Source organism: Micromonospora sp. WMMD980 (assembly GCF_029626035.1).
In the GTDB taxonomy this organism is placed as follows: domain Bacteria; phylum Actinomycetota; class Actinomycetes; order Mycobacteriales; family Micromonosporaceae; genus Micromonospora.
Window position 1 is genome coordinate 3,994,858 of record NZ_JARUBE010000003.1, and the last position, 55,786, is coordinate 4,050,643.

57 protein-coding genes, 3 tRNA genes and 2 pseudogenes (2 of these 62 running past the window's edge) are annotated in these 55,786 nt (G+C 74.0%); 36 read left to right on the forward strand and 26 right to left on the reverse strand.

Annotation, left to right across the window (positions count from 1 at the left end; all coding sequences use genetic code 11):
* Nucleotides 1-82, reverse strand: the beginning of a protein-coding gene (locus O7618_RS18640; protein WP_278107375.1) for a hypothetical protein. It extends 716 nt beyond the left edge of the window; the window shows 82 of its 798 coding nt (coding positions 1-82); the start codon lies at nt 80-82; its stop codon lies beyond the left edge, outside the window.
* On the reverse strand, nt 79-597 hold the full coding sequence (locus tag O7618_RS18645) for a SigE family RNA polymerase sigma factor (protein ID WP_278107377.1): 519 nt from the start codon (nt 595-597) through the stop codon (nt 79-81). The genes O7618_RS18640 and O7618_RS18645 overlap by 4 nt, the downstream gene beginning before the upstream one ends.
* Before the next feature lie 120 nt (nt 598-717).
* Here O7618_RS18645 and O7618_RS18650 point away from each other — a divergent pair, with 120 nt between their 5' ends.
* The 5 genes from O7618_RS18650 to O7618_RS18670 all read left to right on the forward strand — a co-directional run bounded on the left by O7618_RS18650 (nt 718) and on the right by O7618_RS18670 (nt 4,590).
* Nucleotides 718-1,335, forward strand: a complete 618-nt coding sequence (locus O7618_RS18650; RefSeq protein WP_278107378.1) for a helix-turn-helix domain-containing protein — start codon at nt 718-720, stop codon at nt 1,333-1,335.
* A 21-nt stretch (nt 1,336-1,356) separates the two neighbouring features.
* The gene (locus O7618_RS18655) at nt 1,357-1,827 is read left to right on the forward strand and encodes a DUF3291 domain-containing protein (protein WP_278107379.1); all 471 of its coding nucleotides are present in this window, start codon (nt 1,357-1,359) and stop codon (nt 1,825-1,827) included.
* Nucleotides 1,828-1,977: 150 nt separating this feature from the next.
* Entirely contained in the window at nt 1,978-3,069 is a 1,092-nt protein-coding gene (locus O7618_RS18660) for a polysaccharide deacetylase family protein (protein ID WP_278107380.1), read from the forward strand.
* A gap of 22 nt (nt 3,070-3,091) precedes the next feature.
* Nucleotides 3,092-4,384, forward strand: coding sequence for a cellulose binding domain-containing protein (locus O7618_RS18665; RefSeq protein WP_278107381.1), 1,293 nt, complete (start codon nt 3,092-3,094; stop codon nt 4,382-4,384).
* A complete protein-coding gene (locus O7618_RS18670) occupies nt 4,381-4,590 on the forward strand; it encodes a hypothetical protein (protein WP_347405385.1) in 210 nt (69 codons plus the stop codon). Before O7618_RS18665 ends, O7618_RS18670 begins: the two co-directional genes overlap by 4 nt.
* A gap of 27 nt (nt 4,591-4,617) precedes the next feature.
* Here the strand turns inward: O7618_RS18670 and O7618_RS18675 are convergent, their stop codons facing one another.
* The 4 genes from O7618_RS18675 to O7618_RS18690 form a co-directional block, all read right to left on the reverse strand.
* Nucleotides 4,618-5,628, reverse strand: coding sequence for a CU044_5270 family protein (locus O7618_RS18675; protein WP_278107384.1), 1,011 nt, complete (start codon nt 5,626-5,628; stop codon nt 4,618-4,620).
* Nucleotides 5,628-5,852: a sigma factor-like helix-turn-helix DNA-binding protein gene (locus tag O7618_RS18680; RefSeq protein WP_278107385.1), complete on the reverse strand. Its 225-nt coding sequence runs from the start codon at nt 5,850-5,852 to the stop codon at nt 5,628-5,630. The genes O7618_RS18675 and O7618_RS18680 overlap by 1 nt, the downstream gene beginning before the upstream one ends.
* The gene (locus tag O7618_RS18685) at nt 5,798-6,190 is read right to left on the reverse strand and encodes a sigma-70 family RNA polymerase sigma factor (protein ID WP_278107386.1); all 393 of its coding nucleotides are present in this window, start codon (nt 6,188-6,190) and stop codon (nt 5,798-5,800) included. The genes O7618_RS18680 and O7618_RS18685 overlap by 55 nt, the downstream gene beginning before the upstream one ends.
* Nucleotides 6,191-6,309: 119 nt before the next feature.
* Nucleotides 6,310-6,385: transfer RNA gene (locus O7618_RS18690), tRNA-Lys, on the reverse strand.
* A 189-nt stretch (nt 6,386-6,574) separates the two neighbouring features.
* Between O7618_RS18690 and O7618_RS18695 the strand changes: the two genes are divergently transcribed.
* Both O7618_RS18695 and O7618_RS18700 read left to right on the forward strand, forming a co-directional pair.
* Nucleotides 6,575-7,849, forward strand: coding sequence for an Ig-like domain-containing protein (locus O7618_RS18695; protein ID WP_278107387.1), 1,275 nt, complete (start codon nt 6,575-6,577; stop codon nt 7,847-7,849).
* A 192-nt stretch (nt 7,850-8,041) separates the two neighbouring features.
* On the forward strand, nt 8,042-9,292 hold the full coding sequence (locus O7618_RS18700) for an Ig-like domain-containing protein (RefSeq protein ID WP_278107388.1): 1,251 nt from the start codon (nt 8,042-8,044) through the stop codon (nt 9,290-9,292).
* Between the two features lie 50 nt (nt 9,293-9,342).
* Here O7618_RS18700 and O7618_RS18705 read toward each other — a convergent pair.
* Nucleotides 9,343-9,418: transfer RNA gene (locus O7618_RS18705), tRNA-His, on the reverse strand.
* An 89-nt stretch (nt 9,419-9,507) separates the two neighbouring features.
* Entirely contained in the window at nt 9,508-10,098 is a 591-nt protein-coding gene (gene orn, locus O7618_RS18710) for an oligoribonuclease (protein ID WP_278107389.1), read from the reverse strand.
* Nucleotides 10,099-10,171: 73 nt separating this feature from the next.
* Between orn and O7618_RS18715 the strand changes: the two genes are divergently transcribed.
* A complete protein-coding gene (locus tag O7618_RS18715) occupies nt 10,172-11,494 on the forward strand; it encodes a glycosyltransferase 87 family protein (RefSeq protein WP_278107390.1) in 1,323 nt (440 codons plus the stop codon).
* A gap of 906 nt (nt 11,495-12,400) precedes the next feature.
* On the opposite strand, the pseudogene O7618_RS18720 reads toward O7618_RS18715, so the two are convergent.
* The 3 genes and pseudogenes from O7618_RS18720 to O7618_RS18730 form a co-directional block, all read right to left on the reverse strand.
* Nucleotides 12,401-12,745: pseudogene (locus tag O7618_RS18720) on the reverse strand (hypothetical protein); the annotation flags it as partial.
* Nucleotides 12,746-12,885: 140 nt separating this feature from the next.
* On the reverse strand, nt 12,886-13,614 hold the full coding sequence (locus tag O7618_RS18725) for a YcnI family protein (protein WP_278107392.1): 729 nt from the start codon (nt 13,612-13,614) through the stop codon (nt 12,886-12,888).
* Nucleotides 13,615-13,631: 17 nt separating this feature from the next.
* Nucleotides 13,632-15,308 carry a copper resistance protein CopC gene (locus tag O7618_RS18730; RefSeq protein ID WP_278107393.1) on the reverse strand — a complete coding sequence of 559 codons (1,677 nt, stop codon included), beginning with the start codon at nt 15,306-15,308 and terminating at the stop codon, nt 13,632-13,634.
* A gap of 212 nt (nt 15,309-15,520) precedes the next feature.
* Here O7618_RS18730 and O7618_RS18735 point away from each other — a divergent pair, with 212 nt between their 5' ends.
* From O7618_RS18735 to O7618_RS18750, 4 genes are read left to right on the forward strand one after another with little or no spacing between them, the layout of a single operon-like run.
* The gene (locus O7618_RS18735) at nt 15,521-16,108 is read left to right on the forward strand and encodes a sigma-70 family RNA polymerase sigma factor (protein WP_278107394.1); all 588 of its coding nucleotides are present in this window, start codon (nt 15,521-15,523) and stop codon (nt 16,106-16,108) included.
* Nucleotides 16,109-16,138: 30 nt separating this feature from the next.
* Nucleotides 16,139-16,666, forward strand: a complete 528-nt coding sequence (locus O7618_RS18740; RefSeq protein ID WP_278107395.1) for a MauE/DoxX family redox-associated membrane protein — start codon at nt 16,139-16,141, stop codon at nt 16,664-16,666.
* The gene (locus O7618_RS18745; RefSeq protein WP_278107396.1) at nt 16,653-17,369 is read left to right on the forward strand and encodes a thioredoxin domain-containing protein; all 717 of its coding nucleotides are present in this window, start codon (nt 16,653-16,655) and stop codon (nt 17,367-17,369) included. The genes O7618_RS18740 and O7618_RS18745 overlap by 14 nt, the downstream gene beginning before the upstream one ends.
* On the forward strand, nt 17,366-18,466 hold the full coding sequence (locus O7618_RS18750) for a hypothetical protein (protein ID WP_278107397.1): 1,101 nt from the start codon (nt 17,366-17,368) through the stop codon (nt 18,464-18,466). Before O7618_RS18745 ends, O7618_RS18750 begins: the two co-directional genes overlap by 4 nt.
* 128 nt (nt 18,467-18,594) lie before the next feature.
* Here O7618_RS18750 and O7618_RS18755 read toward each other — a convergent pair whose 3' ends face one another.
* The 4 genes from O7618_RS18755 to O7618_RS18770 are packed head-to-tail and all read right to left on the reverse strand — an operon-like array spanning nt 18,595 to nt 21,363.
* Nucleotides 18,595-19,362: an ABC transporter ATP-binding protein gene (locus O7618_RS18755; protein WP_278107398.1), complete on the reverse strand. Its 768-nt coding sequence runs from the start codon at nt 19,360-19,362 to the stop codon at nt 18,595-18,597.
* Nucleotides 19,359-20,129, reverse strand: a complete 771-nt coding sequence (gene cbiQ / locus O7618_RS18760; protein WP_278107399.1) for a cobalt ECF transporter T component CbiQ — start codon at nt 20,127-20,129, stop codon at nt 19,359-19,361. Before cbiQ ends, O7618_RS18755 begins: the two co-directional genes overlap by 4 nt.
* Nucleotides 20,130-20,146: 17 nt before the next feature.
* Nucleotides 20,147-20,644, reverse strand: a complete 498-nt coding sequence (locus tag O7618_RS18765; protein ID WP_278107400.1) for a PDGLE domain-containing protein — start codon at nt 20,642-20,644, stop codon at nt 20,147-20,149.
* Nucleotides 20,641-21,363 (reverse strand): energy-coupling factor ABC transporter permease, encoded by a 723-nt coding sequence (locus O7618_RS18770; protein WP_278107401.1) that lies wholly within the window; start codon nt 21,361-21,363, stop codon nt 20,641-20,643. Before O7618_RS18770 ends, O7618_RS18765 begins: the two co-directional genes overlap by 4 nt.
* A gap of 124 nt (nt 21,364-21,487) precedes the next feature.
* Here O7618_RS18770 and bcp point away from each other — a divergent pair, with 124 nt between their 5' ends.
* The 4 genes from bcp (at nt 21,488) to O7618_RS18790 (ending at nt 23,242) form a co-directional block, all read left to right on the forward strand.
* Nucleotides 21,488-21,958: a thioredoxin-dependent thiol peroxidase gene (gene bcp / locus O7618_RS18775; RefSeq protein WP_278107403.1), complete on the forward strand. Its 471-nt coding sequence runs from the start codon at nt 21,488-21,490 to the stop codon at nt 21,956-21,958.
* 31 nt (nt 21,959-21,989) lie between these two features.
* Entirely contained in the window at nt 21,990-22,517 is a 528-nt protein-coding gene (locus O7618_RS18780) for an HNH endonuclease signature motif containing protein (protein ID WP_278107405.1), read from the forward strand.
* Between the two features lie 13 nt (nt 22,518-22,530).
* Nucleotides 22,531-22,616 (forward strand) — tRNA-Leu (locus O7618_RS18785).
* 65 nt (nt 22,617-22,681) lie between these two features.
* The gene (locus O7618_RS18790; RefSeq protein ID WP_278107407.1) at nt 22,682-23,242 is read left to right on the forward strand and encodes a GNAT family N-acetyltransferase; all 561 of its coding nucleotides are present in this window, start codon (nt 22,682-22,684) and stop codon (nt 23,240-23,242) included.
* Nucleotides 23,243-23,279: 37 nt separating this feature from the next.
* On the opposite strand, the gene O7618_RS18795 is transcribed toward O7618_RS18790, so the two are convergent.
* Both O7618_RS18795 and O7618_RS18800 read right to left on the reverse strand, forming a co-directional pair.
* A complete protein-coding gene (locus O7618_RS18795; RefSeq protein WP_278107409.1) occupies nt 23,280-24,245 on the reverse strand; it encodes an expansin EXLX1 family cellulose-binding protein in 966 nt (321 codons plus the stop codon).
* A 54-nt stretch (nt 24,246-24,299) separates the two neighbouring features.
* Nucleotides 24,300-24,596, reverse strand: coding sequence for a hypothetical protein (locus O7618_RS18800; RefSeq protein WP_278107410.1), 297 nt, complete (start codon nt 24,594-24,596; stop codon nt 24,300-24,302).
* Between the two features lie 159 nt (nt 24,597-24,755).
* On the opposite strand from O7618_RS18800, the gene O7618_RS32265 reads away from it, so the two are divergent.
* The 3 genes from O7618_RS32265 to O7618_RS18810 are packed head-to-tail and all read left to right on the forward strand — an operon-like array spanning nt 24,756 to nt 27,294.
* On the forward strand, nt 24,756-24,944 hold the full coding sequence (locus tag O7618_RS32265; RefSeq protein WP_347405386.1) for a hypothetical protein: 189 nt from the start codon (nt 24,756-24,758) through the stop codon (nt 24,942-24,944).
* Nucleotides 24,945-25,823, forward strand: coding sequence for an LCP family protein (locus O7618_RS18805; RefSeq protein ID WP_347405387.1), 879 nt, complete (start codon nt 24,945-24,947; stop codon nt 25,821-25,823).
* Between the two features lie 25 nt (nt 25,824-25,848).
* Nucleotides 25,849-27,294, forward strand: a complete 1,446-nt coding sequence (locus O7618_RS18810) for a sugar transferase (RefSeq protein ID WP_278107411.1) — start codon at nt 25,849-25,851, stop codon at nt 27,292-27,294.
* Here the strand turns inward: O7618_RS18810 and rfbD are convergent.
* Both rfbD and rfbB read right to left on the reverse strand, forming a co-directional pair.
* A complete protein-coding gene (gene rfbD, locus O7618_RS18815; protein ID WP_278107412.1) occupies nt 27,242-28,138 on the reverse strand; it encodes a dTDP-4-dehydrorhamnose reductase in 897 nt (298 codons plus the stop codon). The genes O7618_RS18810 and rfbD overlap by 53 nt on opposite strands.
* Entirely contained in the window at nt 28,135-29,133 is a 999-nt protein-coding gene (gene rfbB / locus O7618_RS18820) for a dTDP-glucose 4,6-dehydratase (protein WP_278107413.1), read from the reverse strand. Before rfbB ends, rfbD begins: the two co-directional genes overlap by 4 nt.
* A 35-nt stretch (nt 29,134-29,168) precedes the next feature.
* Between rfbB and rfbA the strand changes: the two genes are divergently transcribed.
* The 11 genes from rfbA (at nt 29,169) to O7618_RS18875 (ending at nt 41,424) form a co-directional block, all read left to right on the forward strand.
* Complete coding sequence (gene rfbA, locus O7618_RS18825; protein ID WP_278107414.1) at nt 29,169-30,056, forward strand: glucose-1-phosphate thymidylyltransferase RfbA; 888 nt, start codon at nt 29,169-29,171, stop codon at nt 30,054-30,056.
* Nucleotides 30,053-30,655 (forward strand): dTDP-4-dehydrorhamnose 3,5-epimerase family protein, encoded by a 603-nt coding sequence (locus tag O7618_RS18830; RefSeq protein WP_278107415.1) that lies wholly within the window; start codon nt 30,053-30,055, stop codon nt 30,653-30,655. The genes rfbA and O7618_RS18830 overlap by 4 nt, the downstream gene beginning before the upstream one ends.
* A 108-nt stretch (nt 30,656-30,763) precedes the next feature.
* Complete coding sequence (locus O7618_RS18835) at nt 30,764-31,900, forward strand: glycosyltransferase (RefSeq protein WP_278107416.1); 1,137 nt, start codon at nt 30,764-30,766, stop codon at nt 31,898-31,900.
* A gap of 21 nt (nt 31,901-31,921) precedes the next feature.
* Nucleotides 31,922-32,785 carry a glycosyltransferase gene (locus O7618_RS18840; RefSeq protein ID WP_278107417.1) on the forward strand — a complete coding sequence of 288 codons (864 nt, stop codon included), beginning with the start codon at nt 31,922-31,924 and terminating at the stop codon, nt 32,783-32,785.
* Nucleotides 32,782-34,011: a hypothetical protein gene (locus O7618_RS18845; RefSeq protein ID WP_278107418.1), complete on the forward strand. Its 1,230-nt coding sequence runs from the start codon at nt 32,782-32,784 to the stop codon at nt 34,009-34,011. The genes O7618_RS18840 and O7618_RS18845 overlap by 4 nt, the downstream gene beginning before the upstream one ends.
* A complete protein-coding gene (locus tag O7618_RS18850) occupies nt 34,004-34,900 on the forward strand; it encodes a glycosyltransferase family 2 protein (RefSeq protein WP_278107419.1) in 897 nt (298 codons plus the stop codon). Before O7618_RS18845 ends, O7618_RS18850 begins: the two co-directional genes overlap by 8 nt.
* A gap of 3 nt (nt 34,901-34,903) precedes the next feature.
* Nucleotides 34,904-36,052 (forward strand): glycosyltransferase family 4 protein, encoded by a 1,149-nt coding sequence (locus tag O7618_RS18855; protein ID WP_278107420.1) that lies wholly within the window; start codon nt 34,904-34,906, stop codon nt 36,050-36,052.
* Nucleotides 36,049-37,431, forward strand: coding sequence for an O-antigen ligase family protein (locus tag O7618_RS18860; RefSeq protein WP_278107421.1), 1,383 nt, complete (start codon nt 36,049-36,051; stop codon nt 37,429-37,431). The genes O7618_RS18855 and O7618_RS18860 overlap by 4 nt, the downstream gene beginning before the upstream one ends.
* The gene (locus tag O7618_RS18865; protein WP_278107422.1) at nt 37,428-38,834 is read left to right on the forward strand and encodes a hypothetical protein; all 1,407 of its coding nucleotides are present in this window, start codon (nt 37,428-37,430) and stop codon (nt 38,832-38,834) included. Before O7618_RS18860 ends, O7618_RS18865 begins: the two co-directional genes overlap by 4 nt.
* A gap of 48 nt (nt 38,835-38,882) precedes the next feature.
* Entirely contained in the window at nt 38,883-40,172 is a 1,290-nt protein-coding gene (locus O7618_RS18870; protein WP_278107424.1) for a DUF1800 family protein, read from the forward strand.
* 1 nt (nt 40,173) lies between these two features.
* Nucleotides 40,174-41,424, forward strand: a complete 1,251-nt coding sequence (locus O7618_RS18875; protein ID WP_278107425.1) for a DUF1501 domain-containing protein — start codon at nt 40,174-40,176, stop codon at nt 41,422-41,424.
* 8 nt (nt 41,425-41,432) lie between these two features.
* On the opposite strand, the gene O7618_RS18880 is transcribed toward O7618_RS18875, so the two are convergent.
* Entirely contained in the window at nt 41,433-43,253 is a 1,821-nt protein-coding gene (locus O7618_RS18880; RefSeq protein WP_278107426.1) for a trypsin-like peptidase domain-containing protein, read from the reverse strand.
* Nucleotides 43,254-43,335: 82 nt separating this feature from the next.
* Between O7618_RS18880 and O7618_RS18885 the strand changes: the two genes are divergently transcribed.
* From O7618_RS18885 to hutH, 6 genes are read left to right on the forward strand one after another with little or no spacing between them, the layout of a single operon-like run.
* A complete protein-coding gene (locus O7618_RS18885) occupies nt 43,336-44,184 on the forward strand; it encodes a MurR/RpiR family transcriptional regulator (RefSeq protein WP_278107427.1) in 849 nt (282 codons plus the stop codon).
* A gap of 12 nt (nt 44,185-44,196) precedes the next feature.
* The gene (hutU, locus tag O7618_RS18890) at nt 44,197-45,843 is read left to right on the forward strand and encodes a urocanate hydratase (RefSeq protein ID WP_278107428.1); all 1,647 of its coding nucleotides are present in this window, start codon (nt 44,197-44,199) and stop codon (nt 45,841-45,843) included.
* An 11-nt stretch (nt 45,844-45,854) separates the two neighbouring features.
* Complete coding sequence (locus tag O7618_RS18895; protein ID WP_278107429.1) at nt 45,855-47,075, forward strand: allantoate amidohydrolase; 1,221 nt, start codon at nt 45,855-45,857, stop codon at nt 47,073-47,075.
* A complete protein-coding gene (locus O7618_RS18900; protein ID WP_278110066.1) occupies nt 47,072-48,418 on the forward strand; it encodes a formimidoylglutamate deiminase in 1,347 nt (448 codons plus the stop codon). Before O7618_RS18895 ends, O7618_RS18900 begins: the two co-directional genes overlap by 4 nt.
* Complete coding sequence (hutI, locus tag O7618_RS18905) at nt 48,418-49,581, forward strand: imidazolonepropionase (RefSeq protein ID WP_278110067.1); 1,164 nt, start codon at nt 48,418-48,420, stop codon at nt 49,579-49,581. The genes O7618_RS18900 and hutI overlap by 1 nt, the downstream gene beginning before the upstream one ends.
* Nucleotides 49,578-51,116, forward strand: a complete 1,539-nt coding sequence (gene hutH, locus O7618_RS18910; RefSeq protein ID WP_278107430.1) for a histidine ammonia-lyase — start codon at nt 49,578-49,580, stop codon at nt 51,114-51,116. Before hutI ends, hutH begins: the two co-directional genes overlap by 4 nt.
* A 2-nt stretch (nt 51,117-51,118) precedes the next feature.
* Here hutH and rdgB read toward each other — a convergent pair whose 3' ends face one another.
* From rdgB to O7618_RS18940, 6 genes and pseudogenes are all read right to left on the reverse strand, one after another.
* Entirely contained in the window at nt 51,119-51,742 is a 624-nt protein-coding gene (rdgB, locus tag O7618_RS18915; protein WP_278107431.1) for an RdgB/HAM1 family non-canonical purine NTP pyrophosphatase, read from the reverse strand.
* Nucleotides 51,739-52,467 carry a ribonuclease PH gene (gene rph, locus O7618_RS18920; RefSeq protein WP_278107432.1) on the reverse strand — a complete coding sequence of 243 codons (729 nt, stop codon included), beginning with the start codon at nt 52,465-52,467 and terminating at the stop codon, nt 51,739-51,741. Before rph ends, rdgB begins: the two co-directional genes overlap by 4 nt.
* 72 nt (nt 52,468-52,539) lie before the next feature.
* Nucleotides 52,540-53,691, reverse strand: a complete 1,152-nt coding sequence (locus tag O7618_RS18925; RefSeq protein WP_278107434.1) for a glycosyltransferase — start codon at nt 53,689-53,691, stop codon at nt 52,540-52,542.
* Nucleotides 53,688-54,564, reverse strand: a pseudogene (locus tag O7618_RS18930) (glycosyltransferase). Before O7618_RS18930 ends, O7618_RS18925 begins: the two are co-directional and overlap by 4 nt.
* Nucleotides 54,565-54,656: 92 nt before the next feature.
* On the reverse strand, nt 54,657-55,403 hold the full coding sequence (locus O7618_RS18935; RefSeq protein ID WP_278107435.1) for an MBL fold metallo-hydrolase: 747 nt from the start codon (nt 55,401-55,403) through the stop codon (nt 54,657-54,659).
* Between the two features lie 225 nt (nt 55,404-55,628).
* Nucleotides 55,629-55,786: the final stretch of a pyridoxal-phosphate dependent enzyme gene (locus tag O7618_RS18940; RefSeq protein WP_091063502.1), read on the reverse strand. 808 nt of this gene lie beyond the right edge of the window; 158 of the gene's 966 nt are visible here — the last part of the coding sequence; its start codon lies beyond the right edge, outside the window; it ends in the stop codon at nt 55,629-55,631.

The window sequence follows — 55,786 nt, forward strand, 5'->3', positions numbered from 1 at the left end:
CGTCCGTCGGCCCGGCTGTCGGCGGCGGCTCGTCCCCCGTCGCGATCGTCAGCAGCCCCTTGATGTCCTGATCGCTGGTCATGATTCCCCACTTCCCGTGACGGACGGTTGCGGCCGGTGGTCGGTCAGGAGTTCCCGCAGTGTCGCCAACGCCTTGGCGCACTGGCTCTTGACGGTGCCGGTGGTGACGCCGAGCAACTCCGCGGTCTCCTCGGTGCTCCGGTCCTCCCAGTAGCGGAGCACCACGGCCGCGCGCTGACGAGGCGGCAAGGCGCGGAGTACGCCGAGCACCGTCAACGCCAGCGCCTGGTCGCCGGGAGGTGTCGGATGCTCGACGACTTCCGCCAGCGACCGCTCCCGCCAGCGCGGATAGCGCCGGCGGTCATCGAGATAGACCCGGGTCAGAATGATGCGGGCGTACGCGTCGAGCGAGTCGATCGAACGACGACGGGCCGCGACGACCAGCCGGGCGAGCACGTTCTGCACCAGGTCCTCCGCGCGTTTCCAGTCGCCGCAGAGCAGGTAGGCGGTGCGACGCAGATGCAGATAGCGCGCCTCGACGAATGAGTGAAGCTCGGCCTCAATGCCCGCGTCCACGGATGCTCCCCCTACCGACCTCGGCTTCCACCGCTACTAGACCCGCACGGCCACCGATCGGTTGCCCGGCCACGCTGACATCTTCCGAGCGTCGGCGCCCGCCCGGGTAGCGTCGGGGCCATGTCACTGGAGGCCATCGCCGCGTTGCGGGAGCCGGTGCGCCGGACGGTCTACGAGTACGTCGCCGCACAGGCCGAGCCGGTGGGCCGCAACGAGGTGGCCGAGGCGGTCGGCATCGGCCGCACCCTGGCGGCGTTCCACCTGGACAAGCTGACCGACGCCGGGCTGCTGGAGTCGGCCAACGCACCCCGCGCCGGCGGGCCGGGGGCGGGACGGCCGGCGAAGCTGTACCGCCGGTCTGCGGCCGAGCACACGGTGACCGTGCCGCCGCGTGACTACCGGCTGCTGGCCGGGGTGTTGGCGAGCGCGATCGAGCGGGTCGGGGCCGAGCCGGCGGCGTACGCGGCCGCCGCCGAGCAGGGGGCGAAGCTCGCCGGCGGGGATGCCATCCCGCGGCTGGCGGCGCTGGGCTACGAGCCGTACGAGGACGCCGACCGGACGATCCGGCTGCGCAACTGCCCGTTCGACGCGCTGGCGCACTCGCACCCCGGGCTGGTCTGCGGGTTGAACCTGGCGATGCTCGAAGCGGTGGTGGGCGACGGCGGCCACGTGGCGCGGCTCGATCCGGGTCCGACCGGCTGCTGCGTGGCGATCCACTCTAAAAACAATGAGCATTGACATAGAAGGTAATCTGGCTCCATGGCCGACCATCACCTCGCGCAGTTGAACATCGCCCGACTGCGCGCACCGATCGACAGCCCCGAACTCGCCGATTTCGTCGCCCGGCTGCCCGAGATCCACGACCTGGCCGAACGCTCCCCCGGCTACGTCTGGCGGTTGCAGGACGACTCCGGCGACGCGACCGCTTTCCGGCCCTTCGAGCCGGACGTCATCGTGAACCTGACCGTGTGGGAGTCGGTCGAGTCGTTGCGCGCCTTCGTCTACCGGACCGCACACCTGGAGCCGATGCGCCGGCGGCGGGACTGGTTCGTCCCGCTCGACGCGGAGCACCTGGCGCTCTGGTGGATCCCGGCCGGCACGCTGCCGTCCATCGAGGAGGCGGCCGACCGGCTGGAGGCGTTGCGGCGCGACGGGCCGTCGGCGGAGGCGTTCACACTGCGCGAGCCGTTCCCCGCATCGATTGACGGTCGTCAAATTCGAACGGCATAATCGCAGCGGAGCCGGGCTGGCCACGGATCGCACCGTGGCCACCGACAGGACATCGCTGCCAGCGCCGCGCCGAGGCGATGCGGACCGACTCCGGGCGACGTGATCCGCAGGGCGCCGAGCAGCACCTCGAACCCCAGCGGGAGAACCTCGATGACACCCTTCCCGGTCGCACCGACGGCTGCCCCGACCCGACCCTCGCGCCGCCCGGCGGTGGTGGTGGCCGCAGCCGCCGCCCTCCTGACCGCCGTCACGTCCGGCCTCGCCGTCACCGCCGGGCCCTCGATGGCCGCCGCCTGCACCGGCTACGTGGCGCTGACCTTCGACGACGGCCCCACCCCCGGCAACACCACGACGCTGATCAACACCCTCAAGGCGGCCGGCGTACGGGCGACGTTCTTCAACGTCGGCCAGAACGTGCAGGCCAACCCGGCGCTGGCCCGGTCCCAGCGGGACGCCGGCATGTGGGTCGGCAACCACAGTTGGACGCACCCCCACATGACCCAGCTCAGCCAGGCGCAGATGACCTCGGAGATCTCCCAGACCCAGCAGGCGATCCAGCAGGCCACCGGCGAGGCCCCCAAGCTGTTCCGACCGCCCTACCTGGAGTCCAACGCGACGCTGCGGGCGGTCGAGGCCCAGTTCGGGCTGACCGAGATCAACGCCGACGTGGACTCCCAGGACTGGAACAACGCCAGCACCGACCAGATCGTCCAGAACGCGAGCCGCCTCCAGGCCGGGCAGTCCATCCTGATGCACGACTGGCCGGCGAACACGATCGCGGCCATCCCACGGATCGTCAGCAACCTGTCGAGCCGGGGACTCTGCGCCGGCATGATCTCGCCGGCCACCGGCCGGGCCGTGGCCCCGGACGGCACCCCTCCCCCGCCCACCACGCCCCCGCCCACCACGCCCCCGCCCAGCACCCCGCCGCCGTCGGACCCCTCGGGGGTCTGCACCGCGAGCTACCGGCTGGTCAGCAGTTGGACCGGCGGCTTCCAGGGCGAGGTGACCGTGAGCAGCACCCGGGCCGTCACCGGCTGGACGGTCCGGATGACCCTCGCCGGCGGGCAGAGCATCGCCAACGTGTGGAACGGGGTGGCCACCGGCAGCACCGGCGCGGTCAGCATCCGCAACGCCGCCTACAACGGCAGCCTCAACGCCGGCGGGTCGACGACCTTCGGCTTCCTCGCCAACGGCAGCAGCTCACCGGCGCCGAGCGGGCTCACCTGCTCCGGCTCGTAGCGCATCCGGACAAGGAGCACAGATGCGACTCACGCATGTCCGGCTCCGGTCGGCGGCGGCGGTGCTCACCGCCGCCGCCGTCGCCGTGGCCGCCGCGCTCACCTCCGCCGTCGCCGCGCAGGCCGCCGCCGGCTGCCGGGTCACCTACACGGTGATTAGTCAGTGGCCCGGCGGCTTCGGCGCGAACGTCGACGTCACCAACCTCGGCGACCCGCTGACCGGCTGGCGGTTGACCTGGTCGTTCACCGCCGGGCAGGTGGTCGCGCAGGCGTGGAACGGCACGGCGACCCAGTCCGCCGGCCGGGTCACCGTCACCAACGCCGCCTGGAACGGCGGCCTCGGCACCGGGGCCACCACCCAGTTCGGTTTCGGCGGCTCGTGGAACAACACGTCCAACCCGGCGCCCACCGACTTCGCGCTCAACGGTGTGCCGTGCGCCGGCCGTCCGACCCCCACCACGACCGCGCCACCGCCCACCAGCGCACCGCCGACCAGCCCGCCACCCACCAGCCCGCCACCGACCAGCGGGCCGCCGCCGAACACCCCGCCGCCGGCCTCCGGGGTGCTGGAGCAGACGCACACCGTGGGGCGGGTGCGGCCGGCCGGCACCAGCGTCCAGTACACCTGGCCCGGCACCTACTTCGAGGGCCGGTTCCGCGGCACCGGCGTGGGGATCGTCCTTAACGACAGCCAGAACGACTACGCCGTGCAGGTCGACGGCACGACGGTCGCCACCCTGGTCACTCCGGGCCGGACCACCTACTGGGTCCGCGACCTCCCCGACGCCGACCACACCGTACGGCTGGTCAAGCGCACCGAAAGCCCGTGGGCGGCGGGCGAGTTCGGCGGTCTCGTGGCCGCCCCCGGTGGCGCGATCCTGGCCAAGCCGGCCGCCCGCAGCCGCCAGATCGAGTTCATCGGCGACTCCTGGACGGCCGGCTATGGCAACATGTCGACGACCCGCGACTGCTCCGGCAACGGGGGCGTCACCCGCAACTCCAACGCCGACGTCACGTTCGGCGCCCTGACCGCGCAGAACCTGAACGCCGACTACCAGCTCCTCGCCTGGTCCGGCCTGGGCATGGTACACAACTACAACGGCGGGGGCACGGACAATTTCCGCACCTACTGCGAGACCGACCTCCAGGCGCTGTGGAACAGCGCGGTGTGGCAGAACGCGCTCGCCGAGTCAGCCACGCTCCTGGGCCAACTCGTCTGGGACGCCACCCAGCGACACGACCACGCGTGCGAGTCGGCAAGGGAGCCGGCTACTCCGACCTGGAGATCGCCCTCCTCATCGAGGCCGGGCTCGTGACCGCGAACACCACGGTCGCCACGACCATCCACCGCAGCCAGCTCCTCGATGAGGCGCTGCCCTACGCCGATCACGACTTCAACGTCGATTTCGCGATCACGCCGGACGAGGTCGTCACGTGCTCGCCCGACCGGGAACGGCCGCCGGGCATCATGCGGGAGAGACTTCGCCCCGATCAGCTCCACGACATCCCGGCCCTGCGCTGACCAGTGCGCGACCCGCGCGTACTGCGTTCAACCCACTCGATCGGTCCGGGCGGCGTCGAGGATCACGCGGTAGGCGCTGATGCGCACGGGCGACAGCGTCAGCCGCTCGTCGGCGATCAGCTCACCCGTCTTCGGGTCGAAGATCAGGAGAGATTGCGCGTCGTTCTCGCGGTCGTCGAAGGTGACGGCGACCCCGCTCCGACCGGCCCGGTCCGTCACCTGCCCCCGCCAGCGGAAGCCTGGTACATCGGCGAGGATCCGCAGGATCTCCGCTCGGGTCGCACGCGGAATGACAAACTGCGCGTAGAGGCCGCTGACCTCCTTGCTCACGGCGCCCGGCCCGAACTCGACCTTGAGTAGTCCGCGCAGCGCCGACGGATCCGCCGACGGTGGCGTTAGGCCCATGGGCGGCAGCGGAATCATGGCCGGTGCCCCCGAGGCGTCGACTGCCGGACGCGAGTCCAGCTTGCGTTGCCAGTAGTCGCGGGACTCCTGGTCGGGGTACTCCGGCTCCAACTGCGTGTTGAGCTGGCTGCCGGTCCCGTCGGCGGCCTGCCAGACTTTCGTCTCGCCGGCGAAGGCGACGTGGTGACGGCCGTCGGCAGAGGTCATCACCGGGTCGCCCCACACCTTCGTGTGGTGGTACACGTAGCGCCCGCCGAGGTGATCGTACTTCGCGTCCTTGATCGTGCCGGCCAGCGCGCGCAGGTGCGGCCCGGCCTCCGGCGCGTCCGCCTCGAACTGGTACGAGACTGGCGCGAGCACCGTTCCCGCCGTGCTTCCGGGCCCACCCGTACCGTCCGGTGCGGACCTGTCGAACGGCTGGAGGACGGCCACGGCACCGACCGCGACCGCCAGCGTCCCAGCCGTCAGCACCAGCCGGCGGGTCGGGCGTGCGCGGCGACGCGGGACGACCGCCTCGATGGCCCCGGCGCGGTCGATCAGTTCGTCCGCGGAGACCAGCGGCGGCGTCACGGTGACGGCCCGGGCCGGGTCGACCGGGCCGAGGATGGCACGGGTGCGTTCTGCTTCGAACATCACAGCTCCTCTCGCGTGGTCGACAACACGGGGCGCCGGGGCCGGGCGGGCCGGTCCGACATCGCCTCGGCGAGGCGGCGGCGGGCGCGATGCAGGCGCACCGCAGCGGTCGCCCGAGTACAGTCGAGAACCTGGGCCGCCTCGGAAACCGTCAACTCCTCCCAGCCGATCAGCCGGAGGATCTCCTGATCGAATTCGCCGAGGACGGACAGCGCGGTCCGCACGTCGGCGATCCCGACGGTGGTGTCGGCACCCGACGAACTGGCGACCCGCGCCAGGTCGGCGCCGGTGATGGGCAGGAGGTCGGGGCGCTGCGCCGGGACCGCCAGTGGTTCGCCAGGATCCGCCGGGCCACCCCGTACAGCCAGGGCAGGCTGCGGTCCGGCACCTCGTCGCGACGACGCCAGGCCACGACGAACACCTCCTGGGCCAACTCGGCCGACGCGTCTGAGTCCGCGAGCCGGCGCAGGCCGTACCGCACGACGTTCGCGTACTCCGCGGCGTAGAGGCCGGTGAACCAGCCCTCGTCCCTGTTCTTCGGTGGACCCACCCGAACCCCCATTGCCTCGGCGACCCTCACAGGGGCTTGTGTCGCCAAGGGCCCGAGGATTACCGGCGGGATTCTGCGGACACGAAAAAGGCCCCGATCGGCATGCGGTGCCGGATCAGGGCCTTGCTCGTTGGTGCGCCGCCAGGGACTCGAACCCCGAACCCGCGGATTAAGAGTCCGCTGCTCTGCCAGTTGAGCTAGCGGCGCTCGTCTGACAACGGGAAGAACCTTAGCATGCCCGTCGAGGCGCGTTCCAATCCGATATCAGGGCTCCACTCTTCGGTCGAGCTTAAGCGACAAAAGCCCCTAAAACCCCCGATCGCACCGCTCCGGGGCACGGGTGCGTGGCGTCGATGGGGCACGATGTCCGCCAGGCACGCTACGACAGGGGTGGGCATGGGCAGGTTCGCGCGGGCCGGGGCGATGGTGGGCGTCCTGGTCCTCACGGCGTCACTGGCACTGACCGGGTGCGGCGGCGACGAGGAGAAGCCGGCCTTCATGCCCGGCCAGCAGGAGGTCGGTGGCGTCTCGTCCACCGCGCCGGAGCCGAGCGTCTCGCCGAGCGGCGATCCGGCTCCCGCCGCGTCGCCGCTGGCGGTGAGCCCGGCCGACGGCGCGACCGGCCGGCCGGCGAGCACCGAGATCAGCGCGCGGATCCCCGGCGGCGGCACGGTGTCGAAGGTGGTGCTCACCACCGCCGCCGGCGCCGCCGTCAACGGGCGGATGCGGCGTGACGGCACCGGCTGGGTGCCGTCGTCCCCGCTCAAGTACGGCACGAAGTACACCGTCACGGTGACCGGGACCGACAAGGACGGCGCCACCCATCTGGGCACCAGCACCTTCACCACGATGGCCAAGCCGAAGTCGATGATCGGCTCGGGGCTATACCTGTTCAGCGGCAAGACGTACGGCGTGGCGATGCCCGTGGTCGCCGAGTTCTCGCCGGGCATCCCGAAGAAGGACCGGGCCGCGGTGCAGAAGCGGATGTTCGTGCAGACCGATCCGCCGCAGCCCGGCGCGTGGCACTGGCTCGACAACGGCACGCAGGCCTACTACCGCGCCCCGGAGTACTGGAGGACCGGCACCACGCTCACGGTGCGGCTGGCGCTGGCCGGTATCCCGCTGAGCAACGGCCGCTACGGCAACGTCGACCGGAGCGCCACCGCGAAGATCGGCCGGGCGTTCGAGATGACGGTGGACAACGCGACCAAGCGGATGACCGTCTCGGAGAACGGCGCGGTGATCCGCACGCTGCCGGTGAGCCTGGGCAAGAAGAGCACCCCCTCCTCCAGCGGCACCATGGTGGTGATGGAGAAGAAGGAGTCCACGGTCTTCGACACCCGCGACGAGCCGGACCCGGACAACCAGTACGTGACGAAGATCGACTTCGCCCAGCGGATCACCTGGGGTGGCGAGTACATCCACGCCGCCCCCTGGTCCGAGGGCGTGCAGGGACGGCGCAACGTCTCGCACGGCTGCGTCAACGTGTCGATGGCCGAGGGTCGGTGGCTGTTCGGCAAGACCCTGGTCGGCGACCCGATCACGGTGAAGGGCACGGAGCGACGCCTGGTCCCGGGCAACGGCTGGACGGCGTGGAGCATGAGCTGGTCGCAGTTCGTCGCCGGCAGCGCCCTGCCGGTGCCGAAGGGCGGGCAGGACGCGCCGTTCTGAGCGGCGTAACGTGGTCGGACACGCTCGCGAAGGTGGGCGGCCGGCGAGTCGCCCCCACGACCAAGCGCCGGGCGACAACAGAATCGTTACATCGTCACCGGGGTGTTCCGCTTCACTCCCGGCAACGGGTTGCCGGTCCCACGCGTCTCACCAGAGACGATGGGGACCGGGCATCACACTTGTGAGGGAATCATGCGAGCTGGCCAGGACCGACTGATCCGGGGCGGGAGCGCCCGTCGCGGTGGTCGCCGCGCACTCGCCGCGGCGGTGCTCGCCGCGGCGGTGGCTCTGACGTCCGCCTGCACCGGCGGTGGCGGCGACGACAAGCCGTCGAGCTGGCAGGGCGGTGACGACGGCGGCGAGAAGGCGCCGAAGGCGGCGGCCACCATCAGCGAGCCGGCCGCCGACGCCAAGGACGTGCCGGCGACCACCGCCATCACCTTCACCACGACCGAGGCGCAGCAGACCGCCGTCGAGCTGAAGGACTCGACCGGCAAGGCCGTCGAGGGCACGCTCGCCGCCGACGGGAAGAGCTGGCAGCCGGCCGGCGCCCTGTCCTACGCCGAGACCTACACCGCGACCGTGACCGCCACCGGCGACGACGGCAAGCCGGCCACCGCCACCAGCACGTTCACCGTCATGGCGAAGCCGGCCAAGCAGGTGCGGGTGACCAGCTTCCTCGGCGACAACCAGGTCGTCGGCGTGGGCATGCCGCTGATCGTGAAGTTCGGCCGGGCCATCCCGCCGGACTACCGCGACGACATGCAGCGCCGGATGACGGTGACCGCCACGCCGGCCCAGGAGGGCATCTGGCGCTGGATCAGCCCGACCGAGGTGCACTACCGGCCGAAGACGTTCTGGAAGGCCAACAGCACCGTCTCCTACCAGGTGCAGGCGGCCGGGCTGCCGCTCGGCGACGGCTGGTACGGCCGCTCCGACCTGACCGTCGACGTCAAGATCGGTCCGTCGTTCGTGATGACCGTGGACAACCGCACCAAGCGGATGACCGTCACCAAGGACGGCAAGAAGGTCAAGACGATCCTGGTGAGCCTTGGCAAGAAGAGCACCCCGTCCTCCAGCGGCACCATGGTGGTGATCGAGAAGCTCCGGCACACCGTCTTCGACACCATGGAGGAGCTGGGCCCGGAGGAGGGTTACCGCACCGAGATCGACTATGCCCAGCGGCTCACCTGGGGCGGTGAGTTCATCCACGCGGCGCCCTGGTCCGAGGGCGTGCAGGGTAAGACGAACGTGTCGCACGGCTGTGTCAACGTCTCGATGAAGGACGGCAACTGGCTGTTCGCCAACACCCGCTTGGGCGACCCGATCACGGTCAAGGGCACCGAGCGCAAGCTGCAGAACGGCAACGGCTGGACCGACTGGAACATGAGCTGGGACGAGTACGTCAAGGGCAGCGCCCTGCCGTACGAGCCGACCGCCTGACCGACCCCGCACACGACGAAGCCCCCTCCCGGAGGAGGGGGCTTCGTCGTTGGGGTGACTGATGGGAATTGAACCCACGACAACCGGGACCACAACCCGGTGCTCTGCCAACTGAGCTACAGCCACCATGCTCGCCGCTCCGGTCGCCCGGGCGGTGCGCGGACCAATAATAGCCCCACCCCGGTCGACCGCGTCCACCGGGTTCCGGCCCGGCGTCAGAGCTGCGCGGCGATGCCCTTCGCGGTCTCCACGTCCGGGCCGGGCAGCGGCACGAACAGGGTCCGCCGGTAGTACTCCAACTCGCGGATGCTCTCCCGGATGTCGGCCAGCGCCCGGTGGGCCAGACCCTTCTGCGGCTGGCCGAAGTACACCCGCGGGTACCAGCGCCGGCACAGCTCCTTGATCGAGGAGACGTCGATCATCCGGTAGTGCAGGTGGGCGTCGAGCCGGGTCATGTCGCGGGCCAGGAAGCCCCGGTCGGTGGCGATCGAGTTGCCGCACAGCGGGGCGGTGCGCGGATCCTTCACGTGGCTGGTGACGTAGTCGAGCACCATGTCCTCGGCCTCGGCCAGGGTGACCGTGGAACGGCGCACCTCCTCGGTCAAGCCGGACTTCGCGTGCATGGTCCGCACGATCTCCGGCATGCCGTCCAGCGCCGCGTCGTCGGCGTGGATCACCACGTCGACGCCCTCCCCGAGCACGTTCAGGTCGGGGTCGGTGACGAGCGCGGCGACCTCGATCAGGGCGTCCCGACGCAGGTCCAGCCCGGTCATCTCACAATCGATCCAGACGAGAAGATCAGCCACCGGAACAGACTACGCGCCGCCGACGCGCCCGCGCCTCGGCACGGTCGGGCAGGTGGACCGCTAGGGTTTCCCCGTGCCAGCCGAACCCGACGTCCCACCCGCCGTCGCCCCGGACGACGCGGGCGGGCGCACGGCCCGACGGGTGGTCATGGTGCTGGCGCTGGCCGCCCTGCTGCCCGCGCTCTACCTGCCCGCGCTGCGGCACGACTACTACGACCTGAAGATCTACATGCGGGCGATGGACTGGTGGGCGGCCGGTCACCCGCTCTACGACTACGTCCAGCCGGACCGGGTGCAGGGCGCGCTCTACTTCACCTACCCCCCGTTCGCGGCGCTGCTGCTGCGGCCGTTCGCGCTACTGCCGCTCGGGGTCGCCATCGCGGTCTTCGTGGTGCTGACGCTGGCCGGAACGGCGGCGACCACCCGCTGGCTGGTGTTGCCGGTGCTGCGGCGGCACCACCTGCCGAGCGGGTTCGGCCTGACCGTCGCGGTGCTGCTGGTGCTGGCGGTGGAGAGCACCCGCGAGACGATCACGCTGGGTCAGATCAACATGCTGCTGGTGGTGCTGATCCTGGCCGACCTGCTGTTCGCCGTACCCCAGGGTCGGCGGTGGGCCGGCGTAGGCGTGGGTTTGGCGGCGGCGCTCAAGCTCTTCCCCGGCATCTTCCTGCTCTATCTGCTGGCCGCCCGGCGCTGGCGGGCGGCGGCCGTGGCGGCGGCGACCGCGGCGGCGGCCACGCTGCTCGCGGCGGCGGTGGCCCCGGAGGACTCGTGGCGGTTCTGGACCCACGAACTCTGGGCCACCGACCGGGTGGGCCGCACCGACTACACCGGTAACCAGTCGCTGTTCGGCCTGCTGAGCCGGATGACCGCGCCGGAGGAGCCGGGCCGGCTGCCGTGGCTGTTGCTGGCGGTGCCGATCGCCGGCTTCGGGCTGTGGCGGGCGGCCCGGGCGGCCCGGGCCGGCGACGCGCTCGTCGGCCTCACCCTGACCGGCCTGGTGGGTGGCCTGATCTCGCCGATCACCTGGACGCACCACCTCTACTGGTTCATCCCGGCGGTGGTGGTGCTGGTCGACGCGGCGCTGGACGCCGACCGCACGACCGTGACCGGCGTCCGGCGACGCCGCGGCCTGCTCGCGCTGGCCGCGTGCACGGGCGTGGTGATCGTGTACGGGGTGGTGACGTTCCAGGACTGGGGCACCGGCATGGTGCACACCGACGATCCGGTCGACTTCGTCGTGCGGAACGCGTACGTGCTGCTCAGCCTGCTGATGCTGGCCGTGCTGCCGATCCGCCGCCGGCCCATAGGTGGGCAGCAGGTCCCCCCGCGCTCTTGGGCCGGCCTCGCCCTCGATCGGTTGAACCAAATGACGTTGCGTTCGACGAGACCTTGATTAGCAGCAGAGCAGGCTAGACACAAGGGGAGACATAGTTCTACAGCGATGGTAGCGTCGACGATGCGCCGCCGCGAATGACTGCGACGGAGGTATTTTCCGTGACTATAAACGGGGGTTGCAGTGCGTCTACGTTCAAAGGTGTGCTCGGCGGCAACGTTGGGCATTCTGGCCTCCGGATTTTTCGTAGCGCCTGCCCAGGCAGGCACCGCGAACTGCCGAAGCCCGTACACACAAGGTGGCTGGGACGCGAAGGTGTGCGTGCTGGGAGAAGACAATCCGGCTTCGGTTTCGGGCCAGGCATTCGTCGATGACTACCCCTCCAGTTGTGCCGGCTATCGGGTTTTCATCATCGACCTGAATGGTGTGGAACGGAAGTCGACGAGTCTGCGTCCATGCTCCGAGCAGAAGTCCCCTTTCGTAGTGGACAACCCGAATAATTACTCCAACTGGAATGCGCGAGCACGGTTCAAGGCTTACAGCAGTTCCGGGAGCGTAATTCTCACTATCGAGAGTCCGCTCGCCACTTATAGCTGACTCCACGGGCTGTCTGACTGAGGCCCTCCCTCTGCCCTGCACCTGAGGGGACGGACAGGGGCCGTGCTGCCGATCCGCCGCCGGTCGGCGGTGTTCGTTAAACGGACAGATCTCGCGAACAGTGCCGTTCGGGGGTAATATCGTCTCAACTACCTCAGTTTTCTCCCAGGTAGCACCGAATAACCCCCGGTGATGACGGCCCTCCGCGTCGGCAGCGCGGAGGGCCGTCAGCCGTCAGCGGTCACTCGTCGACCGGCGGGGCCGGCGGCGGCTCGGCGCCGGCGAGATGGCCGCCCGGGCCCGCCCGCCGGGCGGCGAGCCGACGGCGACCAGCTGCCGGTCCGGCCGGGACGTCGGGCCGGGCTGCCGCCCCAACTCTCTCAGCGAGCTGATCCCGAGCCGCCCGGCCAGCACCGGAACCTGGTCCGGCTCGACCACGATGACCACCTCACGCGGCCGGTGCGGGCGCAGCAGCAGCACCACGGCGAGAGTCACCAGCAGCGCCCCGGCGGCCAGCAACGCCCACGCGGCACCGGGGAACCAACCGGCCCGCAGCTCGCCCCGCAGTGCCAGGTCGAGCCCGGCGAAGCGGGCGGCGAAACCGCCGGCCGGATCGGCGTGCCGGGCGGTGAACCAGAGACCGGCGCCCACCAGCAGCGCCGGAACTCCCACGGACAGCAGCAGCATGCCGGCGATCGTGCGTACGAAACGCATTCTGGTCGTCCCTCTCGGTAGCCAACTACCCGGCCGACCTTACCGACGCCGGTCGTCCGATCGCCGGATATCCACGGCACCCGCCCGCTGACGAGAACCGACCCGGCGGAAGATCCGCCGGGCCGGTGACGGAGGCGCGCTCAGGACTTCGCGGTGGGCTCCCGCCGGGTACGCGCGAACGCCAGCCCGCCGAGCACCAGACCGGCCAGGCCGGCGACCAGGCCGGCCACCCCGAACACGGTGGCCGCGCCGGAGTCGGCGTCGTCGTCATCGTCGTCCTCGGCCGCGGTGGCGGCCGGCGCGCTGGCACCCGACGACGCGCCCTTGGCGGCCAGCTTGAGCACCGGGGCCGGGTTCTCCGGCTCCTCCGCGCCCGGCGCGGGCTCCTCGATCCACCGGGAGACGTTGCCGTCGGAGTAGGTCTGCAACACCTTGAACACCATGGTGTCCGCCTGCGGCAGTGGGCCCATCGAGACCGGGAACTCCTGGAACTCGCCCGGCTTCACGCCGCCGTTCTGCGCCGCGGTGAAGGTGAGCTTGGAGACCGCCTCGGTGAGCTGGCTGCCGTGCACCTCGACCGGCGGGTCGACCTTGCGCTTCTCCACCGCCACCGTCCAGCCCGGCACCGGCATGGTGGAGACCGACCCGACCGGGGCGTTCGCCGGCAGGTTCACCTCGACCTTGACGGTCGACGCCGAATCGCTCTCGTTCGGCACCCGGAACGCGAACCGGCCGTAGCCGCCCTGCGTGCCCTCCTGCGGGTTGATCGTGACGTGCGCCGAGGCCGGCCCGGCCAGGCCGAGCACGGTCGCGGCGGCGGCGGCGAGAGTCAGCGCGGCGGCGGTCGCGGGACGCCGGAGACGGATCATCAGATGGGACCTTCCGTTTACTTGATCGGCACGGTGGCGGTCACCGTGGCCTGGTCGATGTCGGACGTGCGGACGGTGAAGCGGAGTTGCCAGTCCCCCCGGGCCGGCAGGTTGACCTCGCCGGTGGCGTGGTTGTCGCTCAGCGGCAGCAGCGGCACCGTGATCGGTTCGATCCCGGCCGACGGCAGCGCCGCGGTGACCTTCCATTCCTGCACCGGCTGCGGCCGGTTGTCCGTCGTGTAGGCGTAGAGGTGCAGCGAGTTGTTGCCCGTCTCGGCCGGGTCCAGCTCCACCTGGAGCGAATAGATCGGACTGCTCAGCGTGGTGGAGAAGTAGCCGGCCGGCGCGCCCGCCACGTCGGCGCCGGCGGTGCGCGCCGGGGTGGTCTGCACCAGCGTCGCCGACAGGCCCAGCACCACCGCGGTGATCGCCAACTCGGCCACCACCGCCCGCCGCATCGCGCCCGGCCGCCCGGCGGCGACCCGCCGCCGCACCAGCGCCCGGGAGTACGCGGCGACGCCGATCACCAGCGCGAACAGCACGATCTTGGCGAGCAGCAGCCGCCCGTACGTGGTGTCCACGAGCGCCGCCGGGCTAGCCACCTCGATCAGGCCCTGCACGGTGCCGGCGAGCAGCAGCGCGGCCACCGCGAGCGCCGCCCAGCGGGACCAGATCGGCAGGATCGCGTCCAGCTCCCGCTCGTCCGCCCGGGGCAGCAGGAACGCCGCCAGCATCACCAGGCCGCCCAGCCAGACCGCCATGCCGCCCAGGTGGATGGCGTCCACCACCACGGAGACCGCCGGCGCCGGGGACGCGGCCGGGTGGCCGGCGAGCGGCCAGGTGAACAGCGTCGCCCCGGCCAGCACCGCCAGGATGATCGCGTCGGTGCGGCCGATCGGCCCGGCGAGCAGCGGGCGGAGCAGGAACGCCGCCGCCGCGAGCAGACCCAGCCGGACCAGGTGGGTGGTGCCGTAGGGGCTGGCCAGCACGTCGCCCAGCCCGGCGGAGGTGACGTCGAACAGGCCGCCGCCGATGGTGTAGGGCACCTGGAGCCACAGCTCGGCGAGCGTGGCCGCCACCAGCACGCCCAGCCCGGCCCAGACCACCCGCCCGGGCCCCCGCCGGGACAGCCGGCGTGGCCAGAGCGCGGCCAGCACCAGCGCCGGGCCGACGAGCAGCAGCAACCCGACGTAGCCGGCGTACTTCGTCACCTTCACCGCGTTCTCGGTGACCGGGTTGGCCCGGTTGTCCGAGCCGCTGTCGGTGGGCGGCTCGGACGGCGCGCCCACCGAGTAGGTGAAGGCGCCGGAGACGGGGTGGCTGTCGGCCGAGATGACCCGGTAGCTCACCAGGTAGGTGCCGCGCCCGGCGGACGGGTCCACCGGAATGGTCACCTCCGCGCCCTGGAACGTCGGTTCGCCCCGGTCGGCCCGGGAGCCGTCAGGGGCGATCACCCGCACCTTGTCGGGCACCTTCCGGACGCTCTCGCTGAAGGTGATCACCACCTGGGCGGGCGCCTCGGGCACCACCGCGGACGCCGCGGGGCTGCTGCTCACCAGCACCGCGTGGGCGCTGGCCGGAGTGGCCGGGGCGAGCAGCAGCGAGACCAGGAGGAGCAGCAGCCCGGCGACGGTCCCGGAGCGGGCGGCGAGGGGCCCGGGCGGGCGGCGTACGGCAGCAGTCATGCCCGCCATGGTTCCCGAAGTGCGGCCCGGGCGGCGAGCCGACCTCCAGCGGGCGCGCCGGGGCGGCCGATCGGCGCGGCGGCGCGCGCCACCGCAACCTGGTCGGAGGTCATGCGGGGGCAGTCGGTCAGCGGGCGGGAAAAGTTCCCGACGTGTGCGGCACCACGGAATGGGCCGAAGGACCCTGTCCCGCACAGGTACGCCGCGTAACCTCGTCTGACGTGATCCCCGCCCCGCGCGACACCGCCGCCGACCGCCCGCCGGCGGGTCCCGAGGCTGCCCGGGAGACGGCCACCGGCTGGGCGCTGGCCGCCCGGCACGGCGACCCGGCGGCCCAGGCCGCCTTCGTGCGGGCCACCCAGGCCGAGGTCTGGCGGTTCACCGCCGCGCTGGTCGGCCCGGACAGCGCGGACGACCTGACCCAGGAGACCTACCTGCGGGCCCTGCGGGCGCTACCCGGCTTCGAGGGCCGATCCTCGGCCCGCACCTGGCTGCTCGGCATCGCCAGGCGGGCCTGCGCCGACCACCTGCGCACTGTGGTCCGCCGCCGGCGGCTCGACGAACGGCTCGCCGCCCAGGCGGCCACCGACCGGCCCGGACCGGACCCGGCCGGCCAGCTCGGCGCCGCCGACCTGGTCCGGCGACTGCCTCCCGAGCGGCGCTCCGCGTTCGTGCTCACCCAACTTCTCGGCCTGTCCTACGCCGAGGCCGCCGACGTGGAGGGGGTGCCGGTGGGCACCATCCGCTCCCGGGTGGCCCGCGCCCGCGACGAACTCGTCGACGCCGTCGGCGACGCGCTGGCCGGATAGCGGGAACCAACCGTGGCCCCCGGACGACGAATGACTGTGACCCCCTCCACCACCCGGGCCGGGCGCTGGCCGACATTGCGGCCCTGGCTCGGCGTCGCGACCCGCCTCGGGCTCGCCGCCGTCTGGCTGATCGCCGGCGGCGCCAAGGTCGGTGACCTGGCCGGCTCCGGCCGGGCCGTGAACGCCTACCAGGTGATGCCGTACGACCTGGCCACGGTGATCGGCGCGGCGCTGCCGTTCGTGGAGCTGGCCCTGGGTCTGCTCCTGCTCGCCGGGCTGGCCACCCGGGTCAGCGCCGGCGTCTCCGCCGCGCTGCTGGTGGTCTTCGTCACCGGCATCGCCTCGGCCTGGGCCCGCGGCCTGGCCATCGACTGCGGGTGCTTCGGCAGCGGCGGCCAGCTCGGCGCCGGCGAAACCCCGAGCTATCTCCCGGAGATCCTCCGGGACCTGGGATTCCTGGCACTGGCCGGGTTCCTGCTGATCTGGCCCCGCACTCCGTTCTCGGTGGACGGCTGGTTGGCGGGCGACACCGTGGAGGACGACGATGAGCAGTCGTAAGGGACGCCGGGACGCGGCCCGGGTGGTGCGCGAGCAGATCGCCCGGGAGAAGCGGCGCAAGCGCACCCTCTGGACCACGATCGCCGCGGTGCTCGTGCTGGTCATCGCCGGCGGTATCGGCTGGGCCGTCTACTCGTCGCAGAAGTCGGACGACTTCACCGCGCCGCCCGGCGCCAACGACGCCGGCACCGGCATCGTCGAAGGCAGCGGGCCGGTCACCATCGACCTCTACGAGGACTACCTCTGCCCGATCTGCAAGCAGTTCCAGCAGACCAACGGCGAGACGCTCAACCAGCTCGTCAGCGAGGGCAAGGCGAAGCTGGTCTTCCACCCGGTCGCGTTCCTGAACCGCTACTCGACCACGGAATACTCCACCCGCTCCTCGGCCGCCTCCGGGTGCGCCGCCAAGGGCGGCAAGTTCCGCGAGTTCACCGACCAGCTCTTCGCCCGGCAGCCGGCCGAGGGCAGCGCCGGCCTGAGCAACGACGAGCTGATCGACATCGGCGCGGGCGTCGGGCTGAACCGGGACGACTTCGCCTCCTGCGTGAACGACGGCACCTACAGGTCGTGGACCGCGCACGTGACCGACGAGGCGAGCAGGTCGGGCGTCACCGGCACCCCGACCGTCAAGGTCAACGGCACCGAACTCGCGGACAAGAGCCCGGACGGGATCGAGGCAGCCGTGGCGGCTGCCGGAAAGTGATCCCCGCACCGCTGCGCCGGGCCGCACTGGTGGTCGCCGGCGCGACCACCGCCCTGCTGGCGCTCGCCGCGCCGGCTGCGGCGCACGGCGCGGACGCGCCCGACGGCACCGACTACCGGGGCACGGTCACCGGCGTCGGCCCGGAGCGGCCCGGGCTGACCGCCCGGATGGTGGAGGCCGGCGGGCGGCTGGAGCTGACCAACCGCACCGCCGTCGACGTCACGGTGCTCGGCTACTCCGGCGAGCCGTACCTGCGGATCGGCCCCGGCGGGGTGTACGAGAACAGCCGCTCCCCCGCCACCTGGCTGAACCGCACGATCGCCGGCGAGACCCGGCTCCCGGCCGAGGCCGACCCCGCCGCCGCGCCCGCCTGGCGGCGGATCGCCGACGGACCGACCTACCGCTGGCACGACCAGCGCACGCTCTGGCGGGAGGACGGACCACCCGCCGTCGTCGTCGCCGACCCGGAGCGCGAGCAGCGGGTCCGGGACTGGGTGGTGCCGCTGCGCGCCGGTGACTCAGCGATCGAGGTACGCGGCACGCTGGACTGGGTGCCGCCGCCCGACCCGTACCCGTGGTGGGTGGCCGCCACGCTCGGTTTCCTGGTGGTCGGCGCGGCCGGGCTGGTGCCCGGCGGGACCGCCGCCGGGGTGCGCGCGCTGCGCGCCGTGGGCGCCCTGCTCGCCGCGGGCGGCGTGGCCGCCGTGGCGCTCACCGTCGGGCGGGCGCTCGACACCGGCGCGCCCGGCGTCGGCGGGCTGCTGGCCGAGCTGGTCACCGGCCAGGTGTGGACGCTGCTGACCGGCCTCGGCGCGCTCGCCGCCGGCGGGTACGCGCTGGCCCGCAGGCCGGGCGCCGACTTCACGCTGGCGCTCGCCGGCGCCTGCCTCACCCTGTTCGCCGGCGTGTCCAACCTCGCCGTGCTGTCCCGCTCGGTCCCGCCCACGGCCGGCCCACCCACGCTGACCCGCGTCCTGGTCACCGTGGCGCTGGCCACCGGCACGGGCGCGGTGGCCGCCGGCCTGCTCCGCCTCCGCACCGCCGCCCGCACGGCCCCAAACCCCACCCCCCACCCCCACGCGACCCGCACCCCCTGACCACCCACCCCACCCCTCACCTCGCGCCCTTCGCGCCAACGATCTTGCAGTTGGGGCCCCTGGAGGGCGGCATTCGTCCGTTATGTCGGGGGCGGAAGTGCGAGATCGCCGCGGTGAGGGGGCGGCTGTCAGGGGCGAGGGAGGGGTGGGGCGAAGCCGTGGGGGAGTTCGAGGCGGTGGTTCGCCAGGATCTCCGGGTCGGCCAGCAGGGCGGGGGTGGGGGCGTCAGCGACGATGCGGCCGCCGTCCAGGATCACCGCGCGGGGGCACAACTCGGCCGCGTACGGCAGGTCGTGAGTGACCATCAGCAGGGTCACCGGCAGGGCGCGCAGGATCTCCGCCAGCTCCCGGCGGGCCGCCGGGTCCAGGTTCGACGACGGCTCGTCCAGCACCAGGATCTCCGGACGCATGGCCAGCACGGTGGCCACCGCCACCCGTCGTCGCTGCCCGAACGACAGGTGGTGCGGCGCGCGGTCCCGGTGCTCGGCCATCCCCACGGCGGCGAGCGCCTCGTCGACCCGGGCGGCCAGCTCCGCCCCGCGCAACCCCAGGTTGGCCGGGCCGAACGCGACGTCCTCCGCGACCGTGGGCAGGAAGAGCTGGTCGTCCGGGTCCTGGAAGACGATGCCCACCCGGCGGCGCACCTCGGCGAGCGTGTCCCGGTCGCGGGTGACGGCCAGGCCGCCCACCTCGACCGTCCCGGCCGTCGGGGTGAGGATGCCGTTGAGGTGCAGCACGAGCGTGGTCTTGCCGGCGCCGTTCGGCCCGAGCAGCGCCACCCGGTCACCGCGCGGCACGGTCAGGTCCACCCCGTGCAGGGCGATGTGACCGTCCGGGTAGGCGTACCGGACGCCACGGACGTCCAGGGAGGGCGGCTGCTGCACGTACCCGATCATTGCAGGACGAGAGCGGCGGCGGCGATGGAGGCCGCGATCACCGGGACCGGCGCGGCGACCGCCCACTGCCCGGCGGTGGCCGCGCCGGCGCCCTGCCACACCGCCGGCATCCGGCCGGTGTAGCCCCGGGAGACCATCGCCAGATAGACCCGCTCGCCGCGCTCGAACGCGCGCAGGAACAACGCGCCGACGCCGGCCGCGAAGCCGCGCAGCTGCCACAGGAAGCGCGGGTCGTCGCCCCGGGACACCCGGGCCACCCGCATCCGCCGGGCCTCGCCGACCAGCACCTCCAGGTAGCGCAGCATGAACGTGGCGATCTGGGTGAGGATCTGTGGGCAGCGCAGCCGGTCCAGGCCGAGGATCAGGTCACGCGTCGTCGTGGTCGCCGCCAGCAGGAGCGACGCGAGTACGCCGAGCGTGCCCTTGGCCAGGATGTTGAACGCCCCGTGCAAGCCGTCGACGGAGAGGCTCAGCCCGGCCACGTCGACCCGCTCCCCCGCGCCGAGGAACGGCAGCGCGAACGCGAACAGCACGAACGGCAGCTCGATCAGCGCCCGGCCGAGCAGCCAGCGCGGACCCACCCGGGCCAACGCCGCCACCGCGGCGACCAGCAGCGCGTAGCCGCCGAACGCCCAGTACGCCTCCCGTGGGGTGGCGACCACCGCCACGGTGAACAGCACCATGGCGGTGATCTTCACCTCCGGCGGGAGGCGGTGCACCGGCGAGCCAGAATCGCGGTAGAGCACGTGCCCGTGCCCGGCGCCCATCGTCGGCCTCCCCCGGCTCAGCGGTCGCCGCTGGGCCGGGACGCCGTCGTCCCGCCCGTGGCGCCGGTGGTGGCAGTGCGCGCCGGGCCGGCCTCGTCGACGCCCGCCGGGCCGGTCGAGCTGACCCCCGCCGGGCCGGTCGAGGTGGTGTCGCCGGTTCCGGTCGAGGTGGCGCCGGCCGGGTTGCGGCGGCGGGCCAGCCAGAACAGGCCGCCGCCGACCGCGAACGTGAGCAGCACGCCCAGCACCCCGGACAGGCCGGTGGAGAGGAAGTCGTTGCCGATGCCCCGGACGCCGTAGTCGGCCAGCGGGCTGTCCGCCAGCTCGTGGTCCTTGGCCCGCTGGGCCGGGCAACTGCCGCCGGTGATCTCGTCGTCGGCGTTCACCGTGCAGCCCTTGAGCAGCGACGAGTCCAACCCGTCCGGGTGCGACGAGGCGTAGTTGCTGACCACGCCGGCCAGCAGCAGGGCGACCAGCAGGCCGCCGAGGAGGAACGGCCAGGAACGCCTGCTCATCGGGCACCTCCGGCGACCGGGACGGCGGGGGCCGGCGCGGCCGGTTTCTTCAGGGCGCGCAGCGCGTAGACCAGGTCGGGGCGGACCTTGGCGACGGTGACCACCGTGGTCGCGGTGATCAGGCCCTCGCCGATGCCGATCAGCAGGTGGGCGAAGGCCATCGTGCCGGCCAGCCCACCGAGGTTGCTGCCCAGGTCGGTGGTGCCGCCCAGCCAGTACTCGAGCACGAAGCCCTGGGACGCGACCACGACGCTGACCAGCGCGGAGACGAAGGCGGTGACCGCCAGCCCGGCCGGCGTGCGGGGCAGCACCCGCAGCAGCAGCGCGATCAGCAGGTAGGCGGCGGCGGTGCCGAGGAGCGCCATGTTGGTGATGTTCAGGCCGAGCATGGCCACCCCGCCGTCACCGAAGACCAGGGCCTGCACGACCAGCACCACGGCCACGCAGAGCGCGCCCACCCACGGGCCCACCAGCAGCGCGGCGAGCGCGCCGCCGAGCAGGTGGCCGCTCACCCCGGCGGTGAAGATCGGGAAGTTGAGCATCTGCACGGCGAAGATGAACGCGGCCACCAGGCCGGCCATCGGCGCCAGCCGGTCGTCGAGGTCGGCCCGGCCGCGCAGCACGCAGAACGTCAGCGCGGCGAGCGCGAGGGCCGCGAAGATCGCGGCAACGGGACCGTCGATGATCCCGTTGGAGATGTGCATCGCCAGGGTTTCCACACCCGGAGCCTATTTCCCGCCATGCCTTGTTGCCAATCCCTTGCAACAAGGCATGGTGTTGATCACCACCGGCCCGCGCGTCGCCGCCGGCCGGCAGCCCGGGCACGGCGGTATCGTTCCCGCCATGACCGACCGCCTGAACCCCGGTGACGCCGCCCCCGAGTTCACCCTCCCCACCGACGACGGCGGCACGCTGTCCCTGGCCGACCTGCGCGGCCGCACGGTCATCCTGTACGCGTACCCGGCCGCCATGACACCCGGCTGCACGAAGCAGGCGTGCGACTTCCGCGACTCGCTCGCCTCGTTGCGGGCCGCCGGCTACGAGGTGGTCGGCATCTCCCCGGACAAGCCCACCAAGCTGGCCACGTTCCGCGACCGGGACGCGATCACGTTCCCGCTCGTCGCCGACGAGGACAAGGCGGTGCTGACCGCGTACGGCGCGTACGGCGAGAAGCAGTCGTACGGCCGTACCGTCACCGGCGTGATCCGCTCGACGTTCGTCATCGACCCGGACGGCAGGATCGAGCGGGCGCTCTACAACGTCAAGGCCACCGGGCACGTCGCCAAGCTGCGTCGCGACCTCGGGCTGGACTGAACCTGTCGTAGGGCCTCGTTACCGTCGGCGCGTGGTTCGTTACCGATACCCACCCGAGCTGTTGGCCGCGACCGCCGCGCGGGCGCGCAGCGTGACCGAGGTCATGCGGCTGCTCGGGGTGCGGGTCAGCGGCGGGTCGCACGCGCACATCAGCCGGCAGCTCAAGCGCTTCGGCATCGACACGTCTCACTTCACCGGGCAGGCGCACAACAGGGGGCAGCCGAGCCCGCGACGCACCGTGTCGTCACAACTACTCCTGCGACTTCCCGCTGGCTCGCGGCGCACTCCCGGCACCCGGTTGAAGTGGGCGCTGGGTGACATCGGAGTGCCGGAGGAGTGCGAGGAGTGCCGCTGTGGTCCGATCTGGTTCGGCCGCCCGCTGACCCTGCACGTCGATCACGTCAACGGAGACTACCTCGACAACCGACCGCCCAACCTGCGGATCCTCTGCCCGAACTGCCACAGCCAGACCGACACCTTCGCGGGCCGGAACAAGGGCGGCGGTCAGGCCGAACCCACGGCGGCCCGGCTCGCACACGGCTCTGGCCCGACACCTTAGACTCAGCGGGCCGGCGGGAGTGGCGGAACGGCAGACGCGCAGGCCTTAGGAGCCTGTGTCCGAGAGGACGTGGGGGTTCGAAACCCCCCTCCCGCACCACCAGCGGTGTCGACCGCATCACGAACGTGCGTCGTCGGCCGGTCGCCGGTCGCAGGATGGCGGGCGTGGACCTGCGCTTCGTACTCGACCCCGACCTCACCCCCGAGCTGCGCGAACAGCTCGTCGACCTCTGGGTGGACGTGACAAACGCCGGCGGCGCGGTGGGCTTCGTCGCCCCGGTGAGCGCGGCCGAGGTGCGGCCGGTCGCCGAGTCGACGCTCGCCGGGGTCGCCGGCGGGCCGGACCGGCTGCTCGCCGGCTACGAGGGTGACCGGCTCGTCGCCGTCCTGGTCGTGGCGGACAACCGGTTCCACCTGAAGACGCACTGGCGGGTGCTCAAGCGCGTCATGGTGCACCCCGACACCCAGGGGCGCGGGTACGGCGTGGCGCTGATGCGCGAGGCCGAGCGGGTCGCCCGGTCGTCGGGCGTGGAGGCGCTGCACGTGACCGTCCGCGACGGCCTCGGGCTGGACCGCTTCTACCGGCGTCCCGGCTACCGCGAGATCGGGCGCCTCCCCGCCGCCCTGCGCCTCTCCCCCACCGACTCCCGCGACGAGGTCCTCATGTGGCTCGACCTGCCCGCGACCGCCGGCCCGGCAGTGGTGACACCTCGCGGACGCCACTGACCGGCCGGCCGAGGCGCGGCGCGGGTTGGCGGGCGCGTCACCCGCACCCGGTGCGGACCGTGGGCGAGGTGGCGGGGAGGGCCGCGTCGAGCAGGAGCGGGGTCCGGGTCGGAGCGGGTCGGGTCGGGGACGGGGAGGCGGACACCCTGGGCGTCGGGCGCGCCGACAGGGAGCGGGTCGGCTTCGCCGCGCGGGTGGCGCCGGCCGCGCCGGCGCCGTACATCCGGGTCGTGCTCCGCTGCACCTGGCCGGGGAGCATCCGGATGCCGGCGGCGGTCACGCGGTGGCCGTACACGTCGGTGACCCGGATGGCGTACGGGCCAGGACCGGCCCCGGAGGGGATCAGCCAGTAGTTGTAGTCCTCGCGGTCCGCCGAGCGCCACGCGCCGTTCTGCCGGACCTCCACCGCGCGCAGCGGGTTGCCGTGGTCGCCGACCAGGACGGCGAACCACCACTGCGACGCGCCCTCCTTGAGGCGGAACGTGAGCGGGCCGGGCAGCGACGGGTCCACCACGGCCCGGTAGCTGACCTCGACCACGCCCCGCACCGGGTCGGCGATCCGCGCGAACGCCTCGGCGGAGAGGTCGAGGTGGCCGGGCGCGCACTCCGGGCACTGGTCCATGACGAGCACCCGGACGGTGCCGCGCGGGCCGGTGACGTCGAGGAAGCCGCCGCAGGCCGCGCCGGCCGCGTACTCGCTCGGGCCGAGCGCCACGTAGAGCCGGTTCGCGGGGGCGGCGGGCCGGGAGCAGTTGCCGCCCGCGCCCTTCGAGTCGTAGAAGGTGGCCTTTCCGGTGTGGGTGGCGCCGCCGACCGGCGGGGCGGCGCAGGCGGGGGCGGCGCCGCCGCGTACCGCGAGGGTCACGGCGACCACGACGGCGATGCCGGCCAGGCCAGCGGCGGCGAGCCGGCGGCGCGCCCGGGTCGGGGCCCGGCGGCGGTCGGCCGGGGTCGGTCCCGGGCCGGGGGCGGTCGGTGGGTGGGGCGCGCTGCCGTCGGTCACGCCGCTCGATGCTGCCGGAGCGGCGTGTCGCCGGGCAAGCCGGCTAAGCGAAAGCTAAGGACGGCGGGCGCGGGCGACCGGGGCGAGGCCGGCGAGGTCGGCGCCCAGCTCCGGGCGCTGCCGCAGCGCGTCCTCGAGACGGACCCGCCAGAGGCCGGTCTCGACCGGCAGCCGGGCCTCGCCGGCCTGGCGGACCCGGTCACGGCTCTCGCTGAGGGCGGCCCCGGCGGCGGGCCCGAGGAGAGCGACCAGCTCGCCGCGGAGCCAGCCGAACAACTCGTCGTCGCCGAACGCGCCACCGATCGTCCGGGCCGTGTCCCATGCCACTCGGGGCTGGTGCGTCACCTTCATCTCGACTCCTCGGTCGACGCTCTCGTCCCGTCCATCATCGATCCGTCGGGGCGGGGCGGCAAGGCCCGTCCGAGGGCGGTTCGGGCCGACCGGCCGGCCCGTGCCGACCGTCCGGACGAGGGTCCCCGCGCCGGAACGTGAATCAGTAGCATCCTCGGCATGTCCGATCGCCACCCGCTCGCCGACTCCGACACCGCACCGCGGGCCTCCGATGTGGAGCCCGCCGGTCCGGCGGAGCGGCCGGCGCCACGGCGCCGCCGTGGCCGGCGGATCGCCCTGGTCGTGCTGCTCGCACTGGTGCTGCTGGCCGGCGGCGGGGCGCTGGCCGGCAGCCTCTACTACCGGTAGGTGGACAGCTCGATCGACCGGGTGGACGCGTTCACCGACGTGCCCGCCGAGGACCGGCCACCGGTCGAGGCCAAGGACGCGATGAACATCATGATCCTGGGCAGCGACTCCCGGGATCCGGAGAACACCGGCGGCTCGCGCAGCGACACGATCATCCTGGCCCACCTGCCGAAGGATCGGTCGAGCGCCCAGCTCATCTCGATCCCGCGGGACACCTGGACGGCGGTGCCCCGGTCGAAGGAGGGCCGCGGCGGCCGGGACGCGAAGATCAACGCCGCCTACGCCTGGGGCGGCGTGCCGCTGATGGTGCGGACGGTGGAGAAGTTCAGCGGCGTCCGGGTGGACAACGTGGCGATGGTCGACTTCGCCGGCTTCAAGGAGATCGTCGACGCGCTCGGCGGCGTCGACATCGACGTGGAGAAGGGCTTCACCACGCGCTACTCGCTGGTCGGCACCCGGACGTTCGCCCAGGGCCGGCAGACCATGGACGGGGCCGCCGCGCTGGACTACGCGCGGGAGCGGCACGCCTTCCCGGACGGCGACTTCGCCCGGATCCGGCACCAACAGCAGGTGATCAAGGCGATCCTGGACAAGGCGGCCTCCGGCGGCGTGCTGGCCAACCCGGCCAAGCTGAACTCGTTCGTGCGGGCCACGTCCAGCTCGGTCGCGGTCGACAAGTCGCTGTCGCTGGTGGACTTCGCGATGGAGTTGCGGGGCCTGCGGGGCGGCAACCTGACGTTCTTCACCTGCCCGACCAAGGGCACCGGCCGGGTCGGCAGCGAGAGCGTGGTGTTCGCCGACCCGGCGCGCGCCCGGACGTTGTTCCAGGCGGTCCGCCGCGACTCGGTCCCCGACATCCTCGCGGCCGGCCCGAAGTAGGGGGCCTCACGGGGGGAGGAGCGCCATGGCACGCCTACCGGCGTTCGAGCATCCGGCCGTGCCGCCGACCGGCGCCACGTCGATGACCGGCAGCATGGACACGACCACGGTGCTGCCGTACGCCGGCTCCCGCGCGTCGACGCGTACCCGCCGGCTGCGGGCCTGGATGGTGACCGCGCCGATCGACGTGGCGGCGCTGCTGGCGCCGCTGCTGCTGACCCAGACCTACTGGCGCGGGACGCTCTTCAACGCGGTGCTCGCGGTGAGCTTCTTCGCGGCGGGCGGGCTCTACCGCCCCCGGCGGCACATCAGCATCCTGGACGAGCTGCCCGGCCTCGGCGGCCGGCTGCTGGCCTCCGGCGCGGTGGTGGCGATCATCGCGGCGCTGCGACACGACTCGGTGCTCTACGTCAGCGGCTTCATGCGCGGGGTCGCGTTCTCCGCCGGCCTGGTGGTGGTGGGCCGGGCGGTCAACACCCGGATCGTGCTGCTGGCCCGCCGGCGTCGCTGGGTGGAGCACAACGCGATAGTGGTGGGTGGCGGGCCGATCGGCGGCGAGTTGGCCCGGCTGCTGCGCCGGTACCCGCAGTACGGGCTGCGGTTCGTGGGCGCGGTGGACGTGCCGTCGCGGCAGCGGCCCGGGTCGCTGCCGCTCATCGGCACGCTCGACGACGTGGAGCAGCTCGTCACGATGCTGGAGTGCGAGGTCCTGGTGATCGCGGACCCGGACTGCGCCGAGGCCGAGCTGATGGAGGCGCTGCTGCGGCCGGCCAGCTCGCGGTGCGACCTGTGGGCGGTGCCGCGCCTGTGGGGCTCCCGGTCGCTGGGCGGCCACCCCGACCACATCGGAGCGTTCCCGATCGTGAAGATCGGTGACACCACGCTGACCGGTCCACGATGGCGGGTCAAGCGCGCGTCCGACGTGCTCTTCGCCGTGGTCGCGCTGGTGGTGCTGAGCCCGGTGCTGCTGCTGTGCGCGGTCGCCACCTACCTCGACGGCGGTCGCGGGGTCTTCTTCCGGCAGGAGCGGATCGGCCGCTACGGGCAGCCGTTCCAGGTGGTCAAGTTCCGGTCGATGCGGCCGGCCGACGAGCACGAGTCGCAGACCACGTGGTCGATCGCGCACGACCGGCGGATCGGGCCGATCGGGCGGTTCATGCGGCGCACCTCGCTGGACGAGCTGCCGCAGTTGTGGAACATCCTGCGCGGTGAGATGAGCGTGGTGGGGCCGCGACCGGAGCGACCCCACTTCGTGGAGAAGTTCTCGGTGGCATACCCCACCTACGCGATGCGCCACCGGGTGCCGGTCGGGTTGACCGGTCTGGCGCAGGTCAGTGGCCTGCGCGGGGACACGCCGATCTCGGACCGGGCCCGGTTCGACAACTACTACGTGGAGAACTGGTCGCTCTGGCTCGACATCAAGATCGTGCTGCGGACGGTGACGGAGGTGTTCCGGGGAGCCGGTCGATGAAGGCGGTCAGGTCGGCGTGCCAGTGCGCCGGCGGCGGCAGCTTCGCCGCGGCCCACCGGCCGTGGGCCAGGACGCCGTAGCGGGGGCGGGGCGCCGGGCGGGGGAACCGGGCGGTGGTGGTCGGCCGGACCCGGTCCGGGTCGAGGCCGCGCAGCGCGAAGACCGCGCGGGCGAGGCCGTACCAGGTCGTCTCGCCGGACGCGGTGCCGTGGTAGACGCCCGGGGCGGCGTCGCCGGCCAGCGCCGCGTCGGCGAGCGCGACGAGCCGCCCGGCGAGCCGGTGCGACCAGGTCGGCTGGCCGCGCTGGTCGGCCACCACGTCGAGCGTGTCGCGTTCGCCGGCCAGCCGCAGCACGGTGCCGACGAAGTCGCGTCCGTGGGCGCCGTAGAGCCAGGCCGTCCGCACCACGTAGCCGCCCTCCGGCAGCAGCCGCGCCACGGACCGCTCCCCCGCGAGCTTGCCGCGCCCGTACGCGTTGACCGGCCCGGTCGGCGCGTCCTCCGGGTAGGGCTCGGTGGCGTCGCCGGGAAACACGTAGTCGGTGGAGACGTGCACCAGCCGGGCGCCGGTGGCCGCGCACGCGCGGGCCAGGTGCGCGACCGCGTCGCCGTTGACCGCGGTGGCGTCGGGCTCCCGGCTCTCCGCCGCGTCCACGTCGGTCCACGCCGCGGCGTTGAGCACCACGTCGTGCCCGGCGACCGCGTCGCGTACCGCCTGCGCGTCGGTGACGTCGAGGTCGGCGCGGGCGGCGGCGGTGACGGCGGTGCCCGGCCGGTCGCGCAGCACCGCCAGCAGGTCCCGCCCGAGCATGCCGCCGGCGCCGGTGACGAGCACCCGGTTCATCGGTGCGCCGCCTTCAGCGGCTCCCACCAGGGCCGGTTCTCCCGATACCAGCGCACGGTCTCGGCCAGGCCGTGGTCGAGGTCGATGCTCGGGGCGTACCCCAGCTCGGTCCGGATCTTGGTGATGTCCAGCGAGTAGCGGCGGTCGTGGCCCTTGCGGTCGGTGACCGGCACGACCCGGTCCCAGTCGGCGCCGCAGGCCGCCAGCAGTTTCCCGGTCAGCTCCCGGTTGGTCAGCTCGGTGCCGCCGCCGATGTGGTAGACCTCGCCGGCGCGGCCCTTCTCCTGCACCAGCGCGACGCCCCGACAGTGGTCGCGCACGTGCAGCCAGTCCCGGACGTTGCCGCCGTCGCCGTAGAGCGGCACGGTGCCGCCGTCGAGCAGGTTGGTGACGAAGAGCGGGACGACCTTCTCCGGGAACTGGTACGGCCCGTAGTTGTTGGAGCAGCGGGTCACCACCACGTCCAGGCCGTGGGTGCGGTGGTAGGCCAGCGCCAGCAGGTCGGAGGCGGCCTTCGAGGCCGAGTACGGGGAGTTCGGCGCCAGCGGCCAGCTCTCCGTCCAGGAGCCGGAGTCGATCGAGCCGTAGACCTCGTCGGTGGAGACGTGCACGAACCGGCCGGTCCGGTGGCGCAGCGCGGCGTCGAGGAGCGTCTGGGTGCCCAGCACGTTCGTGGTGACGAACGGCGCCGCCCCGGTGATGGAGCGGTCCACGTGCGACTCGGCGGCGAAGTGGACGATCACGTCGTGGCCGGGCACCACGGCGTCGACCAGCGCCGGGTCGCAGACGTCGCCGTGGACGAAGCGCAGCCGCGTGTCGTGGCGCACCGGGTCGAGGTTGGCCGGGTTGCCGGAGTAGGTGAGCTTGTCCAGCACGGTGACCGCGGCGGGCGCGCTCGTCGGCGCCCGGGCCGGGTCCGCACCGGGCCGGCCGAGCAGCATCCGCACGTACTCCGAACCGATGAAGCCGGCGCCGCCGGTGACGAGGATCCTCACGGGTGGTGGAGTTTACGCGACGGTAGTCTCCGCGGGTGCGTGGAATCCTTCTCGCCGGCGGAACCGGGAGCCGGCTCTGGCCGATCACCCGGGCGGTCTCCAAGCAGCTCATGCCGGTGTTCGACAAGCCGATGGTCTACTACCCGCTGTCCACGCTGGTGCTGGCCGGGGTGCACGAGATCCTGGTGGTCACCACGCCGGAGGACCGCCCGCAGTTCGAGCGGCTGCTCGGCGACGGCAGCCAGTGGGGGCTGCGCCTGGAGTACGCCGAGCAGGCCCGCCCGGAGGGCATCGCGCAGGCGTTCGTGCTCGGCGCGGACTTCGTCGGCGACGACTCGGTGGCGCTGGTCCTCGGCGACAACATCTTCCACGGCGTCGGTCTCGGCCGGCAGCTCGTGCAGCACGGCGACCCCACCGGCGGCCGGGTGTTCGCCTATCCGGTCGCCAACCCGGGCGACTACGGCGTGGTCGAGTTCGACGCGGCCGGTCAGGTGCTGTCGATCGAGGAGAAGCCGGCCCGGCCCCGGTCCCGCTACGCGGTGCCCGGCCTCTACTTCTACGACAACCGGGTGGTCGACATCGCCCGCAAGCTCACACCCAGCGCGCGCGGCGAGTTGGAGATCACGGCGGTCAACGAGACGTACCGCGAGTGGGGTGAGCTGTCGGTCACCGTGCTCGACCGGGGCACCGCGTGGCTGGACACCGGCACGTTCACCTCGATGGTGCAGGCCGCCGAGTTCGTCCGGGTGATCGAGGAGCGGCAGGGCATGAAGATCGGCTGTGTCGAGGAGGTGGTCTGGCAGTCCGGGCTGATCGACGACGACCGGTTGCGCGCCCTGGCGGAACCGCTGGTCCGCAGCGGCTACGGTCGCTACCTGCTCGGCCTGCTGGCGGACCGGCCGGCCGTCGAGGGCGGGTCGTGAAGGTCCGGCCGCTGGGCATCGCGGGCGCGTGGGAGGTCACGCCCGTGCCGCACGCCGACCCGCGCGGGCTGTTCCTGGAGTGGTACCGGTTCGACCGGCTCGCCGAGGCGGTCGGGCACCCGCTGCGGCTGGCCCAGGCCAACCTGTCGGTCTCCGCACGTGGCGTGGTCCGCGGCATCCACTTCGCCGACGTCCCACCCGGCCAGGCGAAGTACGTGACCTGCGTGCGGGGGGCGGTGCTCGACGTGGTGGTGGACGTGCGGACCGGCTCACCGACGTTCGGCCGGTGGGAGGCGGTCCGCCTGGACGACGTCGACCGGCGCGCCGTCTACCTGGCGGAGGGGCTGGGGCACGGCTTCTGCGCGCTGACCGACGACGCGACGTTGAGTTACCTCTGCTCCACCACGTACCGGCCGGCGGCCGAGCACACCGTGCACCCGCTCGATGCGGACCTCGCGATCGACTGGCCGACCGCGACGCCGCTGCTCTCCGCCCGGGACGAGGCGGCGCCGAGCCTGGCCGAGGCGCGGGCCGCGGGGCTGCTGCCCGACCACGAAACCTGCCGGTCCTACCTGGACGGCCGACGGCTCGCTCCCTGACCGCCTGCGGCATTTGTCCGGCGGGTTGGCGGCCACCGCGACCGACCTCATATCCTGCCTTCGCTCCCGGCCCGCCCGGCCGGAAGCTGCCACGGGGAGGAAAGCACGATGTCCGGTCCGCCGCCCGCCGCGTCCACCCCGGCGACGGCGGCCCCGGTGCCCGCCCTCGGCGACGCGTCCGTCGCGCTGGTGCACGAGTGGTTCGGCGTCACCGGCGGCTCCGAGCAGGTGTTCCGCGGCATCTCCGAACTGTTCCCCCGGGCCCAGCGGTTCGCCCTGTGGCAGGACGACGGGGTGGACGAGCCGGGCCTGCGCGAGTCGTGGCTGGCCCGCACGCCGATGCGGCGCCGCAAGGCGATGGCGCTGCCGCTGATGCCGGTGGTGTGGCGGACGCTGACCCGGGACCGCTTCGACGTGGTCATCTCGTCCAGCCACGCCTTCGCCCACACGGTCCGGCTGGGCCCGCCCGAGACCACCCGGCACCTGAGCTACGTGCACGCCCCGGCGCGCTACCTGTGGAACCCGGCGACCGACGGCCGTGGCGCGAGCCCGCTGCTCGCCCTGCCCCGGCGCGCGCTGCGCGGCGTCGACGTGCGGTTGAGCCGGCACGTGCACGCGTACGCGGCGAACTCCCGCGAGGTGCGCGACCGGATCCGGCGCCACTGGGGGCGCGACGCCGTGGTGATCAACCCGCCGGTGCGGGTGGCCTGGTTCGCCGACGCGCCGGCCGCCGACCGGGCGCAGTCACGCGACTACCTGCTCGGGGTCGGGCGTTGGATCCCGTACAAGCGGTTCGACCTGATCGTGGCGACCGCCGAGGCCGCCGGGCTGCCGCTCGTCGTCGCCGGCTCCGGGCCCGAGGAGCCCCGCCTCCGCCGGCTCGCCGAGCGGGCCGACGTGCCCGTCACGTTCGAGGTCGCGCCGAGCCAGGAGCGGCTGCGGCGGCTCTACTGGGGCGCGCGGGCGCTGCTCTTCCCGGTGCACGAGGACTTCGGCATCGTGCCGGTGGAGGCGCAGGCGTGCGGCACGCCGGTGATCGGGCTGCGCCGGGGCGGGCTGCGGGAGACCGTCGTCGACGGCGAGACCGGGTTCCTGGTCGACTCCACCGACGCCCGCGACCACGCGGCGCTCACCCGACGCCTCGACGAGCTGCGGCCGGAGCGCGTCCGGGCCCACGCGGCCACCTTCTCCGAGGCGTCCTTCGCCGCCGCCTTCGCCGCCTGGGTGACGGAAGCCGTTGCCTAGCCCGCACCGGAGGGTGAGCCGATGACCACTCTCGGCATCGCCGTCGTCGACTACCGCAGCGCGGCCGACACCGCCGGCCTGGTCCGCTCGATCGTGGCCCACCACCACGACCCCGACCTGCGGGTGGCCGTCGCGCTCGTCGACAACGGTGACCGGCGCGCCCCGTTGGAGGAGGTCGCCGACCTCGCCCGCCGGCACGGCCTGCTGGCGCGGGTGCTGCACGGGCACGGCAACGTCGGGTACGCCGCCGGCAACAACCTCGCCGCGCGGTGGCTGCGCGACGCCGGGGCCGACGTGATCTGGGTGCTCAACCCGGACGCCCGGATCACCGGCGGTTCGCTCGCCTCGGCGGCACGTCTCGGCGCGGGCGACGACGGGTGCGCGATCGGCGCGACCGCGTACCGGGACGGCGGCGGGACGGTCCGGCCCGACCTGGGCGCGGTCGACCTGTGGACCGGCCGCAGCGGACGGTCAGCGGGCCCGCGCGCGCTGACCTACGTGGCCGGGCACTCCGTGCTGCTCACCCGGGCGGCGTTCGACGGGCTGGGCGGGTTCGGCGAGGAGTTCTTCCTGTTCTACGAGGAAGCCGACCTGGCGGTCCGGTCGGCCCGGCTCGGCGTACCCGTGCGGGTCGTCGCGGACCTGCTGGTGACGCACGCCGGCGGGGGCGCGACGGGCGCGAGCGCCGACCTGCGGGCCAAGTCGCTGCTGACCTGGTTCCACGCCAGCCGGAGCTGCATGATCTTCTTCCGGCGGCACTACCCCCGCCGTCTCCCGGTGGCGGTGGCGGCCCGGCTGCTCTACGCCGGCCGGGCCCTGCTGGCGGCCGGCCCGGCCGCGGCGGGCGCGGTGCTGCGCGGCACGGCGGCGGGGTTGCGGTCGTGATCGCGGCAATCCGGCGGGCGGTCGCCAGCGCCACCCTGATGTACGTCGTCGCGCTGGCCATGTCGGGCGTGGCCATCCTGCTCAGCATCGCGCTCCCGCCCGCCGAGCGGGGTCTGCTGGTGGCCACGACGGCGAGCGCCACGATCGCCGTGGCGGTCGGCGGGCTGTCGCTGGAGACGTTCCTGCTGGCGCAGGGGCGGCGCTGGCTCGACGAGCTGGCCGGGCGCCGCAGCCTGCTGGTCTACCTCGCCACCGTGCCGATGACCGCCGCGCTGGCCGGGATGTTCGCGCACTACTCCGAGGAGGCGCGGCCGGGTCTTGCGGTCCTCGGCGCGGCGTGCCTCGCGGCGAGCAACGTGCCGGCCGCCGCCGGGCTCACCCTCGGCGGCTTCCTCAGCGTCTACCGCTACCGGGCCGCGTTCGCCGCCGTCGCGCCGGCGCTGTACGCCGGGCTCATCCTCACCGGGGTGGACGACGCGGACCGCTGGCTGGTGGCGTGGCTGGGCTGCCAGGCGGTGATGGCGGTGGCGTTCTGGGCGCGGCACGGCCGGCCGCTGGCCCGGCTGCTGCGGCGGGCCGCCCCGCCCCGGGAGCGGATCACCCGGTTGGGGCTCACCCACACCGGCGCGGTGGCCCAGGTCTTCACCTACCGCTTCGACCAGTTGGCGCTGGCCCGCCACCAGGGGCCGGACGTGCTGGCGGTCTATTCCCTGGCGGTCGCGGCGATCGAGTTCACCCAGGCCGGCGCCGTGGTCGCCGCGCAACGCACGCTCGGCGACCACGAGGACGGCTCCGACCGGCGGCTGGCCGGCGTGCTGCGCCGGGCGGTCTGGCTGTCCGCCGGGATGGGGGTGCTGGTCCTGGCCGGGCTCGCCGCGATCGGGGTGCTCGCCGACGGCTACACGGCCGCGCTGCTGATCGGCCTGATCCTGGTGCCGCGCAGCATCGCGGTGACCGTCGGCAAGGTGCTCAGCGCCCGGCTGGTCAACCTGGGCGGCGAGCGCGCGACGGCGGTGATCGCGGTGGGTACCGCCCTCGCCGCGATCGTCGGCTACTCTCTCACCGCTCCCGCGTTCGGCGCGGTGGGCGTCGCCGCCGCGTCGGTGGCGCTCTTCGCGGCGCACAGCACCGCCACCGCCGTCACGCTGCGGAGCTGGCCCGCGCGGCAGGACGCGCCGGATCCCGCGCCCCCGGCCCGGAACAGTGAGGTTGGCAGCAGTGCCTGACACGGTCGTCGCGGTGATCCTCAACTGGAACTGCGCGGACGACACGCTGCGCTGCCTGCGGGCCGTGCTCGCCGGCAGCGTCGTGCCCGAGGTGGTCGTCGTCGACAACGGGTCGACCGACGACTCGGTCGCGCGGCTGGCCCACCTCGACGGGCCGGCCACCCTGCTGCGGCTGGACGACAACCTCGGCTACGCGGGCGGGATGAACGCCGGCATCCGGGCCGCCCGGGAACGCGGCGCCGACTGGGTCTGGCTGCTGAACGCCGACGCGGTCCCCCGCCCGGGCGCGCTCGCCGCGCTGCTGGCGCACCGGGAGCGGTTCACCGTGGCCACGTCGGTGCAGACGACCTCGGCGCACCCGGACGACCCGGACCCGGAGCCGTACGTGGTCGCCGCTCTGCTCCCCGGCGGCAAAGTCCGGCCGTTCGGCTGCGCCGGGTGCGCCGAGGGGCTGCACGAGGTCGACGTGGTCACCGGGGCCGCGCTGCTGCTGCGGGTGCCCGACGTCGTCCGGGTCGGGTTCTTCGACGAGCGCTTCTTCCACTACAAGGAGGAGTTCGACCTGGTCCGCCGGATCGCCGACGCGGGCGGGCGGATCGCGCTGGTGTGCGGTTCGGAGGTCTGGCACCGGCGCGGCGGCAGCCTCAGCGGGTCCAGCCCGCGGGCGATCTACTACCACCACCGCAACGAGATCCTGTACGTGCGCAAGCACTACCGCCGCCCGCTGCGGCGGCTGCTGCTCGGCGAGCCGATCCACTACCGGCGGCTGGCGACCGCGCTGCTGCGGCTGGCGGCGGGCGACCGGGCGCGCCGGCTCGGCTCGCGCGCGGTCCTCGCCGGTTACCGGGACGGCCTGCGCGGCGTCCACGGCCCCACCGAGAGGTTCTGAACGGTGCATCTGCTGTTCGTGAGCCATTCGGCGGAGCTGATGGGTGCGGAACGGTCGCTTGTCGCGTTGGTCCGCGAGGCGGCCCGGGTGCGTGGCCACCGGGTCACCGTCACGCTGCCGGCGGCCGGTCCGCTGGAGTCCGAGCTGACCGGGGCGGGCGCGGCCGTGGCGGTCCTGCCGACCCGGCTCTGGATGGGTCGGCGGCACCGCGGCCCGGTCGGTGTGGTGCGGTCGGTGCAGGCGCTGGCCTCGGTGCCCCGCTACCGTCGGTTCCTGCGGCGGGCACGACCCGACCTGGTGGTGACGAACTCGGTCGTGGTTCCGGCCGGCGCGCTCGCCGCCCGGTCGGCGGGCGTCCGGCACGTGTGGACGGTCCGGGAGAGCCTGCTGACCAACCCGAGCCTCCGCTGTGCGCTGCCCCGCCGGACGATCGCCCGGATCGTCGCCGCCCGCTCGGACGGTGTCGTCGCCATCTCGCGCTACGTCGCCGAGCAACTGCTGGCGGCGGCGCCCGACGCCGCACCGAAGCTGCGGGTGGTCCCACCCGCGGTGGAGCCCCGCGCGGCACCTCCCCCGGCCGGCGCCCGGGAGCCGGTCACACCCGGGCTGGCGAAGCTCGTGCTGCTCGGGCGGTTCACGCCGGAGAAGGGGCAGGCGGACGCCGTCGAGGCGCTCGGGCGGTGCCTGCGGGCCGGGCGACCGCTGCGGCTGACGCTGGCCGGGGTCGGCGACCCGGCTGCCCGGCGGGCCGTGCGGGAACTCGCCGAGCGGCACGGCGTCGGCCACCTCGTCGACGTGCACGCGTGGGTGGACGACCCGTACCCGCTGTACGCGGCGGCGGACGCGACCCTGATGCTCTCCCGCAACGAGGCGTTCGGGCGGGTGACGGTGGAGTCACTGCTGGCCGGCACTCCGGTGATCGGCTATCGGGCCGGCGCCACCACCGAGATCCTCGCCGACGGTGGCGGGGTGCTCGTCGCGCCGGATCCCGGGGAGCTGGCGCGGACCCTGCTGGGCCTGGCCGCCGACGCGGACGCCGTGGGCCGGCTCCGGTCCGCCGCCGCCCGGCGGGCCGGCGCGCTGGCCGCCGTTCCCTCGTCCGCGTCGCGCTTCGTGTCCTACCTGGAGGAACTGCGGGCGGACCACCGGTGACCCGGTCGTCGTGGTCGATCTGGCCGCCGGCCGCGCTGGCGCTGTCGGTCGGCCTGCTCGCCGGGTGGCGGCCCCTGCTGGCCGGCGTCGCGGCCCTGGTGGCGCTGGCCGGTTGGGCGCTGTGGGACCCGGCCCGGCTGAACCACGCGCTCTTCGCGGTGCTGTTCCTGGTGCCTGTCACGGTCCGGCTCGGCGGGTGGGACAAGCCGGTGTGGATGGTGCTGCTGACCGCGACCGCCATCGCCCTCTACGGCCGGCTCCAGCGCCTGCGCCCGGACGAGCCGCTCGGGTCCGCCGGGGCGGCCGCGTTCGCGCTGCCCGTCGCGGGCGTCCTCGCCGCGCCGGCGCACTGGAGCGGCCCGAAGGACCTGGTGTTCGCGCTCGCCCCGTTCGGCTGCTACGCGGTCGTCACCTGGCACGTGGTGGCGGAGGCCCGGCGGGACCCGGCGGCGTTCGTCCGGCTGGCCCGCTTCTTCGCCTGGCTGGGCGTGCCACTGGCGCTCCTCGCCGTGCACCAGCGGGTCACCGGGACCTGGCCGGTGCTGGACGAGTTGGCCACCAGCAACGCCTTCACCTCGTCGGCCGGCGCCGGCCGGTCGGTCGCCACGACCGGCCACCCGATCGTCTACGGCGCCTACTGCCTGATGTCGATGGGCGTCGCGCTCGCCCTGCGCGGCCGGGCCTGGCCGGTGCCGTTCGCCGCCGGCGTGGTCGGGCTGCTGCTCTCCGGCTCGCGCAGCGCCTGGATCGGGGTGGGGTGCGCCGGCGTGGTCTGGTATCTCACCCGCCGCCCCCGGCTGACCCGCCAAGGTGTCGCCGCGATCGCGGCGACCGCCGCCGGCGCGGTGGCGCTGGCGCTGGCCGGCCCGGCACCGGTGCGCGGCGCGGTCGACATGGTTCGCGCCCGGATGTCCGACGTCGGCGGGTCCAGCTCCGCGACGGCCCGCTACCGCCGGTACGAGGTGGCGTGGGACGCGCTCACCGACGGTGTCGACCGGGTGCTGTTCGGTCTCGGGCCGGAGGCTCACGTCCGCTTCTTCCAGGAGGTGGGGATCGACGACCACCTGGCGCAGACGTTCGACAACAGCTTCCTCACCCTCTGGTACGACCTGGGCCTGGTGACGCTGCTGCCGTTCCTCGCGCTGCTGGTCATCCTCGTCGTCCGGACCCGGTCGCTGGCCGCCCGGCTGCTGGTGGTGGGCATGACGGCGCAGATCTTCTTCTTCGACTTCTATCTGTGGCCGTGTGCCGCGGCCGTGTTGATCCTGGCCGCCGGCCTGGCCGCGGCCGACCGGGACGTCGACGCCGGCCACCGTCCGGCGACGCCGCTGGCAGTGGGGGCCGGGTCGCCGGCCGAGGCAGGGAAGGACCACACGTGAGGCTCATCGCCGCATCCCGACCGGCGGCCGGTCCCGGCTCGCCGGGGCCCGCGACGCGCGCCCGTGACGGCGTGCGGGCGGCCGTCGACCGTTCCCGCCTGACGGTCCGCCGGTGGGTCGAGCTGACGCCCCGGCAGCAGGTGCGGGCGCTGCGCCGCTACCGGTGGACGGCGCTGGTCCTGGTGCTGCTCGGCGGGGCCGGCGGCGGGCTGGCGGCCGCGGCGCAGGCCCCGGTCTACCGGGCGGAGGCACGGCTGCTGTGTTCGCCGAACTTCCCCACCAACGACGTCCGGCAGCTCGACACCGGCGGCAACTACATCCTCCAGCGGGTCCGGTCGTACACCGAGGTGGCCGACAGCGCCGAGGTGGCGGCGGCGGTCACGGCGCGGCTGGGCCTGCCGTGGTCCCCGCCGGAGCTGCCGAACCGGGTCAGCGTGACCAGCCGGGCCAGCACCGCCGTGCTGACCGTCGTGGTGGAGGACGGCGACCCGGAGCGGGCCCGGGACATCGCCAACGCCGTCGCCGACGAGATTCCCGGCTACATCGCCCGGATCGAACGGCCGACCGGGGTGGACCGCTCGCCGGTCAAGGTCACCGTCGTCCGACCGGCGGTCGCCCCCGAGTCGCCGGACTCGCCCCGACCGCTGACCGACGTCGGCCTGGGTCTGGTGGGTGGGCTGGTGGTGGCGACGGCGACCGCGCTCGGCCGGTACGCGCGCGACCCCGCCGTGCGGGACTCCCGGCATGCCGCCGAGGTGGCGGATCTCGTCCTGCTGGCCGACACCGGGCCGGTGAGCCCTGTCCCGCTCTCGCCCGAGCGGATGGCCGACCGGGCGGACGAACTGCGGCAGGTGCGGACGAACGTCCGCCTCCAGGCGGCCGGCGGCCCGCTGACCAGCCTCGCCGTGGTGGCACCCACCGCCGGCGCCACGGCGGCCGTCACCGCGGCCCACCTGGCGGTCGCGTTCGCCCAGGCCGGCGACCCGGTGGTGCTCGTCGACGTGGACCCCGGCCGCCGCTGGGCGCACGAGCTGTTCGGCGTCGGCGACGACGCCGGTCCCGCCACCGGCCTGGTCGACGGCTCGCCGGTGCGCGACGCGCTGGTGCGGTGGCGGCCGGAGCTGCCGCTGCACGTGCTGCCGGCCGGGCCGGCGCCGCTGGGCCCCGACCGGCTGGCCACGCTGGTGGCCGAGCTGCGCGCCGAGGAGACCCTGGTGGTCGTCGTGGGCCCGCCGCTGCTGTCGGACGCGGACACGCTGCTGCTGGTCGGGGCCACCGACGCCACGGTGGTCGCGGCCCGGGTCGGTTCGACGGACGCGGACTCGCTCGCGACCGCCGTCCAGGTGTTGCGGCGGGTACCGGCGAACCTGCTCGGCCTGGTCACGGTGGGCCGCCCCGGATAGCCGGGAGCGGGTTCCCGCGCCGGCGGGACGCCACCTAGGCTGGTCGGAATGAGGGATGACGTCGCGATGCTGTTGCGGCGGGCGACCTTCGGCCCCACGGCGTCCGAAGTGGAGGCGGCCCGCCGGGCCGGATATCCGGCCACCGTGGCACGGCTCACCTCGCCGGCCGGGCCGGATCGGGGCGCCGCCGCCGCGCCGGTGCCGGATCTCGGCCGGGACCCGTTCGACGACCTGCCCGACCCGACCGTCGAGCAGCGCACCGCCGCCGAGACGACCCGCCGGCAGCACACCGACGCCATCATCCGGTGGTGGCTCGACCGGCTCACCGTCGCCGACCACCAGGCCGCCGAGAAGCTGCTGTTCTTCTGGCACGGACACTGGGCCACCTCGATCCGCAAGGTGGGCAGCCCGCAGTTCATGCTGGCGCAGCACCAGAAGATGCGCGCCGCGCCGGACATCCGGGCGATGGCCCGCGCTCTCGTCTGCGACCCGGCGCTGGTCTACTGGCTCGACGGGCAGCTCAACACCAAGGACGCGCCGAACGAGAACCTGGCGCGCGAGCTGATGGAACTGTTCCTGCTGGGCATCGGCACCTACACCGAACGCGACGTCAAGGAGGCGGGGCGGGCGCTGACCGGCTGGCGGACCGACCTCGGCGTACCGGCCACCGCGATCTTCTTCCCGGAGGACCACGACGCCCGGCCCAAGACGATCCTCGGCACCACCGCCGCGTTCGACGCGTTCACCCTGGTCGACCATCTGATCGACCGGCCGGAGTGCGCCCGGTTCGTCGCCACCCGCATGTGGTTCCGCTACGGCTCGTCGACCGAGCCGATCGGCCGCTCCACCGAGCGGCGGATGGTGGCGGCGTTTCCGGTGGGCGTCCGGATGCTGCGGGCCCTGTTCTCCGACGACGAGTTCCGGTCGGGCCGGCACCGGATGGTCAAGCAACCGGTGGAGTGGTTGGTGGGCGTCCTGCGGCAGCTCGGCCTGCGGCCGGCGCAGCTCTCCGGGGAGACGCTGCACCAGCTCACCACCGGCCTGGGCGGGCTCGGGCAGGTGCCGTTCGCGCCGCCGAGCGTGGGCGGTTGGCCGGCCGGCACGGCCTGGCTCAGCTCGGCGGCGGCGCAGATCCGGCTGGGCCTGGCGGACCTGCTCGCCGGGCTCGCGTACGTCGAGCGCGGCGAGGACGTCGACCGGATGAACCCGGAGAAGCTGGCCGAGGTGCTCGCCGTGGACACCTGGACCAACCGCACCTACCAGGCCCTGAAGCGGGCGGGCGGCCCTCGGCAGCTCCTCACCCTCGGCCTGGTGAGTCCGGAATACCTGGTGGACTGAGATGGACGCGCTGACCCGTCGCCGGTTCCTGCTCGCCTCCACCGCGGCCGGTGGCGCCGCCGCGGTCGCCGCCGGCGGCATCGGGCTGGCCGACCTCCTCGCCACCGCGCGGGGCCGGGGGTCCGAACCGGAGGACCGGACCGACCGTCTGGTGGTGGTCACGCTCTACGGCGGCAACGACGGGCTCAACACGGTCGTGCCGTACGCCGACCCGGCGTACCACTCGGCCCGGCCGGAGCTGGCCTACGACCCGGAGCGGGTGCTGCGGCTCGACGACGCGCTCGGCCTCAACCCGGTCCTCACCGGGCTGAAGCGCCTCTGGGACCGCGGGCAGTTGGGCATCGTGCTGGGCGTCGGCTATCCCCGGCCGGACCGCAGCCACTTCCGGTCGATGGACATCTGGCAGACCGCGTCGCCCGCGCAACCGGTCGCGACGGGCTGGGTGGGCCGCTGGCTCGACGGCACCCGCGCCTCCGCCGAGGCGGCCGTCAGCTTCGAGCCGGTGCTGCCGCCGCTGCTGGTCGGCGAGCGGCGGTCCGGCGCCTGTGTGGCCCTCGGTGGCCTGCGGTTGCCGCCCGGCGTCGACACCGGCATGGTGGCCGCGTTGGGTGAGGTCCAGGACGGCGAGTCCGAGTTGCAGATGCGCGCGGCGCAGGCGTACCGGGACCTGCTGGACGTGGACGCGCTGGTCCGGCAGGCCGACCACCGCGAGGCGGCCACGGATCCGGCGGACCGTCCGATCGCCACCGCGACCGGCGGCGCGGTCTCCCTGGCCGCGCAGCTCGCGCTGGTGGCCCGCTGCGTGGAGGCGGGGGTGCCCACCCGGGTCTACTCGGTGAGCCTGGGCGGGTTCGACACCCACGCCCAGGAGCGGGTCGGGCAGGAGGCGCTGCTCGGCCGGCTCGACGAGGCGTTGTCGTCGTTCACCGACCGGCTCGGCCGGACGGCGGCGGGCCGGCGGGTGACGGTGGTGGTCTACAGCGAGTTCGGCCGTCGGGTCCGGGCCAACGCGTCCGACGGCACCGACCACGGCACCGCCGGTCCGGTGTTCGTGCTGGGCCCCCGGGTGGCGGGCGGGCTGCACGGCGAGCAGCCGAGCCTGACCGACCTCGACGCCGGCGATCTCAAGGCGACAACGGATTTCCGCGACGTCTTCGGCACGCTGCTGGCGACCGTGCTGCACGCCGAGCCGGCCCGCTACCTGGGCGGCTACCGGCCGAAGCCGCTGTCGCTCCTGCGCGCCGACGGCTGAGACCGGGCTCAGCCCCGGGCGCGGGAGCGGGCCGCCACCGCCAGGGCGACGAGCGTCACCAGCAGCGCCACGCCGAGCCCGACGAGCACGAACACGGCCCAGTTCGGGAACGTCTGCGCGCGGTCCGCGATGGCCTGCCGGTCGTCGGCGTTGCCGCGGTACGTCTGGGCCACGTGGTTGGTGGGCGAGTCGGTCACCGTGGCGCGAAGCTGCCGGATCGCGGCCGGGTACTGGCCGGCGAAGTAGGCGTCCAGGCCGCTGCGGTAGCGCCTGTCGACGCTGCCCAACTCGGCGGTGACCCCGGCCTCGGCGAGCAGCAAGCCGAGCGTGGTCGCCGGCACCACCACGCGGTTCGCCTTGGTGGCGGACGACTCGTCGTTGTCGAGCATGCCGACGACCCGGCCGCTCGTGTCGACGACCGGTCCGCCCCGGGAGTGGCTGCCGACGTCGTCGTTGAGCCGGAACACCGACACCGGTCCCTGGCTGCCCCAGGCGGTCACGGTCACCTGCTTCGAGGCGACGGTGTAGGTGGCGGTGCGGGGGTCCTTCTCGCTCGTGGCGTAGCCGATCGACAGCAGCGACGCACCCGGCTGGATCTCGGCGGTGGTGTTCAGCTCCGCGACGGGCAGGTGGTCGTCGGCGAGCTTGACCAGCGCGACGTTGCCGGCGGCGGCGTCCCACGTCCGGACGATCTCACCGGGGATCGCCGGGGCCTCGGTGCGGTTGCCCCGGCTCACGTTGAGCTGCCCGAAGAGCCGGACCTGCGGCTCCGGCTGGGAGTCGACGCCGGTGAGCACCGTGGTACGCAGCTTCGCCGCCACGTACGAGTCGAGGGCGGCGGATTCGAGCTTCTTCTCCGCGATCAGCGTCTGGCCCAGCGCGTAGAGGGCGTTCTGCCGGGCCGTGTCGGTGGCCGGCCGGACGCAGAGGTTGTTGGTCAGCACGTGGCCGGCGGGGCTGACCACGAAGCCGCTGCACCGGCGGTTGAAGGTGACCGGCCCGGCCCGCAGGGGCGCCTTGGTCACCTTGTCGCGCAGGTATCCGGTGAACACGACCTCCACGTAGACCACCGCCGGTGAGGCGATGGCGGTGGCGCGTTCCTCCAGTGTGTACGGGGGCGGCGGCGGGTCGTTGTCGCTCGTGCCGGCGAGCGCGACCACGCCGCCGGCGGCGACGAGGAGCAGCACGGCCAGCGCCACCAGGGCTCGCAGCCCGCCGGTGCGGCGCGGGCGGGGCGTACTGGGCACGATGCGGCGCTGCGGCGCGGTGAACGGGTCGACCGGGGGTCCGCTGACCGGCGGGGACGACACCTGGTGCGGCACCGCCGACGTCGGCGTGGGCGCGGGCGAGACGGGCTGCGGCGGCGCGGAGACCGGCTGCGGCCCGACCGGGGCGTGCATCGCCCACGGCAGCGGCGCGCCGGAGGTCGGGGTGGCGCCGGAGACCGGCATCGCCGAGACCGACTCGGGCAGGTCGGCCACCGGGCCGGCCTCGGGGATCAGGATCTCCGCCTCCGCCTCGGCCGGGTGCAGGTCCATGCCGAGGTTCTGGAACAGGCGCTGCCCGCCCATCCCCTCCTCGGCGGGGTACGCCGCCCACGGCGTCGCGGCGGCGAAGTCGGCGTTGACGTAGCGCTGGCCGCCGGGGGTCAGCGCCATGGCGTTGGCGGCGTTGGCGAAGGCCTCCCGCCACGGCGGGTCGGTCGCGGCGGCGCCCGCCAGCACGGCCACCGTGACCAACCGGTCCTGCCCGTCGATGGCCCACCACACCTTGCCCACCTGGCAGACGCCGATCGCCTCGGTGAACCTGTACGGACCAACCGGTTGCATGCGTCCCACTCCTCTGCTCACCCGCCGTGCGGATAGTACAGAGCGCTTGCGCGATGAAATTTTCTATGCATAGAGTCTCGCCATGAATGAAGGCAGCGCGGCCGGCGCCGATCGCCTGCTCGACCTGCTGCACGGCGCCCGGCTCACCCCCACCCAACGCCGCATCGCGCACTGCCTGGTCCGGCACAGCGGCGCGGTCGCCTATCTGTCCGCGGCCGAGGTGGCCGAGCTGGCCGGCGTCAGCCAGCCGTCGGTGACCCGGTTCGCCATGGCGCTCGGGCACGACGGCTACCCCGCGCTCCGCCGCAAGCTGCGGGAACTCACCATCACCACGGCCGGCGACCGGGCCGACGCCGGAAACGCGCTGCAACGGGCCGTGCGTGCCGAGACGGACAACCTGGACCGGCTCGCCGGGCAGCTCGCCGACGCGGACCGGATCGCCGAGGTGGGCAGGTTGCTCGCCGCCAGCCGTCCACTGCCGGTGCTCGGGTTGCGCGCGGCCGCGCCGCTGGCCGCCTACTTCGCGTACTTCGCCGCGAAGGTGCACCCCGACGTGCGCGTCCTCGACCACGGCGGCAGCATGCTCGCCGACCGCCTCGACCAGGCGGTCGCGGCCGGCGCCACCGCGCTGCTCGCGTTCGTGCTGCCGCGCTATCCGCGGGAGACGCTCGACGCGCTGCGCGAGGCCCGGGACGCCGGGCTGACCGTCGTGGCGATCACCGACTCGCCGGTGAGCCCGGCCACCGAGCACGCCGAGGTGGTGCTCCCCGCCGCCGTCGGCACCGACCTGGTCTTCGACCTGCACACCGCACCGATGACGCTGGCCATGGTGGTGTTGCAGGCGATCTGCGACGCCGCCCCGGCCGAGACCCAGACCCGGCTCGAGGCGTTCGAGTCGTCCGCCGCCCGCCGCCAGTTGTTCCTCGGCTGAGAGGAGTACGAGATGCACCAGCCCGTCCGCGCCGCCCGCGGCACGACACGCACCGCGAAGGGGTGGCCGCAGGAGGCCGCCCTGCGGATGCTGATGAACAACCTCGACCCGGAGGTGGCCGAGCGCCCCGAGGACCTGGTGGTCTACGGCGGCACCGGGAAGGCGGCCCGGGACTGGCCCTCCTACCACGCCCTGGTGCGGACGCTCACCGAACTGCGCGACGACGAGACGATGCTGGTGCAGTCCGGCCGGCCGGTCGGCGTGATGCGGACCCACGAGTGGGCCCCCCGCGTGCTGCTGGCCAACTCCAACCTGGTCGGCGACTGGGCCACCTGGCCGGAGTTCCGCCGGCTGGAGTCGCTGGGCCTGACCATGTACGGGCAGATGACCGCCGGCTCCTGGATCTACATCGGCACCCAGGGCATCCTCCAGGGCACCTACGAGACGTTCGCGGCGGTGGCGGCCAAGCGATTCGGCGGCAGCCTCGCCGGCACGCTGACGCTCACCGCGGGCTGCGGCGGGATGGGCGGGGCGCAGCCGCTCGCGGTCACCATGAACGGCGGCGCCTGTCTGATCGTGGACGTGGACCGGACCCGGCTGGAGCGGCGGGCACACGACCGCTACCTGGACGAGATCGCCGACTCGCTGGACGACGCGGTGGAGCGCGCGCTGGCCGCGAAGCGGGACCGCCGGGCGCTCAGCGTCGGCGTGGTCGGCAACGCCGCCACCGTCTTCCCCGAGCTGCTGGCGCGCGGCGTCGAGATCGACATCGTGACCGACCAGACAAGCGCGCACGACCCGCTGTCCTACCTGCCCGAGGGGGTGGAGCCGGCCGACGCCCGGGACTACGCCGCCGCGAAGCCGGCCGAGTTCACCGACCGGGCGCGGGCCTCCATGGCGAAGCACGTCGAGGCGATGGTCGGCTTCCTCGACGCGGGCGCGGAGGTCTTCGACTACGGCAACTCGATCCGGGGCGAGGCGAAGCTCGGCGGGTACGAGCGGGCGTTCGACTTTCCCGGCTTCGTGCCGGCGTACATCCGGCCGCTGTTCTGCGCGGGCAGGGGCCCGTTCCGGTGGGCGGCGCTCTCCGGCGACCCGAGGGACATCGCCGCCACCGACCGGGCGATCCTCGACCTGTTCCCGGAGAACGAGTCCCTCGCGCGGTGGATGCGGATGGCCGGCGAGCGGGTCGCGTTCCAGGGCCTGCCGGCGCGGATCTGCTGGCTCGGCTACGGCGAGCGGGACCGCGCCGGGGTGCGGTTCAACGAGATGGTCGCCTCCGGCGAGCTGAGCGCGCCGGTGGTGATCGGCCGCGACCACCTGGACTGCGGCAGCGTGGCCAGCCCCTACCGGGAGACCGAGGCGATGGCCGACGGCTCCGACGCGATCGCCGACTGGCCGTTGCTCAACGCGCTCGTCAACACCGCCAGCGGGGCGTCCTGGGTGTCCGTCCACCACGGCGGCGGGGTCGGCATCGGCCGGTCCATCCACGCCGGCCAGGTCTGCGTCGCCGACGGCACCGCGCTGGCCGGGCAGAAGATCGAGCGGGTGCTCACCAACGACCCGGCGATGGGCGTGATCCGGCACGTCGACGCCGGCTACGACGACGCCCGCGACGTCGCGGAGCGCACCGGCGTGCGCGTCCCGATGGCAGAGTAAGGAGGGGCCCCTTGTTAACGCATTCGGTAGAGGAAGGGCCCCTTGTTAACAGGTTCCGGGAGCTGTGGGCGGAGCTCGCCGACATCGGGCGGGATGCCGGCAGCGGCGGCTACCTCCGGTATGCGCTGACCGAGCCCGAGCTGCGGCTGCGGGAGTGGTTCCGCGGCCAGGCCGACGCCCGCGGAATGCCGGTCCAGCAGGACGGCAACGGCAACCTGTACGCCTGGTGGGGAGACCCCGCGACCGGGCAAGCGGTGCTCACCGGCAGCCACTTCGACTCGGTGCCGCACGGCGGCGCCTACGACGGGCCGCTCGGCATCGTCAGCGCCCTGCTCGCCGTGGACGAGCTGCGGGCCGCCGGCGTCACCCCGGCCCGGCCGATCGTGGTGGCCGCGTTCGTCGAGGAGGAGGGCGCCCGGTTCGGCGTACCCTGCCTGGGGTCGCGGCTGCTCACCGGCGAGATCGACGTCGACCGCGCGGCCGGGCTGCGCGACCGGGCCGGGGTGAGCTTCGCCGACGCGTTGGGTGAGCGGCCGGCGGGCCCCGACCCGGCGCTGCTCGGCCGCCTCGCGGCCTTCGTGGAGCTGCACGTCGAGCAGGGCCGGGCGCTCGCCGACGGCGACGCGCCGGTCGCGGTGGCGTCCGCCATTTGGCCGCACGGCAGGTGGCGGTTCGACTTCACCGGCGAGGGCAACCACGCCGGTACGACAGGGATGGCCGACCGCCGCGACCCGATGCTCACCTACGCGTTCACCGTGCTCGCGGCGAACAAGGAGGCCCGGCTGCGCGGCGCGCACGCCACCGTGGGCCGGGTGTCGGTCGAGCCGAACGCCACGAACGCGATCCCGTCCCGGGTCACCGGCTGGCTGGACGCGCGGGCGGCCGAGGCGGACACGCTGCACGGCCTGGTCGAGGCGGTACGCGCCAAGGCCACCGAACGCGCCGGTCGGGACGGCACCGGGCTGACCTGCACGCAGGAGTCGGCGACCCCGCTCGTCGCGTTCGACGGCGGGCTGGCCGGTCGGCTGGCCACGCTGCTCGACGCGCCGGTGCTGCCGACCGGCGCCGGGCACGACGCCGGGGTGCTGGCGGCGCACCTGCCCACCGCGATGCTGTTCGTGCGCAACCCGACCGGGGTGTCGCACTCCCCGGCCGAGTCCGCCACCGACGCCGACTGCGCGGCCGGGGTGCTCGCCCTGGCCCGGGTGCTGGAGGAGCTGGCATGCAGGTGACCCGCTGGCTGGCCGAGTACGCCTGGCTGCCCGAGCAGGCCGAACCGACCCCGGACGTGCTGATCGAGGCGACGGACGGGCGGTTCACCGCCGTGACGCCGCTGACCGGCGGCGGGCCGCCGGCCGCCGGGGTGGCGGTGGACGCCGTCCGGTTGCCGGGGCTGACGCTGCCCGGCCTCGCCAACGCCCACTCGCACGCGTTCCACCGGGCGCTGCGCGGGCGCACCCACGCCGGGCGGGGCGACTTCTGGTCGTGGCGGGACCCGATGTACGCGGTGGCCGCCCGCCTCGACCCCGACTCCTACCTGGCGCTGGCCCGGGCCGCGTACGCGGAGATGGCGCTCGCCGGGATCACCGTCGTGGGCGAGTTCCACTACCTGCACCACGGTCCCGGCGGCACCGGCTACGACGACCCGAACGCGATGTCCGCAGCGCTGGTGGAGGCCGCCGCGCACGCCGGGATCCGGCTCACCCTGCTGGACGCCGCCTACCTGACCGCCGGCGTGGACGGCGCGGAGCTGACCGGGCCGCAACGCCGGTTCGGCGACGGCGACGCGCTGCGCTGGGCGCAGCGGGTGGACGCGTTCCGCCCGGCCGACCCGCACGTGCGGCTCGGCGCGGCGATCCACTCGGTGCGCGCGGTGCCGGCCGGGCAGCTCGCCACCGTGGCCGGCTGGGCCGACCGGCACGGGCTGCCGCTGCACGTGCACCTGTCCGAGCAGCCGGCCGAGAACGACGCCTGCCGGGCCGTGCACGGCCGCTCCCCGACCCGGCTGCTCGCCGACCACGGCGTGCTCGGCCGGCACACCACCGCCGTGCACGCCACCCATCCGACCGCCGCCGACGTGGCGCTGCTCGGCGACAGCCGTACCGGCGTCTGCCTCTGCCCGACCACGGAACGGGACCTGGCCGACGGGATCGGCCCGGCCCGGCGGCTCGCCGAGGCGGGCAGCCCGCTCAGCCTGGGCAGCGACAGCCACGCCGTGGTGGACCTGTTCGAGGAGGCCCGCGCGGTGGAGCTGGACGAGCGGCTGCGGACCCGCCGGAGGGGCCACTTCGACGCCGCCGAGCTGTTCACCGCCGCGACCGTCACCGGCCACGCCGCGCTCGGCTGGGGCGACGCCGGCCGGCTCGCCGTCGGGGACCGGGCCGACCTGGTGACGGTACGGCTGGACAGCGCCCGCACCGCGGGGGTGCCGCCGGTCGGGGTGTTCTTCGCGGCCACCACGGCCGACGTCACCCAGGTGGTGGTGGACGGCCGGACCGTGGTGGCCGACGGCCGGCACCTGACCGTCGACGTCCCCACCGAGCTGCGGGACTCGATCGCGGCGGTGCTCTCATGATCGGCAGCCTGCTCGTCGACGGCATCGGGGAGCTGGTCACCAACGACGGCCGGGGCGGCGACCCGCTGGGCGTCCGCCGCGACGCCGCCGTGCTGATCGAGGACGGCGTGGTGGCCTGGGTCGGACCGGCCCGCTACGCGCCCGCCGCCGACCGGCGGATCGACGCCGCCGGCGCGGCGGTGCTGCCCGGCTTCGTGGACAGCCACGCCCACCTGGTCTTCGCCGGTGACCGGGCCGCCGAGTTCGCCGCCCGGATGGCCGGCGAGCCCTACACCGGCGGCGGCATCCGGACCACCGTCGGCGCCACCCGCGCCGCCTCCGACGACGACCTGCGCGCCACCGTGGGCCGGCTGCGCGCGGAGATGCTGCGGCAGGGCACCACCACTGTCGAGATCAAGAGCGGGTACGGGCTGACCGTCGCCGAGGAGGCCCGGTCGCTGCGGATCGCCGCCGAGTTCACCGACGACACCACGTTCCTCGGCGCGCACGTGGTTCCCGCCGAGTACGCCGGCCGTCCCGACGACTACGTGGGCCTGGTCTGCGGGCCGATGCTCGCCGCCGCCGCGCCGTACGCCCGCTGGATCGACGTGTTCTGCGAGCGCGGCGCGTTCGACGCCGACCACGCGCGGGCGATCCTCGCCTGTGGACAGGCCGCCGGGCTGGGTGTGCGGTTGCACGCCAACCAGCTCGGCCCCGGGCCGGGCGTCCGGCTCGGCGTGGAGCTGGGCGCGGCCAGCGTCGACCACTGCACCCACCTGACCGACGCCGACGTGGACGCGCTGGCCGGCTCGGAGACGGTCGCCACGCTGCTGCCCGGTGCCGAGTTCTCCACCCGGTCGCCCTACCCGGACGCCCGCCGGCTGCTCGACGCCGGCGTCACCGTGGCGCTGGCCACCGACTGCAACCCCGGCTCGTCGTACACCACGTCGATGCCGTTCGGCGTCGCGCTCGCCGTACGCGAGATGCGGATGACCCCGGCGGAGGCGGTGTGGGCCGCGACCGCCGGCGGGGCGGCGGCGCTGCGCCGCGCCGACGTCGGCCGGCTGACCCCCGGGTCCCGCGCCGACCTGGTCGTCCTCGACGCACCGACCCACCTGCACCTGGCCTACCGGCCGGGGGTGCCACTGATCCGCCAGGTTCTGCACAACGGAGTGCCGCGATGACCACCGTCACCATCCTGTCCACCGGGGTCACCCCCGCCGACGTGCTCGCGGTCGCCCGCGGCACCGCCAAGGTCGTGCTCGACCCGACCGCCACCGGGGCCATGGCGACCAGCCGGTCCATCGTGGACGGCATCGAGGCCGCCGGCCGCCCGGTCTACGGCGTCTCCACCGGCTTCGGGGCGCTGGCCAACACGTTCGTCGCACCCGAACGGCGGGCCGAGTTGCAGCACGCGCTGATCCGCTCACACGCGGCCGGGGTGGGCGCGCCGATGCCCCGCGAGGTGGTGCGGGCCATGATGCTGCTGCGGGTCCGCTCGCTCGCGCTCGGCCGCTCCGGCGTCCGCCCGCTCGTCGCCGAGGCGCTGGTCGACCTGCTCAACCACGAGATCACCCCGTGGGTGCCGGAGCACGGCTCACTCGGCGCCTCCGGTGACCTGGCGCCGCTGGCGCACTGCGCGCTCGCGCTGCTCGGCGAGGGCTGGGTGCTCGGCCCGGCCGGCGACCGGATCCCCGCCGCCGACGCGCTGCGCCGGGTCGGGCTGAGCCCGATCGAGCTGGCCGCCAAGGAGGGGCTGGCGCTGATCAACGGCACCGACGGCATGCTCGGCATGCTGCTGCTCGCGGTGGCGGACGCCCGGCACCTGTTCGCCATGGCCGACGTCACCGCCGCGCTGGCCATCGAGGCGATGCTCGGCTCGGAGCGGCCGTTCCTGCCCGAACTGCACGCCATCCGCCCACACCCCGGCCAGGCCGCCTCGGCCGCCAACATCCACCGGCTGCTCCAGCGCTCGGCGGTGATGGACTCGCACCGCGACGACCTGGCGCACGCGGTGCAGGACGCGTACTCGATGCGCTGCGCCCCGCAGGTGGCCGGCGCGGCCCGGGACACGCTCGACTTCGTCGAGGTGGTGGCCGGCCGGGAGCTGCTGTCCGTGGTGGACAACCCGGTGGTGCTGCCGGACGGCCGGGTCGAGTCGACCGGCAACTTCCACGGCGCGCCGCTCGGCTTCGCCGCCGACTACCTGGCCATCGCCGCCGCCGAGGTGGGCGCGATCGCGGAACGCCGGGTGGACCGGCTGCTCGACGTCACCCGCAACCGGGACCTGCCGGCGTTCCTCTCCCCCGACGCCGGGGTCAACTCCGGGCTGATGATCGCCCAGTACACCGCCGCCGGCATCGTCGCGGAGAACCGCCGGCTGGCCGCGCCCGCCTCGGTCGACTCGCTGCCCACCAGCGGCATGCAGGAGGACCACGTCTCGATGGGCTGGTCGGCCACCAAGAAGCTGCGCACCGTGCTGGACAACCTGACCAGCCTGCTCGCGGTGGAGCTGCTGGCCGCGGTACGCGGGCTCCAGCTCCGCGCGCCGCTGGAGCCGTCCCCGGCGGGCCGGGCGGCGCTCGACGCGCTCGGCGCGACGATCGGCGAGCCGGGGCCGGACGTGTTCCTCGCCCCGCTGATGGACGCGGCGCGCGCCGTCGTCGGCGGCCCCGAGCTGCGGGCCGCGATCGAGCGGGAGATCGGGCCGCTGGGCTGACCTCAGGCGGCGGGCGGGAGCACCTTCGCGACCAGCTTGGCCAGCTCCCGCAGCGCCTTGCCGCGGTGGCTGACCGCGTCCTTCTCCGCCGGCGTCAGCTCGGCGTTGGTGCGCTCCTGCCCGTCGCCCAGGAAGATCGGGTCGTAGCCGAAGCCGCCCTCGCCGCGCGGCGCGCGCAGCAGCCGGCCCGGCTGCCGGCCGTCGACCAGGTGCTCCTTGCCGCCGGGCAGCACCAACGCCACGGTGCAGACGAAGGCCGCGCCACGGTGCTCGTCCGGCACGTCGCCGACCTGGTCCAGCAGGAGCTGGAGGTTGGCCCGGTCGTCGCCGTGCCGGCCGGACCAGCGGGCGCTGAACACGCCGGGCATGCCGTTGAGCGCGTCCACCGCGATGCCGGAGTCGTCGGCGACGGTCGGCAGGCCGGTGCGCCGGCAGCCCTCCCGCGCCTTGATCAGCGCGTTCTCGCCGAACGTCAGGCCGGTCTCCGGCAGCTCCGGATATTCCTCGACGTCGTTCAGGCCGAGCAGGGCGACCCGGTGGGCGCCGAGCGCGCCGTCCAGGATCCGCTGCAACTCGACGAGCTTCTTGCGGTTACGGGTGGCCAGGAGCACCTTGTTGTCGGTCACAGGTCAAGCGCCTTCCGCTGCGCGTCGGCCAGGTCCAGGCAGCCCGCCACGCCCAGGTCGAGCAGGGCGTCGAGCTGGTCGCGGGCGAAGACGCCGGCCTCGCCGGTGCCCTGCACCTCGACGAAGTCGCCGGTGCCGGTGCAGACCACGTTCATGTCCACCTCGGCGGTCACGTCCTCGGTGTAGCACAGGTCGAGCATCGGCTCGCCGCCGATCACGCCGACGCTGACCGCGGCCACCGACCGGTGCATCACCTTCTCCACCCTGCCGGTGAGCGACTTGCGCCCGGCCAGCCAGGTGACCGCGTCGTAGAGGGCGACGTACGCGCCGGTGATGGCCGCGGTGCGGGTGCCGCCGTCGGCCTGGAGCACGTCACAGTCGAGCACGATCGAGTTCTCGCCGAGCGCCTTCAGGTCGACGCAGGCGCGCAGGCTACGCCCGATCAGCCGGGAGATCTCGTGCGTCCGGCCACCGACCTTGCCGCGCACGCTCTCCCGGTCGGAACGGGTGTTGGTGGCCCGGGGCAGCATCGCGTATTCCGCGGTCACCCAGCCCAGGCCGGAGCCCTTGCGCCAGCGGGGCACCCCCTCGGTCACGCTGGCCGTGCAGAGCACCCGGGTCGCGCCGAACTCGACGAGCACCGAGCCCTCCGGGTGGGTGCTCCAGCCCCGGGTCAGGGTCACCGGTCGGAGTTGGTCGGGCCGCCGCCCGTCAGGTCGCGCCATGCCTGCACCCTATGCGGTGCGCCGATCGCGCCGCCTGCCGGTGCCCGCCGGCCGCTCCCGGGACGCCACCGGTCAGTGGAAGGACGGCGCCCCGCGGTCGACGCCGTGCACGCGCAGGAAGCCGGCGACGGCGGCCGGCCAGCCGAACTCCTCGGCCCGGGCCCGGGCCGCCGCCCGGCGATCCGGCTCCGCCCGGTCCAGCAGCCGGCGCACCGCGTCCGCGAACGCGGCCGGAGTGCCGTAGGCGGCGAGGCCGCCCGCGCCCACCACCTCCGGAAGCGCGCTCGACGCGTTCGCCACCACCGGCGTGCCGCAGGCCAGCGCCTCCAGGCCGGCCAGGCCGAACGTCTCCACCGGCCCGGGCGCCACCACCACGTCCGCGGTGGCGAGCAACGCGGCCACCGCCGACCGGTCCGGCAGGAAACCGGTGAAGTGCACCGGCAGGCCCGCCGCCCGCCGGGCCAGCGCCGGCCGCAGCGGCCCGTCGCCGGCCAGCACCAGGACCGCCGGTACGCCCGCGCGACGCAGCCGGGCCAGCGCGGCCACCGCCAACTCGGGACGCTTCTCCACCGACAGGCGGGCGCAGTGCACCAGCAGCACCTCGGTGTGGTCGGCGTAGCGCTCGCGGAGCATCGGGTCGGCCCGGCGGGGATGGAAGGTGTCCAGGTCGACGCCGAGCGGCACCAGTTCCACCGGCGGCCCGTCCAGCCTGCCGAACTCCTCGGCCGCCCAGCGGGTGGTGCAGACGATCCGGTCGTGCCACCGCGCCGTCTCCCGGTTGAGCCGGTCGGCGGAGCGACGGGCCAGCGCCGCCGGCATCCCCCACTGGCCGAGCAGGCCGGTCAGGCTCTCGTGCGAGACCATCGCCGAGCGCACGCCGCGCTCCCGCGCCCACCGGCCGGTCCAGCGCAACGTGCTCCGGTCGGAAACCTCGATCCGGTCGGGCGCCAACTCCGCCAGGAAACTTGCCAACCGGCGCCGGTCGGTCAGCACCCGGTAGCCTCCGGTCCCGGGCAGTTCCGGGCCGGGCAGGGTGATCTCCCGGCCCCACGGGCGCTCGGTGTCCCGGTGACGCTCGCCGGGGATCACCAGCACCGGCTCGTGGCCGGCGGCCCGGTAACCGGCGCCCAACTGGCGCAACGCGGTCCGCAGCCCGCCGGAGCGCCCGGTGACGAAGTTGGCCAGCCGGACGATGCGCACCGGCCGGGCGCCGGCCGCCGTCATGCCGACGCGAGCCGGCCGGCGGCCGGGCTGCCCGACCGTGCGGCCCGGTAGTGCCCGACCAACTCGTCGCCGACGGCGTCCCAGCTACGCCGCGCCACCGCGGCCCGGGCGGCCGTGCCGTAGCGGGCCCGCCGCGACGGGTCGGCGGCCAGGTCGGCCACCGCGGCGGCGAGCGCCTCCGAATCCCCCGGCGGCACCAGCAGCCCGGTCACCCCGGGGTCGACCAGGTCCACCGGGCCACCGCTGGCCGGCGCCACCACCGGCACGCCGCTCGCCGCCGCCTCCTGAAGCGTCTGCCCGAACGTCTCGTGCGGTCCGGTGTGGACGAACACGTCCAGGCTGGCGTAGAGCGCGGCCAGGTCGTCGCCGCCCCGCACGCCGAGGAACCGCGCCGCCGGCAGGGCCCGTTCGAGCTGCCGGCGGGCCGGCCCGTCACCGACCACCACCACCCGCACGCCCGGCCGCCTCCCCCCACCCCACCCGGTACGCCCGGGCGTACGCGGCCACGTCGGTCTGATAGACCGCGACGGCGGGCAGGTCGTGCCGGGCGGCCACCGACGCCCCCGCCGCGCCCAGCACGAACGGGCTGGCCAGGTGGACCACGTCCGGCCGGTGCCCGAGCAACGCCGAGGTGAGCCCGGCACTCGGCACCCCGAGCCGGAATCCCTGGTAGCGGGGCAACGGCAGGCTCGGCACCCGCACCACCGGGTAGGGCTGATGGTCGACGTGACCGCGCCGCCCGCCGGCCGGGGCCGGCGCGACGACCAGGGGCTCGTGTCCCCGGGCGACCAGGTGCTCGGCGGCCCGGACGACGGAGTGCGCCACGCCGTTCACGTCCGGCGGGAACGACTCGGTGACGATGGCGATCCGCATGGCCCGAGGGTGCGGGCCGCACGGATGCGGCAGGCGACCGTGCGCTGACCGGCCGGCGAACTCTGCGGCAACGCGCCGCGCCGCCGGGTCGTTCAGACGTCGTAGCCGGCGCCGGCGCGGACCACCTCGATCGGCCCGGCGTACGCGGCGGCCGCCGACTCCACGGTGTGCGACTCGCTGCCCCACGCGGGGACGAGGTGGGTGAGCAGCAGCCGGCCCACGCCCGCCTTGGTGGCCGCCTCGCCGGCTTCCCGGCCGGTGAGGTGCAGATCCGGCGGATTGTCCACGCCGTCCAGGTAGCTGGCCTCGCAGAGGAACACGTCGGCGTCCTGGGCCAGGCGCAGCAGCGCCTCGCAGGGTGCCGTGTCGGCGGAGTAGCAGAGCACCCGGCCACCGTGCTCCAGCCGCACGCCGTACGTCTCCACCGGGTGGTTCATCCGATCGACGGTGATGGTGAACGGGCCGATCGGGAACGTGCCCGGCTGGAGTCCGTAGAACTGGTAGACGTCCTCGACCGTGGCGCCCTCCTGCCCGTACGCGGCGGCGAGCCGGTCCGGCGCCCCGGAGGGCGCATACATCGGCAGGGGCGGATAGGGGCCGTCCGGGGCGTACCGGCGCACCACCACGTAGTTGACCGCGTCGAACATGTGGTCGCAGTGCAGGTGGGTGAGGAGGATGGCGTCGGGGGCGTGCAGCCCGGCGTAGCGCTGGAGCGTGGAGAGCGAACCCGCCCCGAAGTCGATCAGGAGGCGAAACCCGTCGGCTTCCACCAGATAGGCGGAGCACGGGGACTCGGGGCCCGGGAAGCTGCCCGCGCAGCCGAGGACGGTCAATCGCATCCGGTTGCCTCGATCTCACACTGGGTAGTCGACGCATCGGCAGCCGCCCCGCCGTTGATCTCCACCGACGCGCTCGCCACGCTGCGCAGCCTACGCGGCGGCCCGGTCGGGCAAGAATCATCTACCGGAAGTTGTCACCAACGTGACACCCATACACGTCCGGATCCGCGACAACACGGCGATCCGGCCGGCGGGTGTCCCCACCGACCGGACCACCGCGGGCCGTCAGGCCCAGAGTTGACCGTCCAGCGCGTCCTCGGCGTCCGCCAGCGTGCCGCCGTACGCGCCGGTGGACAGGTATTTCCAGCCCCCGTCACAGACCACGAACGCCACGTCGGCACGGCGGCCGTCGCGGACCGCCTCGTGCGCCACGGCCAGCGCGG

Excerpts from the sequence above, each read along its gene's own strand:
- O7618_RS18925 (WP_278107434.1), bottom strand. The coding sequence starts at position 53,691 with ATGACGGCGGCCGGCGCCCGGCCGGTGCGCATCGTCCGGCTGGCCAAC.
- O7618_RS32265 (WP_347405386.1), top strand. The coding sequence starts at position 24,756 with ATGTCCGATCGCCACCCGCTCGCCGACTCCGACACCGCACCGCGGGCC.
- O7618_RS18875 (WP_278107425.1), top strand. The coding sequence starts at position 40,174 with ATGGACGCGCTGACCCGTCGCCGGTTCCTGCTCGCCTCCACCGCGGCC.
- hutU (WP_278107428.1), top strand. The coding sequence starts at position 44,197 with ATGCACCAGCCCGTCCGCGCCGCCCGCGGCACGACACGCACCGCGAAG.
- bcp (WP_278107403.1), top strand. The coding sequence starts at position 21,488 with ATGACCGACCGCCTGAACCCCGGTGACGCCGCCCCCGAGTTCACCCTC.
- O7618_RS18810 (WP_278107411.1), top strand. The coding sequence starts at position 25,849 with ATGGCACGCCTACCGGCGTTCGAGCATCCGGCCGTGCCGCCGACCGGC.
- O7618_RS18745 (WP_278107396.1), top strand. The coding sequence starts at position 16,653 with ATGAGCAGTCGTAAGGGACGCCGGGACGCGGCCCGGGTGGTGCGCGAG.
- O7618_RS18675 (WP_278107384.1), bottom strand. The coding sequence starts at position 5,628 with ATGTTCGAAGCAGAACGCACCCGTGCCATCCTCGGCCCGGTCGACCCG.
- O7618_RS18725 (WP_278107392.1), bottom strand. The coding sequence starts at position 13,614 with ATGATCCGTCTCCGGCGTCCCGCGACCGCCGCCGCGCTGACTCTCGCC.
- O7618_RS18880 (WP_278107426.1), bottom strand. The coding sequence starts at position 43,253 with ATGCAACCGGTTGGTCCGTACAGGTTCACCGAGGCGATCGGCGTCTGC.
- O7618_RS18870 (WP_278107424.1), top strand. The coding sequence starts at position 38,883 with ATGAGGGATGACGTCGCGATGCTGTTGCGGCGGGCGACCTTCGGCCCC.
- O7618_RS18740 (WP_278107395.1), top strand. The coding sequence starts at position 16,139 with ATGACTGTGACCCCCTCCACCACCCGGGCCGGGCGCTGGCCGACATTG.
- O7618_RS18695 (WP_278107387.1), top strand. The coding sequence starts at position 6,575 with ATGGGCAGGTTCGCGCGGGCCGGGGCGATGGTGGGCGTCCTGGTCCTC.
- O7618_RS18835 (WP_278107416.1), top strand. The coding sequence starts at position 30,764 with ATGTCCGGTCCGCCGCCCGCCGCGTCCACCCCGGCGACGGCGGCCCCG.
- O7618_RS18765 (WP_278107400.1), bottom strand. The coding sequence starts at position 20,644 with ATGAGCAGGCGTTCCTGGCCGTTCCTCCTCGGCGGCCTGCTGGTCGCC.
- cbiQ (WP_278107399.1), bottom strand. The coding sequence starts at position 20,129 with ATGGGCGCCGGGCACGGGCACGTGCTCTACCGCGATTCTGGCTCGCCG.
- rfbD (WP_278107412.1), bottom strand. The coding sequence starts at position 28,138 with ATGAACCGGGTGCTCGTCACCGGCGCCGGCGGCATGCTCGGGCGGGAC.
- O7618_RS18935 (WP_278107435.1), bottom strand. The coding sequence starts at position 55,403 with ATGCGATTGACCGTCCTCGGCTGCGCGGGCAGCTTCCCGGGCCCCGAG.
- O7618_RS18730 (WP_278107393.1), bottom strand. The coding sequence starts at position 15,308 with ATGGCGGGCATGACTGCTGCCGTACGCCGCCCGCCCGGGCCCCTCGCC.
- O7618_RS18755 (WP_278107398.1), bottom strand. The coding sequence starts at position 19,362 with ATGATCGGGTACGTGCAGCAGCCGCCCTCCCTGGACGTCCGTGGCGTC.
- O7618_RS18665 (WP_278107381.1), top strand. The coding sequence starts at position 3,092 with ATGCGACTCACGCATGTCCGGCTCCGGTCGGCGGCGGCGGTGCTCACC.
- O7618_RS18660 (WP_278107380.1), top strand. The coding sequence starts at position 1,978 with ATGACACCCTTCCCGGTCGCACCGACGGCTGCCCCGACCCGACCCTCG.
- O7618_RS18885 (WP_278107427.1), top strand. The coding sequence starts at position 43,336 with ATGAATGAAGGCAGCGCGGCCGGCGCCGATCGCCTGCTCGACCTGCTG.
- hutH (WP_278107430.1), top strand. The coding sequence starts at position 49,578 with ATGACCACCGTCACCATCCTGTCCACCGGGGTCACCCCCGCCGACGTG.
- O7618_RS18685 (WP_278107386.1), bottom strand. The coding sequence starts at position 6,190 with ATGGGGGTTCGGGTGGGTCCACCGAAGAACAGGGACGAGGGCTGGTTC.
- O7618_RS18700 (WP_278107388.1), top strand. The coding sequence starts at position 8,042 with ATGCGAGCTGGCCAGGACCGACTGATCCGGGGCGGGAGCGCCCGTCGC.
- O7618_RS18840 (WP_278107417.1), top strand. The coding sequence starts at position 31,922 with ATGACCACTCTCGGCATCGCCGTCGTCGACTACCGCAGCGCGGCCGAC.
- O7618_RS18800 (WP_278107410.1), bottom strand. The coding sequence starts at position 24,596 with ATGAAGGTGACGCACCAGCCCCGAGTGGCATGGGACACGGCCCGGACG.
- O7618_RS18650 (WP_278107378.1), top strand. The coding sequence starts at position 718 with ATGTCACTGGAGGCCATCGCCGCGTTGCGGGAGCCGGTGCGCCGGACG.
- O7618_RS18655 (WP_278107379.1), top strand. The coding sequence starts at position 1,357 with ATGGCCGACCATCACCTCGCGCAGTTGAACATCGCCCGACTGCGCGCA.
- rph (WP_278107432.1), bottom strand. The coding sequence starts at position 52,467 with ATGGCGCGACCTGACGGGCGGCGGCCCGACCAACTCCGACCGGTGACC.